The sequence below is a fragment of the Serratia sp. 14-2641 genome (genome assembly GCF_001692375.1).
GTDB lineage: Bacteria > Pseudomonadota > Gammaproteobacteria > Enterobacterales > Enterobacteriaceae > Chania > Chania fonticola_C.
The window spans coordinates 114,537-169,037 of sequence record NZ_LXKR01000008.1 but is presented as its reverse complement, the minus strand read 5'-3'; the positions used below and the strand labels follow the sequence as shown (position 1 = coordinate 169,037).

Genomic DNA, 54,501 nt, shown 5'->3' with positions numbered 1-54,501 from the left:
CCCGATGGGCGTGGAAATCATGGCGCCTCCGGGCATGGAAGAGATGACCAACCAGTTGCAATCGATGTTCCAAAACCTCGGTGGGCAGAAACAGAAACCGCGTAAAGTGAAGATCAAGGAAGCCTTCAAGCTGCTGATCGAAGAAGAAGCGGCCAAGCTGGTCAACCCGGAAGAGCTGAAAGAGCAGGCGGTGGAAGCCGTTGAGCAGCACGGTATCGTGTTTATCGATGAGATCGACAAAATCTGTAAGCGCAGCGGCCAGAGCTCCGGCCCGGACGTGTCCCGCGAGGGCGTCCAACGCGACCTGCTGCCGCTGGTGGAAGGCTGTACAGTATCAACCAAGCACGGCATGGTGAAAACCGATCACATTCTGTTTATCGCCTCCGGCGCGTTCCAGACTGCCAGCCCTTCCGACCTGATCCCGGAACTGCAAGGCCGTCTGCCAATCCGCGTTGAGCTGCAAGCGCTGACCACGGAAGATTTTGAACGTATCCTGACCGAGCCAAGCGCATCGCTTACCGAGCAGTACAAAGCGTTGATGGCCACCGAAGGCGTCACCATCGATTTCACCGCTGACGGTATCCGCCGCATCGCTGAAGCCGCCTGGCAGGTTAACGAAAGCACCGAAAACATCGGCGCACGTCGTCTGCACACCGTGCTGGAGCGTCTGATGGAAGATATTTCGTACGATGCGAGTGAAATTGGCGGCCAATCCATTACAATTGACGCGGAATACGTGCGCAATCACCTGGATGAACTGGTAGCGGATGAAGATCTGAGTCGTTTTATCCTATAATCGCTCTATCACTGTCCTGTCAGTTATCTTTGTGGGAGGCATTGCCTCCCACATTTATTTTTAACGGACACCGTCTTTTGACTTACTGAAGCGAAATATGAGCTCATCAACCACCACCACCCCGGCCAGAGCCTGGCTGGAAAGTTTACGACCACGAACACTGCCATTGGCCTTTGCCTCCATCGTTGTCGGTTCCGCGATCGCCGCCTGGCAGGGCAGCCTGAAGCCCGGCGTGGCGCTGTTGGCTCTGCTGACCGCAGGTCTGCTGCAGATCCTCTCCAACCTGGCCAACGATTACGGTGATGCGGTAAAAGGCAGCGATAAAGAAGACCGTATCGGTCCGTTGCGCGGCATGCAAAAGGGCATGATCACCCAAAGCCAGATGAAACGGGCCTTGATGCTGACGGTGGTGCTGATCGCCATTTCCGGTTGCTGGCTAATCGCCGTCGCCTGTGAAAAACCCAGCGATGTGGTGGGCTTCCTGGTGCTGGGCGGGCTAGCGATTGTCGCGGCCATTACCTACACCGTGGGCACCAAACCTTACGGTTATCTGGGGCTGGGGGATATTTCGGTATTGGTGTTTTTCGGCTGGCTCAGCGTGGCAGGCACTTACTATCTACAGACTCACACTTTCGATAGCATCGTGATGTTGCCAGCCACCGCCTGTGGCCTGCTCGCGGCGGCGGTGTTGAACATCAATAATCTGCGCGATATCGAAAGTGACCGCGCTAACGGCAAAAATACCCTGGCCGTCCGCCTTGGGCCACAGAATGCGCGCTATTACCACGCAACGCTGCTGATCGCCGCCGTGGTCTGCTTTGCCCTGTTTACCCTGCTTAACCTGCACAGCCTATGGGGCTGGCTGTTTGTGCTGGCCATCCCGTTTCTGTATCGCCACGGTATGCGTGTCTTACGTGACCCTACGGCCGTCGGTATGCGTCCGATGCTGGAACATATGGTCAAGGCCGCCTTGCTCGCCAACGTGCTGTTTGCGATTGGCGTGGTGCTCAGTTAGTTGAGACTTGCGTGGCAGAACGCATCCTGGCACTGATGATTTTGCCAACGGGGCGAATAAAGGGATATACTGGTTATTCCAGCGGCAAACAGACGTAAAATCCTATGAAATACGATACTTCCGAACTTTGCGATATCTATCAGGAAGAGGTCAACGTAGTTGAGCCTCTGTTCTCCAACTTTGGCGGGCGTACTTCATTTGGCGGGCAAATCACTACGGTGAAATGCTTCGAGGATAACGGCCTGCTGTTTGAACTGCTCGAAGAAAACGGCCGTGGCCGCGTGTTAGTGATCGACGGCGGCGGCTCGGTACGCCGTGCCCTGATCGACGCGGAGCTGGCCCGTCTGGCGACTCAGAACGAATGGGAAGGCATCGTGGTTTACGGTGCGGTGCGCCAGGTGGACGATCTGGAAGAACTGGACATCGGCATTCAGGCGATGGCAGCAATCCCGGTAGGAGCCACCAGCGAAGCGATAGGCGAAAGCGATATCCGCGTGAATTTTGGCGGTGTTACCTTCTTCTCTGGCGATCATCTCTATGCCGACAACACCGGCATCATCCTTTCTGAAGACCCGCTCGATATCGAGTAACCGCAGAAAATGACAAAGGGCGCCTGAGGCGCCCTTTTCGTTGGTGCTAATGGATCAGACTTCTTCCATTTTACCCAGCAAAGCGCGCAGGCGATCTTGCCACACGTGCTGCTCTTCTTTCAGCTGCTGGTTTTCACGGACCAGTGACTCGTGGTTACCCGCAGCGCTCTGAACTTCCTGAGACAGGGAATTGTTTTTCTCTTTCAGCTCTTCAATTTCCATCTGCAACAGCGTGATGGTATCGATCGCCTGCTGAACTTTTGCTTCCAGTTTTTCAAATACTTCAAATGACATTCTTCAGTCCCCTCATGATAGCAAGGCGTACATCCATAAGTAGCGCCGCAACCTTAGCTGCAGCGACTGCGAATATGCTCGCGTAACCAACAGGCCCAGCGCCTGTCTCGATAAAACCTTTCCCGCAATAAAAACGATTGTAAGTAGCCAGCCCCCCAGTGTCTAGCAACATACCGACCCAACGCGCACTCTGTTGCAATTTTCCTACCCTGGCTATCGGTCAAAGCTGAAAGTCGCCGCTGCCCAACGGCAGGGTTGTTAACAAATAGAGACAAAATAACTGGTCAGATCACCGTTTTATGGCGCAGAAAGAACACCGAACAACGCGAATTCGCTCAATTTTATGACGAAGTACACACATTTTGATTTCGCTATTTCTCGTTTATGCTCGTTAACGATAAATTTACATCACATCCTCAACCGATAAGAGGACGTGAAGAAAAACTCTGTAGCTCAAGGCCAAAACGCCAACGCGCCAAGCCTAGATAACCTATAACCGTCGTCTGCAGGACAATAATATTATGAGCCAAACCATCAGTCCGACCTTAAAAGGCCAGTGCATCGCTGAATTCCTCGGCACCGGTCTGTTGATTTTCTTTGGCGTAGGCTGTGTTGCAGCGCTGAAACTGGCAGGTGCCAGCTTCGGCCAATGGGAAATCAGCATCATTTGGGGCCTGGGGGTGGCGATGGCCATCTATCTGACCGCCGCCATTTCCGGTGCTCACCTGAACCCGGCCGTCACGCTCGCGCTGTGGCTGTTCGCCTGCTTTGATGGACGCAAAGTACTCCCTTACATCGTTGCGCAGATTGCGGGGGCCTTTTGCGCGGCAGCACTGGTCTACGGGCTGTATTACAGTCTGTTCTTCGATTTTGAAGCCGCCCACCAGATGGTGCGTGGCAGCAACGAAAGCCTCGAATTGGCCGGCATTTTCTCGACCTATCCCAACGCGCATATCTCCGTTGGCCAGGCCTTCCTGGTAGAAACCGTGATCACCGCCATCCTGATGTGCCTGATCCTGGCGCTGACCGACGACGGCAACGGCATTCCACGCGGCCCGCTGGCACCGCTGTTGATCGGTATTCTGATTGCCGTCATCGGTGCCTCTATGGGACCATTAACCGGCTTTGCACTGAACCCGGCGCGTGACTTTGGCCCGAAAGTGTTCGCCTATCTGGCAGGCTGGGGCAACGTGGCCTTCACCGGCGCTCGCGACATCCCTTACTTCCTGGTGCCTATCTTCGGCCCTATCGTCGGTGCAGGTTTGGGCGCCTTTGGTTATCGTGCGCTGATCGGTCGCCATCTGCCTTGTGACGTTTGCTTCGAGGAAGAGCAACCCGCCCCTAAACCAGAACAACGTAAAGCGTGATTGGCACGGCTTTAAACGGTTAACTACAGTAGGACTCAAAATTATGACAACCGAAAAAAAATACATTGTCGCCCTCGACCAGGGAACCACCAGTTCACGTGCCGTAGTGCTCGATCACGATGCCAATATTGTTGCGGTTTCACAGCGTGAATTTACGCAGATCTATCCGAAGGCCGGCTGGGTAGAACACGACCCGATGGAAATCTGGTCCTCACAAAGTTCCACCTTGGTCGAAGTGCTGGCCAAGGCCGATATCAGTTCTGATCAAATCGCCGGGATCGGCATTACCAACCAGCGTGAAACCACCATCGTCTGGGAAAAAGAGACCGGTAAGCCTATTTATAACGCGATCGTCTGGCAGTGCCGTCGCACCGCCGACATCTGTGAAAAGCTCAAGCGTGATGGCCTGGAAGAGTATATCCGCCACAATACCGGCCTGGTGGTTGACCCTTACTTCTCCGGTACCAAGGTCAAATGGATCCTCGACCACGTCGAAGGCGCGCGCGAACGTGCCAAGCGCGGTGAACTGCTGTTTGGTACCGTCGACACCTGGCTGGTGTGGAAGATGACCCAAGGGCGGGTTCACGTGACCGACTACACCAACGCCTCGCGTACCATGATGTTCAACATCCACGAGCTGGACTGGGACGATCGTATGCTGGAAGCGCTGGATATCCCGCGCGCCATGCTGCCAAAAGTCCGTCCTTCTTCCGAAGTGTATGGCCAGACTAACATCGGGGGTAAAGGCGGGACACGTATTCCTATCGCCGGGATCGCCGGTGACCAGCAGGCGGCGCTGTATGGCCAACTCTGCGTCCAGCCGGGTATGGCGAAAAACACCTACGGCACCGGCTGCTTCCTGTTGATGAATACCGGCAAAGAAGCAGTGCGTTCCAACCACGGCCTGCTGACCACCATCGCCTGCGGCCCACGTGGGGAAGTGAACTATGCGCTGGAAGGTGCGGTGTTTATCGGCGGTGCCTCTATCCAGTGGCTGCGCGACGAGCTGAAACTGATCAGCGATGCCGCCGACTCCGAATACTTCGCCACCAAGGTCAAAGACAGCAATGGCGTCTACGTGGTACCCGCCTTTACCGGCCTGGGTGCCCCCTACTGGGACCCGTATGCCCGTGGCGCCATCTTCGGCCTGACCCGCGGCGTCAACAGCAACCACATCATCCGCGCCACGCTGGAGTCTATCGCCTACCAGACACGCGACGTGCTGGATGCCATGCAGGCCGATGCCAATACCCGCCTGCAATCGCTGCGTGTGGACGGTGGTGCGGTAGCCAACAACTTCCTGATGCAGTTCCAGTCCGATATCCTCGGTACCCGTGTCGAGCGTCCTGAGGTGCGTGAAGTGACGGCATTGGGCGCGGCCTATCTGGCCGGACTGGCGATTGGCTACTGGAGCGATCTGGATGAGTTGAAGAGCAAAGCTGCCATCGAACGTGAATTCCGTCCGGGTATCGAAACTACCGAGCGTAACTTCCGCTACAGCGGCTGGAAAAAGGCCGTGGCTCGTGCGCAGGCCTGGGAAGATCACGACTGATTCGTATTACCCTGCAACAGCGCTGCCTACGGGCAGCGTTTTTTTTGCCTCGCCCTGCCGCCTCCCCACTGTGGTAAACTTTGCCGATATTTTCTTCCCTTTTCCCACTGACAGGTTTGCCATGAAACGTGAATTAGCCATCGAATTTTCCCGCGTTACCGAAGCCGCCGCACTTGCGGGTTATAAATGGTTGGGACGCGGCGACAAAAACGCCGCTGACGGTGCCGCCGTCAATGCCATGCGCATTATGCTCAACAGGGTGGATATCGATGGCCGGATCGTGATCGGTGAAGGTGAGATTGATGAAGCCCCGATGCTGTATATCGGCGAAAACGTCGGCACCGGGCTGGGCGATGCGGTGGATATCGCCGTCGATCCCATCGAAGGCACGCGCATGACCGCAATGGGGCAATCCAATGCGCTGGCGGTCCTGGCGGTAGGCGATCGCGGCACCTTCCTGCACGCTCCTGATATGTACATGGAAAAACTGGTCGTCGGCCCGCAGGCGCGTGGGGTGATCGATCTCAACTTGCCGCTAGCCACCAACCTGAACAACATCGCTGCCCGGCTAGGTAAGCCACTGACTGAGCTAACGGTGATCACGTTGGCTAAACCGCGCCACGATGCAGTGATCGCAGAAATGCAGCAGCTCGGAGTGAAGGTTTTCGCTATTCCCGACGGTGATGTCGCCGCGTCGATCCTGACCTGTATGCCGGAAAGCGAAGTGGATGTGATGTACGGCATCGGCGGCGCACCGGAAGGCGTGATCTCCGCTGCGGTGATCCGTGCGCTGGATGGCGATATGCAAGCCCGCCTGCTGGCTCGTCATCAGGTCAAAGGGGATAACGAAGATAATCGCCGTATCGGCGAGCAGGAGCTGGCCCGCTGTAAAGAAATGGGCATCGAAGCCGGTAAGGTGTTGGTGCTGGATGAAATGGCGCGCAACGATAACGTGATCTTTGCCGCGACGGGCATCACCAAGGGCGATCTGCTGGAGGGCATCAGCCGCAAAGGTAATATTGCCACCACCGAAACCCTGTTAATCCGGGGCAAATCGCGCACTATCCGCCGCATCCGTTCGACCCACTATCTGGATCGCAAAGACGCAGCGCTGCACGAATTCCTGCTTTAACGCCTAGGGGGCGCAGAGCGCGCCCCGTCTCTATCAGGCGGTATGTCCCTGATGCTGCATACGGCTCGATAGCGGCCACCAGCACAGCAAAATCAGCAACGCCATGGCAAACATCAGCAAGCCAAGGCTGAACTGCCCGGTTTGCGGCAGCATGGCTGACAGCCAGGTCGCCAGGCCAGACCCCATATTCTGCATACCACCCACCAGGGCACCCGCCGCCCCAGCCAGGTAAGGGAATGGCTCCATCGCACCGGTGGTCGCCAGGGGGAAGAGCATCCCGGCACCAAAGAAGAACAACGCCGCAGGCACGATCAGCGTCCAGATATTCATCACCCCGAACCAGCCAGGGATCCACATCATCAGCCCAGCCAACAGGCAACTGATCACCGAATGCCACATCAGGCTGTGGAAGGTTTTTCCGTCACGCCCGGCATACCAGGCACCAAAGAACGCTGCCGGGATCGGCAGGATAAACAGGATACTGACGGTCAACCCGCTCAGGCCCAACACTCCCCCCATCAACACGCCACAGCTGGCTTCAAAGACGGCAATGCCAGCCAGAGCACCGATCAACATCACCAGATAACAGCTGAAAGTGCCATCCGCCAGCAGTTGGCGGAAGCTGGAGAACATGCGGCGTTTTTCCGTCTGCTGCGGCCGGGTTTCCGGCAACCAACGGAACATGGCAAACGCTACACCGGCGCACAACACCAGCAGGAAGCCATAACAAGCCCGCCAGCCAAACATCATCGCCAATCCCCCGCCAATCACCGGAGCCAACAGCGGGCTGACCAGTATGCCCATATTCAACAGGCTATTGGCATAACGTAAGGAAGTACCTGCATACAGATCGCGCGGCATGGTTCTAGCCATCACGCCCGCCACGCCGGTGCCCATCCCTTGAACCGCGCTGGCAGCCACCAACATCGATAGGCTGTTTGCCAGCAAAGCGCCCAAGGCACCGAGCAGGAAAATCATCATGCCAGCCAGGATCACCGGGCGGCGGCCAATGCGATCGGAAAGCGGCCCGTAGATCAATTGCGAGAAGCCATAGGTCAACAGATAAGCCGCCATAACGCGCTGCACGGCACCGGAGGGCACCGAGAGATCGCGGGCAATATCGGCGATAATCGGCACATAAATGGTTTGTGCCATCTGACCGACGGCAACCAGCAGGATCAGCATCACCAGCAGGTGGAAGTTCTCAACTTTTCTCATTATCTTCATTAACTTATTCAGTCTTACGACACTCAACCCCGCCCAATACACCAGGGGGGAACCACAGAGCAGCTTCTCAGCGTCGCATAAGCTAACAAATCTGATTTTTTTAGCGAGTTTCGGGCAAATATAGATCGCCGTCACACTGGCACCTATCGCTACCAGTCTCGTAAATCAAACTGTACGTATCTGTTGTCATAACGGGAAAGAGTTAAAAATGATAAACTTGCATCAGATTAGCTTTAACACTTAATCGATAATTATTTCCATCAACTTGAAATAAGATACCGCCACAGGGATTTGGGTTTTATGAAAACACCAGAGCTGATTTTATTGCAGTTAAAAACCTTGGGTCCTCATTCTGCCAAAATGCTGGCAGAGCGGCTGGAAATCACGCCGATGGGGATCCGCCAGCATCTGCAATCCCTTGAACAACGTGAGCTGGTTTGCTACGAGGAAACGCGCGCCAAAGTAGGCCGCCCGACGCGTTACTGGTCTTTGACCCAACAGGGCCATGCTCAGTTTGCCGACGGACACGATCGGCTTTCGGCGATCCTGCTGGAGTCAGCACATGAGCTGTTCGGTGCCGAAGGCATAGAAAAGCTGATCCGTGCTCGCGAGGATAAACTCTATCACCGGTACGCCGATGAGCTGGCAGAGGAAGAAGACCATCTCAGCAAGCTCAACCGCCTGGTTAACCTACGCCAGCGTGACGGCTACATGGCGGAACTGTTGGAAAGCCCGCAGGGAATGTTGCTGGTGGAAAACCACTGTCCGATCGGCGTGGCGGCCCATACTTGCAGCAACCTGTGCAACTCCGAACTGCAGCTGTTCCATCGCCTGTTTGGTAAAGGCTACCGGATAGAACGTACCGCGCATGCCATCTCCGGCTCACGACATTGTGCTTATTTGATCCGACCACGGGAGCGTTAAAAGTATGGCTGAATGGGTTAATGGCAAAGTGACAGGGGTACAACATTGGACCGATGGCTTGTTCAGCATCACGGTCAACGCCCCGATCGACAGTTTCACCGCCGGGCAGTTTGCCAAGCTGTCACTAGAAATAGGCGGAGAGCGCGTTCAGCGCGCCTATTCTTATGTTAATGCCCCCAGCGATCCTAACCTGGAGTTTTATCTGGTCACAGTGCCAGAAGGAAAACTCAGCCCAAGCCTCCATCAGTTGCAGCCCGGAGCGGAGGTGATGGTCACCAAAGAAGCCGCCGGATTCTTTGTGCTCGAAGAAGTGCCAGACTGCGACACCTTATGGATGCTGGCGACCGGCACCGCCATCGGCCCTTATCTGTCGATCCTGCAAGAAGGCAAAGATCTGGATCGCTTCAACAACCTGGTACTGGTGCACGCCGCACGATTTGCCCGCGATCTCAGCTACCTGCCGCTGATGCAGCAGCTGCAACAGCGTTTTAACGGCAAACTACGCATTCAAACCGTGGTCAGCCGCGAAGAGGTGGCTGGCTCATTGACCGGGCGCGTTCCGGCTCTGCTGGAGGACGGGCGGCTGGAAGCGGCGGTTGGTTTGCCCCTGGATGCCGAAACCAGCCATGTGATGCTGTGCGGCAACCCGCAGATGGTGCGAGATACCCAGCAAACGCTGAAAGAGAAGTATCAGATGCGCAAACATCTGCGCCGCAAGCCGGGCCATATCACCAGCGAGCATTACTGGTAGTTCAGCGGAATTTTACCGGTTCGGCCTCTGGCCCGAATCGGTTATCCCCTGGGGTGCCAAGAAAAGCCCCCAGATCGATCGCCATCATCACCACAATCAGCGTCGGAATAAAACGCCCCACGCCCCACTGCCAGACCGGCGCCAACATCTGCCAGTTACCAGCCGCCAATATCCACGCCAGGATCAACAGCAACGCCCACCAGCCCTTTTTATTACGATCGTGCAGGCGCTTGACCAGCACCGCCGCCGTTGGCCACAGCAGCGCCACGATACAAAAGGCGATAGTTTGGATCGCCACCACATCGTAGTTGGCCAGCGTGAAAGCCACCGCCATCAGCACCACCCAGACTGCCATCCAGATCCAGAAGTCGCGCCGCCCGATGCGGCCCTTAAAGGAAAAACACCATTGCTGTAAGCTCATCGATTCATGCACTCTTGGCCTGCCCATATTCTGCGCCGCAGTGTAACATAGGCCATACCGGGTTGAGCTAGCCCCGGCAAAACGCAGACCATCGCACCGCCTTGCGTCAGCAAACGACAATCACGAGGAATTTTTGACAATTCACCCAGGTTATCGTTTTAATCGGAGTCATCTTTGTTACCGATGCCGTATACCATGCTGAAAAAAATCATCGTTATAGCCTGCCTGTGTTTCCCTATCGGCAGTGCTTGGGCCGATCCACCGGATACGCCTACCGAAGCTCCGGCGAACGCGCCCTATTTACTGGCTGGCGCGCCCACCTTCGATCTGACGGTGGTGCAATTTCGCGAAAAATACAACCGCGACAACCCAACGCTGCCAATTGGTGAGTTTCGCGTCGTCCCCTCCAGAGAGGATGACTCTCCTTTGCTGACCCGCGCGGCCAGCAAGATTAACGAAAACCTCTACGCCTCTACCGCGCTGGAAAAAGGCACCGGTAAGATTAAAACCATGCAAATTACTCATTTGCTGTTGCAGGATGGCGAAGAAAAAGCGGCCAAAGCCATCGCGGTGAACTACATGGCGGCCCTGAGCCGTCAGTTTGAACCGGCACTCACCGTGGAAGAAAGCATCATCAAGGTGAACAACCTGCTGGAAAAAGGCAAAGGTTCCTACTTCTACCAGCAACAGGTCGGGGCAATACGCTATGTGGTGGCAGATAACGGCGATAAGGGGATAACCTTCGCCGTTGAACCGATTAAGCTAACGCTATCTGAACCCTGATACCCCAGCAATTAATGACAAAAAGCAAAGCCTTTGCACTGATTCATCTCTATACTGTTGGGCAGGTAAACTGCCTGTCCGGCAGTTGTCATTTAGACTCTCGCGTCCCCTTTTTGGAGGAAAACACATGCGTCATCCATTAGTAATGGGTAACTGGAAGCTTAACGGCAGCGTTCACATGGTTAACGAACTGATCGCCGCCTTGCGTAAAGAACTGAGCAGCGTTGACGGTTGTGGCGTTGCCATCGCACCTCCAGTCATGTATCTGGATCTGGCCAAGCACGAACTGGGTGGCAGCCGCATCGCTCTGGGCGCACAGAACGTCGACATCAACCTGTCTGGCGCCTTCACCGGTGAAGTTTCTGCCACCATGCTCAAAGACGTCGGTGCTGAATACATCATCATCGGCCACTCAGAGCGCCGTACCTATCACAAAGAAACCGACGCAGCGATCGCAGAGAAATTTGCCGTGCTGAAAGCCGCTGGCCTGATCCCAGTGCTGTGCATCGGTGAAACCGAAGCAGAAAACGAAGCGGGTAAAACCGAAGAAGTTTGTGCGCGCCAGATCGACGCCGTGCTGAAAACCCAGGGCGCTGAAGCGTTCAAAGGCACCGTCATCGCTTATGAGCCAGTGTGGGCTATCGGTACCGGTAAATCTGCCACCCCAGCGCAAGCTCAGGCAGTGCACAAATTTATCCGTGACCACATCGCCAAGCAAGATGCCGCGGTAGCAGCCGAAGTGATCATCCAGTACGGCGGCTCCGTGAACGATAAAAACGCCGCAGAGCTGTTTGCTCAGCCAGACATCGACGGCGCGCTGGTTGGCGGCGCATCACTGAAAGCAGACGCTTTCGCCGTGATCGTCAAAGCCGCTGCCCAAGCGAAAAAAGCCTGATTTCATCCGGCCTGAAATAACAAAACCCCGGTTTCCCGGGGTTTTTTATATCCAAAAATTGGCGATCAGCGCTTGCTGATTTCGTCAAAGATCCCGCCAGTGGCAAAGTGCACCTTCTGCGCTTCAGTCCAACCACCAAAGGTATCATCCACGGTGAACAGCTTCAGTTTTGGGAACTGCTCGGCGAATTTGGCTGCAACGGCTGCATCACGCGGACGGTAGTAGTTGTTGGCCGCAATGGTCTGACCTTCCGGGGAATACAGATACTTCAGATAAGCCGTGGCCACATCACGGGTGCCGCGTTTATCAACGACCTTGTCCACCACCGATACCGTCGGTTCGGCCAGAATGGATTCGCTCGGAGTAATGATTTCAAATTTGTCTTTACCCAGCTCTTTCTCTGCCAGCAAGGCTTCGTTTTCCCAAGCGATCAGCACATCACCGATACCGCGCTCAACGAAGGTATTGGTTGCACCACGTGCGCCGGAATCCAGCACTTCCACATTGCGGTACAACTCTTTAACGAACTCCTGAGCCTTGGCTTTATCACCACCGTTCTGGTGCAGAGCATAACCCCAGGCAGCCAGATAGTTCCAACGGGCACCGCCAGAGGTTTTCGGGTTCGGTGTAATAACCGACACGCCGGGCTTCACCAGATCAGCCCAATCATGGATCTGTTTTGGGTTACCTTTACGCACCAGGAAAACGATGGTTGAGGTATAAGGTGCTGAGTTGTCTGGCAGGCGCTTGATCCACGCTTTATCAATACGACCACGTTCGGCAATCGCGTCCACGTCGTATGCCAGCGCCAGCGTGACCACATCCGCTTCGATGCCGTTAATCACCGAGGTCGCCTGCTTGCCGGAACCGCCGTGTGACTGACGCACGGTAACCTTATCGCCGGTCTGCTGCTGCCAATACTGACCAAACGCCGTGTTATATTCCTGGTAGAACTCACGCGTTGGATCGTATGAGACGTTCAGCAATTGAATATCTTTCGCCATGGCACCCGATGCCAACAGCAGTAAAGTCAGACCCACACCCCATTTTTGCATTGCCGTTCCCCCAGAAAATGACGCAACCTCAAACGGTTGATTTAGCATCAAAGCCTGCCAGAAACTTCCCTCACAATTAAAGAATAAAAAATGTGGTACTAGACCATTCTGGAATATAGCGATAACAGACAAAAAAAAGCCTCCCAAACGGAGGCTCCAGATTGATGACCAATTGCCAATGCGGCTGAACTTGTAGAGGCGAACATGTTCACCCGAAGGGGCGCCGTATATACCGCGCCCGCTTAGCAGCATCAGGGGCGGATTAGTACAGCTTTTTCGCCGTTTCCAACCAGTCACCTTTGAACGGACGCTTCATGTTTTCGATCGCGTCAACGATGTCGTGGTGCACCATCTTCTCGTTCTGGATCCCTACGCAGCGGCCACCGTAACCTTGCAGCAGCAGGTCGATGGAGTACGCGCCCATGCGGGAAGCCAGAATACGGTCGTAGGCAACCGGTGAACCACCACGCTGGATGTGGCCCAATACGGTAGCACGGGTTTCACGCTTGGTTTCCTGCTCGATATGGCGCGCCAGTTCGTCGATATCACAGATATGCTCGGTGATCGCCACGATGGCGTGCTTTTTACCTTTGGCGATACCGGCTTTGATTTCATTAACCAGATCGTCACGGCTGAATTCGATTTCCGGCAGGACGATAAATTCACAACCGCCGGCAATGGCCGCCGCCAGGGTCAGGTCGCCACAGTAACGCCCCATCACTTCCACGATAGAGATGCGTTGGTGTGATGAAGAGGTATCGCGCAGGCGGTCAATTGCTTCAACCACGGTTTCCAACGCGGTGAAGTAACCGATGGTGTAGTCGGTGCCTGCAACGTCGTTATCGATGGTGCCAGGCAAACCGATGCATGGGAAACCCTCTTCAGTCAGGCGCTTCGCCCCCATATAGGAGCCGTCACCGCCGATGACCACCAGCGCATCAATGCCGCGGTTTTTCAGGTTTTCAATCGCCTTGGCGCGCACGCTGTCATCCCTGAACTCTGGAAAACGCGCAGAACCCAGGAAGGTGCCGCCACGATTGATCATATCAGATACGCTATAGCGGTCTAATTGCTCCATGCGATCTTCGTACAAACCAAGGTAGCCATCGTAAATACCAAATACTTCCAGACCTTCTGTGAGCGCAGCACGCACAACGCCACGAATGGCAGCGTTCATACCTGGGGCGTCACCGCCACTCGTCAGTACACCGATTTTCTTGATCATGACTACCTCTGAACTGTAGATGCAATTTCTTAAGAATTCTGTATTCGCCGACTCACCGGGTATCTCTCCAACGGCGCAAAACCAGCTTTACGGCTTTTATTGCTGGATATTATAACAAAAACACCCAGCTGAATTGATTCAGGTCACGCAACATCAAGGAAAAAACTTCACATGGCACGGCGTGCTAACACCGTGATTTCTCAATCCACCCAACATTGACCTATGTCTGTTGATTATAGTTCCCAATGCCCCTGTCGGCCCTGAGGAACAACAGAACAGGGATCCTGGTGAATTATCACATCGGCCCCAGGGAAACGATGCAACAATGCCTGCTCCACCTGTTCTGCCAGAATATGCGCCTGCATCAACGGCAGGGTGTCTTCCATTTCCAAATGCAACTGGATAAACCGCGTTGGCCCAGACTGCCGCGTACGCAGATCGTGCGCACCTTTCACACCCGGCCACGACGATACCACATCGATAATTGCCTGACGCTCTTCATCCGGCAAGGCGCGATCCAGCAGGGACTGCACCGCCTCGTATCCCATACGCAGCGCGCTGTAGAGAATATAAACCCCAATGCCCAGGGCAAACAGCGCGTCCGCACGGTGAAATCCGTACCAGCTTAGCCCAAGTGCTATCAAAATAGCACCATTCATCATCACATCTGACTGATAATGCAGCATATCGGCCCGTACCGCCTGGCTGCGTGTTTTTCTGACCACCCAGCGCTGATAGGTCACCAGGATGAGAGTGCTAATCAACGCAATGATAGTCACTGCTATCCCTATACCCGGCGAATTCAGGGGCTGCGGGGAATACAGATGCTGGAAGCCGGTCAAGAACAGGAACAGGGCAGAACCGGAGATAAACATGCTTTGCGCCAGCGCCGCCAGCGACTCGGCCTTGCCATGGCCAAAGGTGTGCTCTTCATCAGCCGGCTGCAACGAGTAGCGCACCACCAGCAGGTTGGTTAACGATGCGGCAATATCCACCAACGAATCCACTAAAGCTGCCAACAGGCTGACCGATCCAGTGAGATACCAGGCAACGATCTTGATCAACAGTAGAACGGAGGCCATTCCGGTGGCGGCTAAAGCAGCGGACTGCACCAGCCGCGCATATTGCTGTTCCATAAAAAACCCCAACCAAAGTTTATGGGCTTTAGTATAACGGAATGCGGGGTAAAAAAAGTCCCGCCATCATGGCGGGATGCTTGTCAGCTAAGCAAAAAAATCTGGCAAAACGTGCAGTAATGTCGCTCTCCCTAGATAAGTATTCATAAGGTATCCAGGTTAGAAGGCGCGTCCACAGAGTGTCCACACTCAACGGTTTTTGAAAATCCGCAGCCTTCTAGAATAGATTTAATTCATTGTTTTTTAAGTGAATTTATTTTATGGAAATAAAAAAAACCCCCTCATCATGAGGGGGAAGACAGGGATGGTGAGGTTACTTCTCTGTTAATCAATTGAGATAAAAGGATTTATCTCTAACTTCGTCCACAAGTTGACTACGCTTCGATTTAAGGCCCCGCTTTGCGGGGCTTTAACTTTTCTTTCCCCCTCCTCCCATAATGGCTAGTATTTGAGCCGTAACAAAATACCCTTGGGACTTATGGAGTTTTTCATATGGCAATGACTACATGCAAAGAGTGTAAAAAGGAAGTATCTGATCGCGCGAAGGTTTGCCCACATTGCGGAGTTAAAAAACCTGGTGAAAGATGGTGGCATGCTTTAGCAGGCTTTGCCGTTCTCATCGTCATTGGGACTGGAGCATATTTCTATTTCGGTAGTGGTGATTCCGTCGAGGCTACAGACAAAGCTAGCCCACCGAAACAATGTGCTGCGACTGATGGGCAATGCCTCTTTGAAGCAAATTTGGCTGAGGCATCATATCCATGTAAAAAGCAGATCGAGAAAACGTCCAAGTATGATTTTGAATGGAACGATGGTGTTTTCGGACTGGCCTTTACTCATTTCCGAAATGTACCGGAAAAAGGTCAATTGGTTTTCACTGGCGATAAGGTCAAGTTTACCAATGGGTTTAACGCAAAAGTTAACATGATTTATTCCTGTACCTATGATTTGAAATCAAAATCAGTCGTTGACGTTAGCGTTAAAGAAGGTCGTTTGTAAGTATCACACTCATAGAAAAGCCAGCCCGTAGGCTGGCTGGTTACTGCATGGCTTGCATCAATGTGCAGCTCTACTTACTTCCTTTCCCTGGGATGGCCGCAATGCTCTGCGTTTGCTGCTCGAATTTCAGTCTACTGACCTATGCACTTCCCCTCCAATTGGTTACACAGATCAATTACCATTAATTGATCGTTTATACCGATCGAAACGCAACCAATAGATAGGCGACCTAGGAGATCCTTTCTAGATCGTTTGCGCAAGAAATTGCAAACTCTATGCTTGCTCCCAATCCGCCCGCAAGCCGCGCCACGCCTAGCCCGGATAACGATCACCCCACCGCGCCACCACGGCCCGGACGCCGCAAAAGATCCACACGTAAAGCAAATAGATCCTTTTCAAAACATCAAGTTAACCAAAAGGTTAGCCGCACACCCTCGCTCTATTTTTGCAATTTCTTGCAAAACATTGCACATATTGCAAAGCCTCTCACATGCCAGAACCCCAGACAGGGCGCGGGCTGGCGCGATGGTTTGCGCATAAATTCTTTTGCAAAATTTTTATGATCCAAATTGTGCAGGCGGGTGCGGTGTAGCGCCGTTTACGTCCCGTATGTACTTCCGTCCGTGATTTTTTGCGGCCCCTGCGGGCCGTGGTTGAACGATATGAATTCACACCATGCACGGGCATGGTGTAGCTGTTGAGTGGCATACGGGGTGATTCAGGAGGTACTAGCGGGGCGCGGCCCCGCCGTGGGTATCAATCAATGAATGGGCTGTATTTTTCGGTGAGTGCCGTGGTTCGTTCGGCTGTGGCGGTGATTTCACCGCTGTTGGTTGGGGTGCCGGTATTGCTGTGGGTGTGCTGCGCCGTCTGTTGTGCCAACTGGTGGAGCACGTCCAGGGTGTCGGTCAACAGGGTTAACACGTTCACGTCCTCGCTACCCAGACGGATAGAGGGAGCCATTAACTCATGTGCCAGGGCAACGCTGCGGCGGATACCGTCGATCTGTTCGGTTAGACTGCCTTTAACCTGCACGTCTTGATTGCCGCCTATCGTGGTTTTGTCGTCCTGGCCAACATCGCCAATTCTGTCTTTGCAGGTGATCACCAGGTTGCCCGATGCGCCGATCGTGTAGTTGCCATCAGCCAGGTGAACCACCGCACCGGCCAGCAATTTGGCCGTACCCAGCACGGTGGTGGTGTCGTTACCTTTAACGGTCGTCTGGCGTGTCGTAGTGGTGCGGGCTTCGGTGTCGCTTGTCACTTGGCGGGCGTTGCTGGATTCCTCGATCGCCTGGTCGGTTTCGCGCTGCCATGTACCGGCCTGGTTAACCCGCTGGCTCACACCGGCCCGCTGTTGCTGCAACTGCTCACCCGGTTTGATATCCGGCAAGGCGTGGCCGTCCTGCATCGTTTGGCGGATAAGTGGCTTATCGGGTCGCCCTTCTGCAAATCCCACCTCCACCACGGTACCTTCGGGCGGGTATTGATACATCCCACCTTCCGGCCCCGCCATCGGCACGGGGAGCGGTACCGCGTTGTAAACCGGCGTACCCTGCGCCGCTGCGCCGTTCTCATCCAACAATTGCAGATTGACGGCATAGCGGGGCCGGAATGGGTCAGACTGATCGCCCAGTGCGGCGGTATCCGTTGGCCCCATGACGCGGGCCAGGCGCGGCAAGTGTAGGCCCGCGCTCAATTCGGGATAGATTTTATCAATCTGGCGCTGTTCGGGTGACTTGTGCGCCGGTTTCCCCTGGCTGTTAAGTGGCGTCCAGGTTAGCGTCATTTCATCGTCATTGGCGGTGACTTGCGTGATGCGGCGACCGTTGGCAATAACGCCCGGCCGGATGGCAGGGATTAACGGCAAGGTCATGCTATTGCCTGCGGCGGCGTTCTGAATAAATTCGATTGGAATGTCGACCGGTGACCGCGCAAAGAGCGAATCCACATAGCTGCCGACAAATACCGTCCCGTCTGCCAACTGATACCAGGTGTAATCCGCAATACTAAACGCGCGGCCCAGGTTAGCTAATAGCTGATCGCCGGTACCGCTGTGCGTGAAATGAGGAATTGGCGTATCCAGGTACCCGGCATTTTCTGGCAGTGAAAACACCATGCCGGTGAGCCTGGCAACTTCGGCGGTCACATCGCGTAGCGTGGGGTGTTGCAGCGATACCGGCCATTTTTGGGCAAAGGTGCCGACCAGTTCACGCACAAAAAGACGCTGCGCGCCGTTCTCTGCTGGGCTGCTCCGCTCCACATAGCCGGTAAACCAACGGTAAACTGTGCTGTTGATACCCAGATCCAGGCGCACCAACTGGCCGGTATAGTCGACCGGTGTCAGGGCGGTAATAAATCCCCGACCGCAAGCGGCCAATTCAAGCACGACGCGAAAAGAAACCACCGCGATGGCTTCAGTGCCGATCCGCAAGGTAACGACGGGTTTCATTGACTGCCCCCTGGGCCGATTGCCGTATCAATTTTTTTAAGCACATTTTCAAACCAGGATAATTTTTCCGGTGATTCTTCGGCACTACCGGCCCCGCCTGGCCCTTGCGCATTCGCGTTGCTACCCGCGCCACCGCCACCGGCTGCGGCCTGCATGGCTTTTCGCTCGGCAACACTGAAATATTCTTTCAAGGTGAAATTAACCTGCCACACCATGCGATCAGTCTGGGCCGCTGCATCGACGTTGCCGGAAAAAGTCACCTCTCTTAATTTGATGACCTGGGCCAACTCGTTGGCGACACGATAGCGCTTCATTTGCCCGCCTGCGTCTTTGGCTTCGGCCAGGGCATAAAGCCTGGTTAGTCGCGCTTTTTCGGAAAAGGGAATTTTCCCCGAAACGCGCAATTCTTTACCCTTGATCCCCTGCTCGGCGTTAGCCGTGCTGCTTGCTTGCCCGGACTGGTCTTTGTCCTGAATTTGCATTGATGAGGACACGATAATGTCTTTCATCAAAATGGCTTCGCCATCCAGCGCCAGCACAATGATTTCACTCATAGATCCCCCAACATGGCGCGCAACGGCGCTAAATCCTCGCCGACAAACATCAGCGCCAACGTGAAAACGTTGTCAGAAACGGGTACCGCGTCACGCATTAACCGGGCAGCGGCCTGGGTATCGCCGATCGCCGAAACAGCCCACACCGGCACACTACCGGCTTGCAACTGCTTTAGCCCTTGCTTTGCCATATCCAACAGGGTCGCACGTTGCTGGGCAAACTCGGCCAGTGCGGCGGTAACACTTTCCGGCGTACTGGGGGCGGCACTCTCGGCAAACGCCTGGATCATGTCTTGCACCCCGGTTGCCAGGCGTGTGGTGCTTACCGATAACGGCAGGGCAGGCGGTAAGCTGTTACTCATGGCCGGTAACTGCATGCGGCTGGTTGCCAGCCCGATCGCCGTGGTTGCCCGTCGCTGAACCTGGGTTAACGCCGGGATAGGGAACACCTCAGCGGCAGCGGCCAGCACGGTGGCAAATGACGCCAACGTGGGAGCCGTCAGCATGATCACGCTGACATCTTGGCGCACTGATGCCCCGGCCAGTTTGTTGACCAGGTAGTTAACGGCATTCGGCGGGCTCAGATAAAAACCTGATTCCTCCTGTTGCCCCAGGCCAAAAACCCACGGGTGAGCCACCAGGGTGGAGCACGTCACCGCCCCCAGGTTGTCAGGGATGTGTAGGCGTTTTTGTTCCCACATTACGGCATCACCGGCCAATCAATCGCGGGCGCAGTTTGCAGATCAATACGGCCCAATAAAACGCGGTAGGTTTTCCACGCCGTCAGCCGTTCGGCGTCGCCATCCTGCTGCATACCCAGCGCGATCGCATCTTCCAATTCAGTGATCTGCTGGTCAGCCTGGGCGCGCAATGCCTTGCGCTGTTGTTGGGCCTGGCTCAATGCCTGTGCTTGCTGTTCCGCCGCCTCTTGGGCCTGGGCCGCTTGTTGCGCCAGGATATCCGTTACCCATTCGGTGCCGTCCCAATGGTCAAACGGGGTACCCGGTGGAATAAACGTGTAACCCTCCGGCAAGATAAACCAGGCATCAGGTACCTGGTGCGCCTGGCCGTCAGCACTGTAGTAGGTGGTGCCGGTCTGGTCGGTCAGTTCTAGCCATGCGCCCTCTTTGAATAACAGGACGTTACCCAGAGCAGGAACAGGGGGTGCCACGGTAACAGCCCAATCCGGCAAGGCGTCGATCAGTTCCAGCACGATAAACCGGGTGCCGTGACTGTCCCAATATTCAACACCGCGCAGGTCAGGCACAGTGCGCCATTTCTGCCCATCCCACACCCCAGCCATGCCGCTCTTTGGTTGGCATGGTACGGTAGTGCAATTGGCTGGCAATCCCGTGCCGGGTGGGACGCAGTAATTAAACGTGCCGGTAAACACGCCTTTTTCATCAAAATTGTAGATCCACACAAAGCGCGGATTACTGGAAAATTCAAAAGTCATGCTCATTATCCCAACCTCACGATGTAGTTAAATGCGATGTTATCAACGGTGTTTTTTGCCGCGCCGTAAGCGTCAATGCGCAAACTGTGACCGTGCCAGCCCAGCGTTACCCAATGGCTATGATTTGGAATAGGCTCAATCAGGCCGTAGTCAGTAAATGGCAACCCCTGTTCAAATGAGTGTCTATTACTGTCGCCGCCATCTAATGCGGTGTTGGAGCGGTAGGAACGCAACTTAAGCTGATACGCGCCGCCCGCCGTGGTTTCTTTAGAACCCAGATCCGTGCCGCCCACTTCCCCCGTGTGACCATGATTTTTAACCTCACCGTCAGCCAGTGATAACGGTGCTCGCCCGACTGGATTACCCAAGATAGTGCGACCGCGCATATCGGGCAAAACCCCCGATGGATAAACGACGGCAAGTTGTGGGTTAGCAACCTTATCAAACGCCTGCCCAACAATGAGGGCGTGACCCGGTGGGGCGACATTTCCCGGCCAGGGCATGGGTACCCCCACCGGAGTGGTTTCGCTTTGCAAGGCAAAGGTGCCCGCTTTGCTGAAAATCCGACCGTTGTCGGTATCAAACACCCAGGTGCTTTCGGCCGCATCGCTTATCACATGAATAACCGGCTGTGCGGATTTGTCCTCTTTGGGTAACAGGTAGCCAAAACTGACCGCTGTCGGCCAGCCTTTGCCCTTGCGGGTTGCCCTACCTTTGGTCAGCGGCACATAGGTAGCGTCCCCGGCTTGGCCTTCCCAATCGAAATTTGGCTGAAAGAATGGCGCGCGGGTGTTTAGCTGATCCAGATACGCCCCGGCTCCTTCGGGCCATCCGTTGCCGCTGTTACCGTTGGCCTGGAAGTAAGGCGCGCCTAACTTGCCCGTGGCTGTATCACCGATTTTAAGCAGGAAACGCGCATCAGCTTCACCTTTGCTGTACACGTCGAGATCTTCAACATCCTGGCGCAAAGCATCCAGAGGAAACGGCTTGCGCTCGTCGGTCACTACGCCCCCAGTGACGTGGGCAATACGGGTGACAAAGTGCCGATTACCGGCACTATCAACATAATCGGCCAGGGTATCGGCGGCGCGCAGTGTAAAGCTATTAGCCCATGCGCCCGTGACCGTACCTTGCCAACAGATATCAACCCAAACGCCGGTTTTACCGGCCAGTGCCAACGCCCGGTTGGTGGTCATAATGGCGCGCAGGCCAGCAACATACCCCAGCCCGGCCGCAATGGTGGCGGTCGCACCTACTACGGTGACTTTGAAGCCATCGCCCCGGAATGCCGCATCACCGTAGTAATCGACATTAGCCAGGCGGCGGGATTCATCCATACTTTGCAGCCGGGCGGAAAAATCGATCATCCATGTTGCGGGGGTGACGTTGATTTGTGAGGCGGTGGCTGCGCCATCAAATTCCATTGCAAGATTACGGATCAGGCTATTGCCTTGTTGACCGTTCTCCGTCTTGATTTTCTGCTGTTCAGCCAGGTGAACAATCATTAAGACCGTATTGCTTGCACCGTCGACCAGGCCCACCCAGTTATAATTCCAGTTACCGATCGTAGTATCCAGAACGACTGAATACACCACAGCATTTTCGTTCATCGCACCATACTGGGTTATGTCCGTGGTATAGCGAATTTGCCCCGCGCTGGGCATACCTTCATTGCGGTTAATCTCTGCGTTTTCATCTTGACCGGGAATAAACGCAAAAATCATTTTATCGGGGCGGGCTGGCTCGGCGTTAACTGTTTTATTCACCAGCCAGCTTTCAAAAGCCAAGGTAATAATACTTTTAGCCATTTCAAGCCCCTCCAATCATGTTTGCTTTGCGCATAACGCTTAATATTGCGTTAAGCGTTTCGACCACTGTTTCAGTAGTCGCATTGGGAATGGTTGCCCGGCTATTAATGTGTACCGACACCATTTCTCTCCAATTTAAATCTCCCGGTGCCTCATCGGTTCCTGGGTTTTGCCGATCAACGTTAGTGAATGCCCGACCGTCAGAGTCGACGGCAAGTACAACACCGGTAAACACTCCCTGGGTGGGTTTTGAATACGGGTTTTTAAGGGTTAATGCTACGCCCTCGTTGGTTGTGGGTGTTGTTTTGGGATTAGGGGTGCTCGTTGTGCCATCTGGCGCAACATAGCGCCAAGTACAGCTTGCGCCGTTAGTGGTCTTGTGAACCTTCAAATTATTTTGAGAAAAGTTCACTTGTTGCACACCTTTAGTATTAAATGTGACAGTGTCTAAAACACGACTCCAGGCGCTCCAAGACGAACTTTTGACACGCACCCACGGCCCCGGCTCGGATGCATTAAAGGACGCATAAATAGATTGTGTTACCGTGCCGTTGGCATCCGCTGAGACTAACAAAAACACAGCTGAACCCGGTGATACACCGAAAGGATAATTCATGTTGTAAGAGCCTTGCGAAGTTTCCCCGCCCGGTGCGATATATAGTCCGCCTTTAGTAACACTATTTAAATTAGTGGTAGGCGTCAGCAACGTAAACATTGGCTCAGGAACGTAAAGCCCATCCGTTTTTTGAATGAGTTGGTTCCCAGATTGCGCGGATAACTTCAAACTGAATGTTTTAATCTGGTCTAGCGTAAGCTTTACGCTGTCTAATTTTCCATTCGCCGCCTGGCTTACCGCTAAAACCTCATCACCTTTAATTTCGGCTGCGGCAGGTAGATTACTGTATGTAACTTCTTCCATTATATTCACCTTTGCTCAGTTATCAGCAACGCGCCGGACTCGGTTTTAAATCGCGAGTTACCTTCTGTAATAAATACGGTATTGGCTACTGGCTGGCTCGATATCACACAGCAACGCCTAAATGCGTTATTGTTCGCGAGTGATACAGTAGCAACCGTTCCGTTGCTGCTGAATTCTTCTACACGATTATGTTTACCCGCCAGGACTGGCATCCACACGTTTTGAGGTAAATCGGCATCCGGTGAAAGGGTTATCCACCAATCTGCCCACGTTGTACCTGGTGCAGGCTCACCCGGCCAGCCATACACCGCCATGTCACCCCATTCGCACCAAAGTGCGCCCAGATTTCCGCGCTGGGTATTTTTTCCAGACATCGGCAAGCCGTACGTTAGTTCACTAATGAGGGGGACTCGCCCCCCCAGATTAGTGGCCCAAGCAGTTACTTCGCCTATTTTTCCTTTGGTGCCGTCTTGAATAAACCACAGTACCGGATTAATGGAGTGGGTTACTGTTCTACCCCGTGAATCGGTGCCGGTCACCACAACCGCTCCAGATCCAAAGATTACAACGGCACAATATTTTCCCATTGGAACCACGGAGGCGGTGCCAACCACTGACCAGACAACATCACCAACCGCGCCTTGCGACTCAATTGAATATGTCGCTTGCGAAAAACAGGTTTTAGGGTCAAAAATGCTTGTCATCCAACCATTGACATGAAAACGGACGATTTCGAAGGTAGGAACATAAAGCGCATCATGATAGCCCGCATCCAGGTCGAACCGGCCAGCTCTCACCGAAAGCACCCGCTGATTCAGCACATCAAAGAAATAACGGCGACAGGTGCGGCCGTACTGGCGCACCAGGTTCATCATCAGGGCGTTATTGCGGCTCAATTGCTCATCGTTGATACGCAACAATATGACGTCCCAATCTAGCCACAATTGGCGCTCAAGCTGCTGTATCTGGCCGATCTCCAGCCGTTCGAAAATCCGCGCAAAACCGGCCATGCTCCCCGCGTCCTGGGCGTTCACGAAGGCATATTTCACCCGCAAGCGAAAGAGCGCCAGGGATTCACCAGGGAAGCGGTTTATATCCCGCTGGTATGCAAGCAGGGTTAATAGTTGCTCGTCACAGGTATCGACGTCGATCTGGGCCAGGGGGAAGGTCAGCCAGCTATACACCCGTTCCCACCAGATTTTTGATGCATGGGCCAGGGTGAGCGGTTCGCCCTTGTTCATCCACACCGGCAGATTGATACCTGGTAGTTTACTCATCGGCAGGTACCATCTTTAAGGTACGCAGGCGCGGCACATTCAGCCCGCTGATAATGTCCCCCAGTGAGAACACCACAGAGGCAATATCGGGGAACGTGTCGTGCAATTCTTCGCCCAGGCGTGACATAGAAAAGCGGCTAAACGGCCAGGTTTTTTGAACGTCATAATCGGTATTTTCCCGAAACGCGGCGCGTACCAGGTTACCGGCGTTACCCATCAACGTGGCCGTTTGCTCTGCGGTCAGGTGACTGGCGGCATACAGATGCACAGTGACGGTGAGGTCATGACGGGTTTCCGGTAGCGGCAAGCACAACACGTCATCACCGTGGCCGTGGTTGCCCTGGGTCATCACGTAATCGTTGACCATGTCGATAAACGGCTGGCTGGCAATGCCGGAATCAAGCAGCAAGTAAACGTTGGCGGTACCTGGCCCGCGTGGGGCGTCGTGCTCGAAAAAAATGCGGTCAGTATTGAGCCCGGCCAGCCCGGCAATCATGCCACGGTACACGGCATCAATATGGTATTGGCCCACAAGGTTGAATTGGTTTTTCACCCGATCCCGCAAGTCATCATCACTTTCCTGGTCTGCGCCGGGTGCCGTCAGCCAATCGTCCTCATTCACCGCGCTGGCGATACCGTCGACCGCCACGGGCAAAATTCGGTAGTAACCAGGGGCCAGGTTAAACCCGCTGCCCTCCAGCTCGGCTGTAACGGGTACCAGGGCGCTGGCTGTGCCTGCGGGGATGGTCATATCGACCGTGGTCATCAGCCGGTAAATCGTGCCGTTGATACGCTCAGTCTGAATGACGGTACCCACCGGCACGGTGATTTCCCTGCCGATCTCCACCTTGGTGAATCGGATAGCCCCTACTGCGGCGGTGGCGTCTTTGCGCGCCACGTTGACCGCCCAGGCGAACAGGTCAACAAAGGTATTCCCGGCCGTTGCCAGGAACAGATTACGCATGACGACATTGACCAGGGCATCCGTCAGCCACAATACCGGCGCGGTAATGATGGCAGTGATCAAGCGCCAGAACGGTGACATGCGTGACGTGTTAGTGATCAGCCCTTCTTCCCGCGCAATGGCGGTGAATTCGGTCTTGATCTGCGCCTCGTTAGTCGGCATGCCCTGTTCGGCCAGAATGGCCTTAAAGTCTGGGTTAGGTTTATTGTTCATCATTAATTAACCTGTTGGTCACTGAGAGCGGACCGAAATCGTAGGTATCTGCCGCAACAAAATAATCCCCGTTGCCGCCGTCTTTAATGCTGACGGTGCCCGGCACAATGCGGGTGTCCGTTTCAACCAGTAATTCCATTTGCATCATGATGTCAGCCCGCAAAACCGGGCTGCGTTCGGCGATCAGCTCTTTGACGATCCCGGCTTCAATAATCATATGGACGACGTCTTGCGCGATGCTTACGCGGTTGCTGCACAGCACCGGCTCATTGCCGGAATCCAGCGTGAAGTTTTTGCCGGTGATCAACAGGTCGATGTATTTCAGGTCTGTGCTCATCCGGCTGCTAGCTCCCTGGACTCCATCAGCGAATCGAACGTTTGCGGGTTCTGTGGATAAATATTGACCTGGCCGATTTGACGGCTGTTATCAGTCACCTTGTTGCCGCTGCCGTTCGAAATCGCTTTACCGATACCGCCGCGCTCCATCTGGGGAGCATTGAGGCCAGCCGGTGCGGCCACTCCAGACACAGCGGGCGCGCTATCACCGACCGGTTTCAAGTCGATATTGACGCCGGGGATTTTGTTTAACTTGGTGACGATCCAGTTATAGGTTTTGCCAAATGACTCCATCAGGTAATCCCATAGCCCGCTGAACACGTTGCCGATCGTGTCAACAAAGCCGGTGAATGCCTCGACCGGCGATAAGCCAGAAAAGTAGTCAACCACCATTTTCCAGCCCACGCGGATCATCTGCCAAACCACGGAAAAGACTCTACCGACCACCTCCGCCGCATCGGCCACCCAGCGAAATGCTTCGGTGTCCATCAGCGCGGCTTTCAGTTCATCCCAGTGCTTAATGGCATACCACACGCCCGCGACCAGTAAGGCGATAGCAGCAATGATCAAGGTGATAGGACTCATCAGGATTTGCATAGCCGCGCCAGCAAACGCGGTAGCGCCGCCGAATGCCCACATCGCAGCGGCAGAAATCACCATGCCAGTACGCTGTAACAGGACGGCAGCGGTTGAGGTGCGGAAAGCGAGCGCGCAAGCCAGGAGGGTGGCACGGACAAAGCGCATAACCCCGTTGTAAGCCACTGCCGCAATACTGGCTAACTGCAAGGCGCGGGCTTTGAAATTCAACGCCCAGGCCACGCCAAGAACGGCCAAACGTAACACCTTGTAGATACCCACTATCCCGATGGCAATAAACTTGGCAACGCCCATAACGATATTAGCCGTTGCACCTGCGGCAGCGAGTGCCAGGGTACTGAGGGCGATATAGCCGATCCAGCGGGCAATGTTCGGGAACATGTCCAACCATTTGGCAAACTGGGTACCGGCATTAATGGCGTAATCAACCAATGGGGTAATGGCGGGGATCAGGCGCATGCCCACGGCAACCCGGATACGCTCCCAGACTTTATCCACCCGTTCCCACATGTTCGCCATCTTCGCCGCCATCTCTGTGGCACGGTCTAACCCCTGCGTGTTGCCCATATCGCGCATATGCTTTCTAAGGGCGTCAGCCTGTCCCCAGGCCGCGGTCAGCGCCTGCGCACCGTCACCAAAGGCTTTATTTAGTGCGTCCTGGGCCTTTATATTGCCTTCGATGGTGTCACCGAATTTGGCTTGCACCTTTTGCAGAATGTCAGGGAATTGCAGCATTTTGCCCTGGGCATCGGTGAAACTCAGGCCCAGTTGCTTGCCGCCTTCGACCGCCCCTTTTAGGAAAGCGTCATAGATGCCGCCTGCCTCGGTGCCTTTGGTCTGACTCAATACCCCCATGACGGCCAATTGTTCATCCATCCCGGCACCGTACTGGGTACCGGTGCCCTTACTGGATTTAACCAACTCGCGGATCTCATCAATGCTGGTGCCAAAGTTTTGCGCCATGTAGGCCGCTTTTGACGCCATCATTTCAGCAAAGGGCACGTTACCGATCTGGCGTACCGTCGACTGGTAATTGTTCGCCATATCGCTCATGTAGCCTGCCGCCTGTTCGGCGCTGGATTTGGTCGCCACGGCCAGGGTGTTGATCGCCACGGCTGCGCGCGGCAAATCAGTGTCTGCCAATCCGGCCAACTTACTTTTTATGATAGTGCCTGATGCGATGAATTCAGCCGCCGATTTACCGTAGGCGGTACTGAACCGCTGGGCGGATTGATACATTTTATCCAGGCTATCGGTACTCACATTGCGGGTAGACAGTTCATCCAAGGCCTTTTTCACCTCGTTGGCGGGGTCTAATAATCCCTTAACCCCTTGCGCAACACCCCATAACCCGGCCGCTCCGACCGCTACCTGTGCGAATGCGCTGGCTGACTTTTTGGCGAAAGCCTCAACGGATTGCTGGGCCTTGCCGAGCGGGGCGCTCAGGTTGTTTTTGAGACTCAGCAGAAAGGCTAATTCTTTCATCAGGGCTATGTCCTGGTTCCGTTAAAGGCAAAGGCGATACCCGCCGCGACACTGTTGATATTGCTTTCGTGGAAATACTCGGCCAGCCAGAGAGCACGGGCCAGATTCATGACGCTATCGCCCTGTTCGTCCTCGCTGTCATGGTCTGACGGTGAGGGCAAATAGTGACGCCGTAGCGCCACCATCTGTTCATAATGGCTGGCCCGGATATGCTCGACTAACTGGCCTATTCCTTTACTTCGATCTCAATGGCCGGTGCATAAATCTTGTTGATTTTTTCAGCCATCTGGGCACCCACGCCAGGCATCAGCAACAGGGTAGCCAGGGCATCACGGGATTCTGGGGTAACGATGCGTTTCAGGTAGGTATTGACTGCGCCCACCACATCCTCAGCCCGTGCGGATTCATTCAGACATTTGTTATAAGCTTGCAAGGTAGGGGCAAACTTCAATTCACTGCCGCCCACGTTCAGGGTGATGATGCCGCTATTTTCTTTGCTCATGGATTAAGTCCTTTCTCTGTTGAATTTCGGTAACTAACTGGTTATGCCTGGCGGCACAAGGCACATACAGGCCGCTGTATTGCTTTAACGCCAGATCAAAATCATTTCCCGTGGGCCCCGCCAGGCGCGGCAGGCTTTCCGGGCACTTCGCTAACAGGCTTTCCTGATAAGATTCGCTCGGCACGCTCAACACCCTCGTTGAACAGCCGCACATACTCATCAGTAGCGCACACGTTAGTAAAAACCGGTTTAATGGTTTCGGTATGAATAAGGCGCTCGGTGTGGATCTCATTGCTGTGAATGTCCTGTAATTTGGCGTCTAGCACCTTGGCAGATTCAGAGGACACCCCCTGAACCACCTCGCGCAGCGCGTCGCGAAATTTAGCCTCGCGGGTAGCGGCTGATTCACTGAGCACAGTGTTGAACCAGGCTCCGGCCGCAACCCCAATGAGGAACCACACAACGAGCGCTTTCATTTAGCGAACCCCTTCATGCTCAAGGCTAAAGTGATTGCCATCGGGCCGTTTAAAACGCCCGCCCCAGCTCCCGCCGAGTGACTCCCAATAGACGCCCAGCGGCTCATATTTGGCGCTGTCGGTCTGATACACCCCATCAATAAACAGGTTGAAATCCACCGCCAGGCGCTTGGTGTGCAAGCTGTTGCTGATACCAGCCCCGGTCTTTGCATTCAATGCCGCTTGCTCAGGTGTCCGATAGGCTTCGCCAAAAGTCAGGCGCATGCCGTGGTCACCGGCCCAGGTGATCAACTGGGCAACTAACTGGGTGAAAAGTTGCTGTTTCTCGCTTAATTTCATGATTTATCAGCCTCTTTCGTTTTAGTTTGCAGGTACCGCCTAAGCAGTGTCTCGATCACGGTATGCCCCAAAATCCCCAGCGCCGACGCGATACCGATCAGGCTGATTTCTTCCAGGTCAGGGAAGTGGATCAGCGCCAGCCCTGCCATCATCGACACTGCCGAACCCAGCAGAATGCGGCCAATCAGCAAGCGCCAAGTCAACTTTTGCTCATCCAACAGGACTTTGCCCAAACCGATCACCGCACCAATAACAATCAGTTTAAAGAGCGTGGTTTCTCCATTTGGCATAGGTCACCCGATCAAGTCGCGAACATCGTTTTCGGACAACATCGGTACACCGTCGATGTGAACAAAATCGGGGCTCGTCACAATGTATTTAACCTTGTGGCTGGCGGTTTCCCCGCCCTTCGGGTCGAAGGAAAACGGGCTGGTGATAATCAACTTGCAGCCGAATGCCTCAACTTTTAACTCCTCATCCCCCGTATTGGCATACCAAAGAATGTCAGTGGTTGGCATGGCGCGATAACTTCCGGCCGCACGGGCAACCGCGCCGATTTTCTTGAAATTCTTGGTATCCAGTTCCATTTCACCTTCGGCCGCGACGTCACCCGCTACGTGCCCATCAGGCACACCGCGCGTTTGCGCAGCGGCAGTGTTGTCCGTCACATCCAACGTAGTGGTTTTTACATGGATAATTTCGGTGCCCAGGGTGATATCAAAGTCCATGCCCCCGATACGAGCCGTCATGATTGTGCCTCCAGTGATGTATCTAACATGATGCTGACGGTGATCGCTTTCGGGCTCTCATACGGACGAACAACGAGATAAATGCTCACCGCAGTGGTGTAGCTCCAGACGATTTCCACATCGCCTTCACGCGGCGGTTTTACCTCACCAGGGAAGGTGATACCGGTGATTTGCGTGCTGCGTGACATGTCACGCATGGTGCGGCTGAAATAGGTCTTATGGGCGGCAATGCTGCCCGGTGTGCTGTTCAGCGCCCGATCGGCGATCTTGGCAATGGCTTGGAGGCGCACCCGGCGCGCGGCTTTGTCAACAATGCGCAGGTACTCGATCACCGGATAGTCACCGCCTTTTACATCCAGCGTTAATCCGTCTGACCAGTACATGCCCTCATAATCCGCGTACCACATCGGCACGGAATAACGCAGGTCATGCATTGCGCGCAGGTGAGCCAGGTTCAATTCCACCCCGGCACTGTCTACAGGCAGATCGCTGGATAGCCCCACCAGTGCGCCGGTTTTTACCCTGGCGGGGCTGTCAGCAATGGTGACACTGCGATGACATAAGCGGCCCGCCAGTGCGCCCACTTCATTGCCCCAAAGCGCGGGCACCAGTTGCACAGCGTGTGCTGCCTTGCCGGTGGCATTCGTTGATAGTTGTTCAAGGTATTGCGCCCAGGATTTAGGGGCACCGCCTTTATGCGGGCCGGGTACCGCCAACATAAACCACACCCAGCGGCCATGCTTGCTGATCAGCTCCTCACGCAGCGCGCTGAAAATGCCGATATCAGCGGCGGTGGTATCAGCACTGAGATCGCCGATACTCACAACACCCTCAACGGAAATCATCGGTTGCACGTTGCGGATAGCGTCGACTTTTGCCGCTGTATCAGCGCCAGCGGGCACGATCAGCGCGTAAGCCTGCCAATTCTGGCCCGCGTTCAATTGGGCCGCGCGGAGGTTCTCGCGCAAGCTGTCGCTGGCGTCGGTCAATTCCACGTCAATATCGGACTGGGAATTGAGCATGACCAGATCGCCCACCGTGGCCGCGCCGTCATGCGCGTGGCCGATGAATAAAACGGTACGCTCAATCTCATTGATTACGCCCTGGCGCTGGTTTAGCTGGTTAATCGTTACATTGGGCCATGTCATTATTGCCTTCCCCTTCTGTTTTGTGCGTTAACGTCCCAGCCAAACCCAATGGCTTGCAGTTGGCGCACAAGAATATTGTTAAATTCGGTATCACTAACGCCCAGGAACACACGGGCGGGAATATCAATTTTCCAGTTGCGTTTCGTCGGTTTACCCCGGAGTTTCTTTATCATTAACCCCGCTTGCGCCATGCTCATGCTGTCCATGATTTCGCGAGAACTTGCCTTTACCCATCGTTTCCCCCGGCGAACCTTATAGCCCAGTGCCCGCAACCTTTTGGCCTGGCTCAACAGGGCAGGTTTTCCCCGTTGGTCAGGTCGTGGCATGCGGTCAGCGCTCATGGGGATAGATGCCCCATCCTGGTGAACAGCCCCGATAAGCCCGGCTGAAACTGGCCCGCTGCTGTTGCGATAGCCACCACCCCGGAGGTAAATCCTCACCGCTTCTCTTTCGGGCATCTCTCGCACAAGCAACAACTTGGGTAACTGGCGCAGCATCTTTCCTTTACCGCGTTTTCGCTTCGGCCAGGGTTGGCCGTCTGGTGTTACCTGGTTGCGCTGGTTACGCTTGGCAACAACGATGATCCCCAACTTTGCAATGCGCCATAACAGCCGCTGACGTTGCTTGGGTTTGAGGTCTGCCGCTGCTAGCGCGGCACGCAGTTGCCTTAACTGACGCTGATCCAGCCCACCTTCAATTCTCATGCTCACCACCCAGCGGCGCGCCGTTCTCAGAGGCGGCAAATAGCTTGCCCTGTGTCGCCGTCCAGGTATCTGGGTATTTCAGTTTCCAGCGCTTACCGGCTAGCGGGATCTCGCCGTTTTCATCCACACTGACGGTCACCGCGTCGGCCACTTCAATGGTGATACTCAGTGATCCGGTTTCCTCTTCGTCAAACTCAATATCAACAGTGGGTTCGGCTAGCGTCAGCTCGTCGTAAAAGGTATTGCGGTGGTCTTTCACCCAGGCAAATACCAGACCGTAGACCAGTGCAGGCGGGCAAATGCGGTAGGGAAACCTGTCCCAACTCAATACCGCGTTATACCGAAAGATCCCCAGACGACGCTGGTCTAACCCCAAATCCTTGTAGGAGTAAACCAGGTGGCCATCATCGATCGCGCTTTCAAAAAACTGCATCGCCCTGGTTGGCATGTTTGCCTGAACAAAGGCCGTTAAGTGTTCAAGCTGGCTCATACCTGATAAATCCCTACGCGGCGGAATCCCTGCATATTGCGCAAGACGGTAGCCGCTTCGGCTAACAAGGTGTCGCGCGTTTCGGCACTTTCCTGGCCTGGGTGGGTTTCACGTCGCCCGATGGTCGGAAACTCGCCCAGTAAATCCGCCTTTGCACGGGCATAAACCGCCTTTTTGTATTGCGCTGTAAGCTGGTTTTCACCGTCCATTTGCGCGCCCGGCACATCCTTGGCCTGGTCATGTCCCTTACTTTGGTGGAGGCTGACAACCGCGGCCAAATCTGCGTTGATTTCGGCAATCGCCGCCAGCACGGCGCGCCCTGCGGTTGTCGCGGGTAAATCTGGTGGAATAGAGCGTGATTGCTGAAATTCTTTAAGGTTGAGATTAGGCCAAAACGCCACGCCGTTAGTGATCGGGATATCCTGGTAATCAATCGGTCGACCACTGAAACCCAATGTTGGTGTTCCCACATCCATACCCCCAAAATGAGAAGCGGGCTAACCAGTTTCCACGGCCTTGAAAACCTTGCGGGTTTTCTGCCTCCACTGTGCCCGCCCCGGCTTGCGGTAGTCGGTTATTCTGCGGTTAATGACCGGATGCGCGAGGCGATGCGATCCCGGTGAGTCTTAACCCCAGATTGATTATTAAAGGCATGCGCCTGGGCTAGCAGACTGTCAGCCAGTTGCAATACCTCAACGTCATTCACTGCGGTGGCACGAGGAGTGCCCTTGTCGTCACGCAACAGATACAGACCGGCGAACTTGAACCATTTGGCCTTGATCTCTTCATGCAGCCGCCATTTTTCACGAAGGTTGGTAAACGTCCGGCCAAAATATGGCTCAATACTGTGACCAAGTTCCGATTGGTTTTCTGCCCAGGCCAGCACGGTATCAGCGACAAACGCAGCCATAGAGGTTTTGAAATTCTCCGGCGTGGGTTGCCCCTGCTCGATCGCAATATCGGCCCAGTTCAATGCCTGATCAAAGCTGCCCACATCGAACAGCCAGATCACGCAGTAGGAAAACACCGGGTTGGCAAACACCTTGCCACCGCTAAGGTATTGCTCTGCTACCGGTAACCACTTAGGCAACAGGACATCACGTTTCATGTCGATGCGGTCGGCGATGATTTCCAGTGAGCGCAGTTGCTGTACATCCCGTTCCAACTCCCGCAACTGCACATGGAGGCTTACAGGGCTGTCGTTTAACGCCTCACCGTTCTTTAATGCCTGTTCGGCTCGCACACGGGCGCGGTACCGCTGGCAGGGTGACATAGCCATGTTTTAGCCCCCGATCCCGGTGTCTGGATCTTCCTGTGGCACGGTGATTTTGTCGTAAGCGGCATACAGCACATCGTGTTCCACCGCGTACCCTTCCATTCGCAGATAGTTGTTTTCAAACTGTTTGCGATCGTCTACCCATTCCGCTTTACGCTTGCGGGTACCACGCTGGGTATAGATATGCAGGTTGGAAAGCGTGGTCACAATCAGACGGCCCTCCGGCATAAACGGCGGGCTGTAGGCTGTACGTCCGCCAATTTCGCGGTTAATCAACTGTGCAGCGACCTTTTCAGTCGGGCGATCGATGCGGTTCATCATGCTGGTTGCATCAGCCCCGATCAGGTCAGCCGAGACCAGAACGACCAGGCGAGGGTCATTGCGGTACGGTTCAAAAATGCAGGTGTGGATCAGATCTGTGACAGCCGCATCTAGCGACACATAGTCAGCCCCAGAACCCAGCCGGTCTAATGTCACCGTATCCGTAATGATCTGCTCCGGGCTGCGTTCTTTAACGATGGTATGCCAGCCTCGGTTCACATCCTCGCCCAACGGGTTGGCATCAGGATCAGTATTTTCTGCGATATGGGTACCGTTAAAGGCAATACGCAGGATATCCAGCGCAAAAGATTCATTGCTGAACGCCTGGATACGCTGGAAGAATTCTTCCTCGGTGCCAGCATTCGCCCAAACAACCAATAGGGCGTAGGTCAGGTAAGAACCTGAATCGGTTTCGACCAGCTTATATTCGTTACCGTCAACACCCATTTCACGGTTGAAGCGGCCCCCTTTCTTACGGCCAGTGAACAGCCCAGGGTTACCGGTGTTAACGACCTGGCCTTGTACCTGTTCAACATCCATGACGTTAACCAGGCGCAGGAATTCAGATTGTTGCAACAGGGCATCGCGTAGCTGGATTTCTCGCGGGTCGGTCAGCGAGAAAAAGCGCCGGGTATCCGGTACGCCGTAGGAGGTCGCCAGCCCTGCGGCATACTTGCGGATCATCGCTTCGGCTTTTGGTGTTAATTGCATAGTTTTCTATCCATTTCAGATAATACGTTTTACAGGGAGCGCAACAGCGGCAGGGTGGCCGCTCGCCCTTTACAGGAAATCAAATGGCTTTTTCGAATCCGCTGGGCCTTTGCCGGGCACCTTGGTGGATTGCCCTTCCATTGCGTTGAATTTCTTAAGGATTTCGTTCATATCGGTTTTCAGTGCAGCAAAACCACTATCCGGCTCTTGCTCGGCCTTGGTTTTAGCCTTCGCGGCCAGGTTGGTGCGGCGGCTACCGTGTCGACGGCTGGCACGGGTACCACGACGGGAACTCGCCTCCGTGGTGCCTTGGGCGTTGAATCGCTTGGTCAATGCGGCCATTTTGGTTTTGGCGGCGCTGAACTCTTCGGCCAACACTTCATCTTCTGGATTTTCGGCGACGTCTGCGGCAATCGCGGCCACTTCATCGGCGGCTTCGGCGATCTCATCAGCCAGATCGGCCACATCACTGGCGGCTTCTTCCGGAGTGTCTGCCGTGTCGCCGGTCGCTTTGGCTTCCAAATCAGCCAGGCGGGCCAGCATTTGTTCGATCAGTGCGCGTAATTCTTCCATCTTGGTTTCATCCTCGCCCTGCGGGGGCTGTTGGGTTTCATCGTCTACCGCAAAGCTTTTATTTTTGCGGGTTGCAAATAGCCGCCCCCACATGGACGGCTTATTGTTTTTTAGTTTTCCCAGGCTAAAGGTTTCAACGCTGCCCCTTGCGCCCTGGTATTGTTCGCCGTCAAAAATAAGGGTGATTTTTTCGGTACCTAAACTAGCCGGAATATCGGTAACAGCGAGGCCAAATAAATATTCTTTTCCACTTCCGCCGAAATCTTCCCAAAACTCTGCCGAGGTAAATAATTTTTGCCCCATGCGATTGGCTTCAATAAGAAATTGATTTGGAATTAATCGGGCATAGAGTTTTGTTTTATCGCCTACATCTTCGGCTTTCAGCGCGTCGACTTCACCTAGGTTGCAGGTAAACTCACGCTCCCCCAGTTCAAACTGGGGATGGTGCGGCCAGATCATGGCGGTGTACGTGCTACGGCTGTAGGTATCAGCCGCATCATGCAACCATTGCGGTTCTATAACGCGACCGTCAACAGTTGGCCCAGATGTGGCAATACAAACCCAATCAGTCGTTACGTTAGCTTGCGGCATAATCGGCCTATAAATATTAAGAAGGATTTAATTTGTATTTTCAGTATTACCAGTTTTACCCCTGAGCGCATTCACCTTTATTTTTATATATTCGGTTATCCGTTATTAACCGAACATTGCCGATATTTAGTTGTGATTAATAACAAACTGACTCTGCATAATAGCCGTCATGGCTAAATACTCCGATGAAGTTAAGAGCGCGGCGCAAGCACTTTTTATTAAGCGCTGGACGCCGAAAGATATTGCGCGGGAATTATCAATTCCAGTTCGCACGATTTACCATTGGTCTGAGTTAGGCAAGTGGGTGTCTTTGTTGCCGTTGGAGTCGGTAGAGGAAACCATAGCACGGCGCATTACCCAACTTTCCACCCGTGATAAGAAAACGGCGTTGGAACTGGATGAATTGCGCGACCTGATCGCGCACCATGTCAAGCTGATGGCCCAGCGTAATAAGCACGCTGAAAAGATGGCAGAGATCCAGGCCCGCAACGTGGTGCAGTATGACGGCGGCGGGGAGCCGGTCGAGGGAGGGAAACGCAAGTACCGGAAAAATGATATCTCCGCTATCACAGCCGAAATGCTGGATGCGGCCGCGCGTGAGCACCTTTTTGAATATCAATTGCATTGCCGGGCCAATAAAGAACAGGATTTCCGCTTCCTGCTGAAAAGCCGCCAGGTTGGCTTTACCTACTATTGCGCCTGGGAAGCCTTTGAAGATGCGGTGTTAACCGGTGAAAATCAGGTGTTCTTCTCCGCATCTCGCGCCCAGGCTGAAATTTTCCGTGAATACATCGTTCAAATCGCGCAAAAACACTTTGGTGTGACGTTGACCGGTAAAGATATCCGGTTAAGCAATGGCGCGGTGCTGCGCTTCCTGTCCACCAACGCCAACACTTCTCAGGGCTTTAACGGCCACCTGTACGGTGATGAGGTCTTTTGGATACCCAAATTTAGCCGCCTGCACGAAGTGGCGTCAGCAATGGCGACACATAACAAGTTTCGTACTACTTACCTATCGACGCCCAGCGCCAAAACGCACCAGGCTTACCCGGTGTGGACGGGTGACGCCTGGCGGGGTGACGATCCCAAACGTAAAGCCGTGGTGTTCCCCAAATTCAGCGAACTGCGCGACGGTGGGCGGCTCTGCCCGGATGGCATCTGGCGTTATGTCATCACGATGGAAGATGCGATCGCGGGCGGGCTGGGTGTCTTGGTCGATATCGAACGCCTGCGCAACAAGTACAGCGCAACCGCCTTCGCCATGCTCTATATGTGCGAGTTTGTTGACAGCAAAGACGCCGTTTTCAAATTCAGTGAGCTAACGAAATGTGAAGTTGAAGCCGCGATATGGCAAGACTTTGACCCCACGGCGGCGCGGCCATTCGGCAACCGTGAGGTGTGGGCCGGGTTTGACCCTTCCCGTTCCGGCGATAACTCCACGTTTGTGATCATCGCCCCGCCCATGTATGAGGGGGAGCGGTTCAGGGTGTTGGCCGTCTATCACTGGCAAGGGCTGAACTTCACCTGGCAGGCCGAACAAATCAAGCAACTGATGCGCCGCTACAACATGACCCACATTGGTATCGACGTGACCGGCATCGGGCGCGGCGTCTATGACCTGGTCACCAAGTTTGCCCCGCGTGAGGCTACGCCAATCCTGTACAGCGTAGAAAGCAAATCCCGCCTGGTGTTGAAGATGATCGACACCGTAGAGCGCCAACGCATCGAATGGAGCAAAGACGCCCAGGACGAAGTCAGCAAAGAGCGCGCCGAAATCATCCCCAGCTTTATGGCAATACGCCGCACCACTACCGCTAGCGGTAACGCAATGACGTTTGTCGCCGAACGGTCGGAATCTACCGGCCATGCCGATGTGTTCTTTGCCATCGCACACGCGGTGATTAATGAACCCCTTGATTATGAATATGACCGCCCCAGCCTGTGGGCCTTTGGAAAAGCCGCATGAAAAAGAACCGACGCACCAAACAGCAAAAAAGCCAGGTACCGGCCGAAACCAAAACCTTTACGCCAGGCCGTGGCAGTGTGATCACTTTCGGCGAACCCGAACCGATACTGACCACCGGCACCGACTATCACAATATTTGGTACGACAATGAAAGCGATCACTGGCGCTTACCCATTGATCGCCTGGCCCTGTCGCAACTGCCCAACCTCAACGGCCAGCACGGTGGGGTACTGTATGCCCGGCGCAATATGGTAGTGAGTGATTATCTCGGCGGCGGTCTGTCACATGAGGAAATGGAAGCGGCCGTGTGGGATTATTTTCTGTTTGGTGACGTGCCTATCCTCAAGGTGCGGAACTATTGGGGCATTGTCATTGACCTGTTGCCGCTGCCCTCGCTGTATTTGCGCCGCCGCAAGAATGACGATTTTGTCATTTTGCAGGAGGGGGATCCGCTGGTTTATCCCCCGGAGGATATTTGCTTCTTAAAATTACATGACTCGCGCCAACAGGTTTATGGCCTGCCCGATTACATTGGCGGTATTCATTCGGTATTGCTCAATAGCGAGGCCACCATTTTCCGCCGTCGCTATTACCACAACGGCGCCCATATGGGGTTTATCCTGTATGCCAATGACCCGAACATCACCACCGAGGTAGAGTTAGAAATCAAAGAAAAAATTGAGAACTCCAAGGGGGTGGGCAACTTTACCAACATGTTTATCAGTATCCCGAAAGGGAACCCGGAGGGGGTAAAGCTGATGCCGATCGGTGAGGTGAGTGCAAAAGATGAATTCGCCAACGTTAAAAGCATCACCGCGCAAGATGTTCTAACCGCTCACCGCTTTCCAGCGGGCCTGGCCGGTATCATTCCGCCTAATGGTTCAGTAATGCCCGACCCTGAAAAGGCGCGCACTACCTATCGAAAGGATGAAAGCGTACCCGTTCAGCGTAAATTTATGCGGGCGATTAATGAAGACCCGGAGATCCCAAAACATTTACATGTTTACTTTGATATCAAAGAACCCGTAGAGACTGAGGATAAGGGCGAAAAATGACCGCAAATAAGCTAAAATCATCCCAATTGTTAGCGCTGGCATGCGGGGTAGTAAACATGCGCATATTCAAGATCAATTGCCCGGAGTGTAACGCCCCGGCGATTATCCGTAAGACCGAATGGAAAAATAAGCAACTGGCCGATCTCTATTGCGCCTGCTCAGAAGTGGAATGCGGCCACACCTTTGTTTTTAACGCGACATACTCCCACACCCTTAGCCCCAGTGGATTAACGGGCAACAAGCTGGTTAAGTTTTTGCTGGAACGGCTCAAGCCAGATGAACGGCAGTATGCGCTAGACCTTCTGCAAGGTCAGGCCAGATAACAGAAACCCCCGCCAACATCGCGGGGGTTTTCTTTTGCTGCCGCAGGCCAACCCGGTAACCCATTAACCTGCAAGATTAATGCGTTTCCGGGTTTTCGATACGCATTACCCGACCGGTAACAACCGATCACCGTCTAACCTAAAAGCATGCCCCGGACCAAAATTAACCACCGCACCGGATAATAAGGCGTCGAACTCCCACGGGGTGGGCTCCAAGCCGATGGACCGGACGAAAGTCAGCACTTGATAGGCGAAATCGTCCAACCCTGCGACGATTTCAGGGGTAACAATGTGCGGTTTATAGGCCGGTTTGGGTGGTGGGCTTCTTTCCGATGCCTGATTTTTCAACCTATCACGTAGATCCCGCCGTTCCTCCTTAGTCATGCGGTCAAAATCGGCCGGTATTGGCATGGCCCCGTCACCTGTTTGGGTACCATCCAACCCCGATCCCTGGGCCGTACTGGCGGCGACGGGTACAGTTATTGACAGAACTCCAAGTTGGCGCGATGCGCCCTGAACGGCAACGGCCAACCCCGCGCCCGCTTTGGCTTTGGGAACAATTTTGTAGGTTGTGGTGCGGGTTAAAACCAAAGAATCCCGCCCCGTATACGGGGCATAAAGACCATTAATCCGGCTGACGTCATCCCCGTAAGCGTTACCGTCTGGTGTCACCTCATAGTTGAGGCGTACCCGGATACAGTCGCGGGCGACCAGTGGCCCGCCCTGAGCAATGGTGTACCCGGCCCAATCCCCTTCCGTGGCAGCATCGCGCGCCGGGGCAATATCTTGGGGCAAGCAAAGATCAGGATCACGCAACCGGCGCAATTCGCGATAGACGGTGACGGGCGCGCCGCCAATCTGCTGGAATTGCCGTATACGCCAGCGCGACGCCCAGGCGCTCACACGGCGGGCCGTTTCTTTCAGCGGCCCCCCGGTTTCGTCGTCCACATCCCCTTCAAGCGCGTACCCATCAATATTTTTCGACACATACTTAGCGATATACCCGGTCGCGCTGCCTTTCTCTTTATCGATCGGCTTGACGAGGAAACGCGCGTTATTCAGGGATTCAGCTCCTTTCAATTCTTCCGAATCTTCCATACGTGCATACAGGCAAAAAATATCGCGGGCCTGGTCGATATCTTCCGGGCGCATGAATAGCAATAGGTGCCAATGCGGGGTTTCGTCGTGGTGAGGCTCAACAACCCGGAAACCAAACGCCCTAATCTCTGCGCGCTTCCAGGCGGCACGGACACGGGCCCAGATTCGGCAAAGATACTTTTGTGTTTGCCGTGGGTTGGCTCCGCGCCATTTGTCATTGCGGTGGCCGCTGTTGTGCATGGCATGGTATTTAGATGGCGCGGTCAGGGTGTAAAAATCCCCCACCATGCCTAACTCATCGGCCAGATCTTCAAAGCCGCGCATGCGCGTCATAAGCTCGCGGCGGCGGTTGGCCGGATTGGCGACGCTACGGACAACTTTATCAATCAGTGATATCCGTTCACCGGTATTCTGATCTTCAAGTTCCATCGCCTTTAAATATTCGGTGTTGGCTTTCTTCTGTGCTTGCCACTCTTTGAGCGCCGGATCACTGCAATAGGGTGTCCCTTTTTTACTGACGTAACCGGCCGCGATCATCAAATGTTCGCGCCACTGGTCATGAATGCGCTTAAGCCTGCGCAGCCACCAGGCGGGTGACTCTAACCGGCCCATGCTGCGCAAGGCGTCGACGTCCGTCAGTTTCATGTTGCAATAGTCGCCCCAGCCCGGTGCCGTCATGTTGAGGTGCGACACCAGCCAAGCGGCGCGGCCGTAGGAATAGACGATCGAAAACGATACATCGCCGGTTTTTTCATGCTGGTTTTCGTAGTAGTTCATGAATTCGGCGGTGATGCAGTCGGTAAGCCGGTGCGCCAGGCGCTTTAATTCGCGCTTACCGTACCAGGGCAGGCGGGCGAAATCGTCCACAAAGCCGATCAGCGGGCCAGGTACCACGCCAAGGCGGTACCGATCATTAACGCCATCAATGCGCGGCAATACATACTTGGCAAAAGTGCCGATTAAATATTTATTGGCTCGCGTTGTGCCGTGCTGTTGCTCCAGCCGGTCAGCCTGCTGGGCATAAAATCGCTTAATGAAGTGGGGCAAAGAATCCAGGCGACGGCGAACCCGGCGCGCAGGGGCCAGGGGATCAAGAATCTGGCCTTGCCTAAATGCCCATTCATCGATCGGCGGGTTGGCCGCTTCGGTGCAGATGGACTCACGGGGCTGGTTCCAAGAGTAAACCCCGGTAAACGGTTCATCGTTTCCGGGGTAAGGTTGTGGCGGGGTTGGAGCCTTTCGGCCGCGCGTGTCTGTCACCCTGTCTTACCAGCTAAACCCGGCTGTAGGCATACCTTAAGCGCCTCATAAAAACAGCCCTTAAGATTGTTAAATTGGTGACCATTTAGAGGGCCGTATTCAGTCAGCATGTCGTGTAGCTTCCATGCTGCGTTGTTGACCTCAAAAGAACCGACTTCCGGTATAACCTGCTGTAGTTTCTTTTCCGCCTCCTCTGCCCTTTTTTGATAATGTTTGGCTGAACCCATCAATGCCTTTTTATCGCTTTCGTACACGTCAAGCACTCGCTTAATATTTACAGCACCAAACACCGTATCCGCACGGTCATAGAGGTTTATTAGACGGTCGCGATAATGACCATCCTCTGACAGCTCAATAATTTCATCAGCAAGACCGCCCATTTGCTTTAATAGCTCATCTATTGTTTTTTGTTCAGGCTGTTTCATTGGCATGACACCCCTTTAATTTCAGCCTCAATGCTTAACATCACGTAACCCGGTGCATAACCCATAAGGTCAGCAACGTGCGTTATGACTCTGTACACATCCCGGCCGGTATAACCATTTTTAACAGTCCATTCTCTAAGCCACAATTCATCCCCGGCAGAAAACAATCTGTCAGCCTTTCTTATCTCTGCCTTTTTATGGCCTGATATAACCGCGTTGAAAAACTCCGGCAGAATCTTTAACTCATGCGACATCGATACTGTCTTTATCCTAAAATTAAACCATCCGATGTTCACGTCCTCCGCACTGTAGCGACGGGAAAATATGCTAGCTTCTGAATTTGGAATTGCCGGATCAATTAGCCTAATATACTTAGGCAGGCTTAAGGAGTCAGGGGATACACTGTTAATGAAGTTAATAAGCGATAACCATTGCGCCTTAAACTCGCGCAACTGGTTATCAGTTGCGATACATTCATCAACTTTCAATTCAAGCTGTAACTCAAGCTCGGCAATACGCTGCTGTAGTTGCATCTTGTCATGGTCTTGTTCTACTGCCCCGAAAGGGATTTCTTCGGCTTCGCGCATTGTCCTAATGTCAGCGTCCATAGTTCTAATGACTGTCATCGCTTGCGGTAAGACTTCATCCGGCCTGGTGATATCAAGGCCACGGCCTTCACTAGTTCCAGCGATTGCCATCAACAAGGCATCGCGGCTACCTTCTGCAATAGTGCGTTTCCCGTATAAGGTATTCATTTCATCCTGAACGCCTTCTAACGTAGTCTTTGCCGCATTAATAAATTCCCATGTAGCAATATTAGCGCCGACTTTCCCTACATTATTAGCTGCTTGCCCCAACCCTAAAATAGCCGATGAAACTTTATTTAAATATGTCATTTATTAAACTCCAAATTTAGATAATAGAAATCCCGGCGCAATATAAAAAGCGCCAGTTAGCCCGGTATTAACTACACGTTATCTTTTATTACACTATCACCACTGCACAACCTTTTAGGCAGTGTTGCGGCAAGCTCTTTTAAATCCCTCATGGCTTCAATCACTGCCAGCCGCTCACGCTCGGTCAACTGTTCAAACTTAAGCCGGTGCCGTTCCTTGGTTATGTTAGCCATGAAATAAATCAGCCCTCTATGCCGCGAATGCAAGTGATTAATAAACTCTTGCGACTCATTGACACTTTTGACGGCTGCAATCATCTGCATAATTTTATATGAATGTTCCAACCCTTTTTTAATCTGGGTTGTATTCGGTGCCATGCCTATATCAGCAATTTGCCTATTCATATAATCAACCTCCGTTTATACCTATATGTGAGCACATCCCCGTTGACGCCCCCGTCACCTGTTAAAAGGAAGGGATGCGCTCACATATAGGGCCGGGCTTAACCCGGCTACGCTATATATGTAATCATGCGAATATGCCCATAAGCCGGGCGAACCAGCGACGCTGTTTTTTTGGCTTAGGCATATGTGGCAATTCCTGCTCTTTAAGAAAAAGCACCTCACTAGGTTTCGGCTGGTAGGTTTTACCGTTTGGTAACTCAAGCCAGCCATGCGCGTGAATGCGCTTGGTTATTTCCTGGCTATGCGTCATTCGGTTGGATTGACGGCGCAACATTGTAGATATTGACGGGCATTGTGCTGTAGTCATGCCGGTACCCCTGCACTTTCAAGAGGGAAAAATTCAGGTGATTTCCCCATAGGCCAATCACTTGTTAGTTGTAGTATTTCTATAGCCTCGTCTGCATGCGCTGCATACGCGGCAGATAGAGCTATATCATTGAGGGCTTTACACACTAAATGAATCTCGCTCATAGAGTGCGCCGGACATTTCTCGCTGGCATGCTCTTGACGCCAGGCATACATTTTAATCACTGCGTTTGCAGCCTTATAAAATGGCTTATTCATGCTGTTCCCTCGCGTTGCTGATACAACTCATCTATATAGCCAGTGGCCTGGGCCTGGGCGTCAAACTTGCCATAGGACTGATCACCCTGGCTGACGTGGTACCGCGTGACTGGCTGGGTTTTATTCCTGGGTAAACGGGTGATCCCGAACCCCCGATAAATGCTGTTATGTTCGCTGACCTTGGTCAGCGCGTGGACTTTCTCATCCATGCTGCCGCCCCCGTCCTTACAGACCAATCCACAGCAACCAGGCATCACGTTGTTCCTTCGGCCGGTTGTAGAAAGCATCACGCATAGCGCGGTTAAACTCAGGGATGTACACCCAGTTTTCGGATCGGGTGTTTGGGCTTTTGGCTTCCGGGTTTGTCCACGGGATGATCGGCAACTTGCCAGCGTCAATCATGCTTTTGACGGTATCCGCTTTCTTGCCGATCATCTCGGCAAACTTTGGGTAAGGCACTGCGTCAACTGCGTGACGTACCTCTACGAATCCCTCCAACTCTTTTTTAGTCATATGTCATAATCCCCTTGGCGCTATACGCTTAATTCGGCCTGTAACTGCTTATACAGGCGGTTGCTTACGTCCATAAAGGGATTACATGTAATCCCAATAACGGGGAGTTTAGATTAGATATGATCCAAAAGGCAAGTATCGGGGAGAAAATTTTTCTGATGAGGAAATCCGAGGGATTATCCCGCAGAGAGATGGCAGAGCTAACCGGAGTCTCTGCTAACAACCTAAAAAACTATGAATCAATAGGCAGGCAAATACCTGGAGACTACTTAGCGATGATTCTTGAAAACCCACGATTTGAGAAGTACACGCTTTGGCTGATGACTGGCAACACTGCACCAGAAGCCGGACAAATTGAACCGGCTCTCTCTCTTAGTGGGCCAGAGGTCACGGCAACGTCGCACCGCTCCGGTCGCAAGACTGGCTAACGTTACATCATGATTTTATTGACTGGATAGATTCACTATCACTCTGCCACACCGGAGGGCTTCGCAATGACTATTAAGCGGCTCGAAGGTGGTCAATACGAAGTGGACTTATACCCGCGTGGGCGTGATGGAAAACGCATCCGTAGGCGATTCGATAAGAAACAAGAGGCCGTCCTTTTTGAACGCTATGTAATGGCAAACGTAGACAAAAAAGAATGGTTAGGGGCCAGCGTAGACCGCCGAACCCTCAGTGAATTACTAGATACCTGGTGGCTGCTGTACGGCCAAACGCTGGAAAATGGCGTAATAGAAAAACGACACTTGAAGAAAACCATTAAGGCTTTGAGTGATCCAGCCATCAACCGGCTAAGTAAGCGAACGATCGCTGAACATCGCAGCGCCCGCCTGGATGATGGGATAAGCGCTGCAACGATTAACCGCGATATCTATCGTCTATCGGGCATGTTCAGCACTTTGATTAAGTTTGATGAGTACCGGAAAGAGAACCCCTGCCAAGGTTTAGCCCCGCTGGCAGAAGTACCGCCAGCAATGACTTACCTAAGCAAGCCGGAAATAGGCAGGTTGCTGGAAGCATTGAAAGGGGATGATCGGCGGGTAGCGTTACTGTGTATGAGTACCGGGGCACGATGGGGGGAAGCTTGCACCCTTCGGGCTGAACAGGTGATTCATGGGCGCGTCACGTTCCTGAAAACGAAAAACGGTAAAAACCGTACCGTTCCGATTTCGGATGAATTGGAAGTGGAGATAAAAACCACTGAGAGCGGGCCACTGTTCAAAGTTGACTATGAAAACTTCTGCGAACGACTCAGGCTTGTGAAACCTGACTTGCCACGCGGGCAAGCTACACACGTGCTTCGGCATACGTTCGCTAGTTGGTTCATGATGAACGGGGGCAACATTATTGCACTACAGCAAATCCTGGGGCATGCCAGCATACAACAGACGATGGTTTACGCTCACCTGGCCCCGGATTTCTTGCAACACGCGGTCACGCTCAACCCACTTGGCGGAGGGCTAACGGTTTGACTACATTGACTACAAGTTGTCTACACCTATAAAGCCAGCTACCACCTATAGCCGCTTATAGCGGTTATAGAGTGGGTTGATTTATAAAGGTTTTTATCTAAGTGACTGATAAAAAAAACCCCCTCATCATGAGGGGGAAGACAGGGATGGTGTCTATGGCAAGGAAAAACAGGGGATTACTCAGTCATACTCAACTTCTGGGCAGAAGTTTGCTGCAAACCAGAAATCTGTTGCTTCATCAGCTGCACACGCTGCTGATGCTTCTGGTCTAAAACACTTTTTTGCTCTGGCGTCAGCAGGTTATACATTTGGTTGCGTACCCGGGCCATTTCGACCTGGCGCTTAACCTGTTCCTGAGCCATTTTTTCCGCCTGGGCCTGCACGGCGGCTTCATCAAATTTATCTGCGGTGACCAGCTTATGCATGGTTTCCACTTCGTCTACATTAACACCAGGCAGATCGTAACGGGCCTGGCGCATCAAATCGCGCATTTGCTGGCGTTGCTGTTCGGTCAAGCGAACGCCGTCGAACATGTGATTCTGGCCAAGCGCTCTCAACAGTGCATCATTAGCAGGAGGTTGGACAGTTTCCGGTGTAGTATCAGCAGCAAAGGCAGCGGTAGAACCTAATGCCAAAATTGATGCCATAACTACTGCGGTCACCTTAACCATTTTTACTCCTCGAGCTTTCTCACTTTGCGAATCAACGAGGAGCAGTGTATCGCTGCACCTGCAAACATGCGTCAGGGCATGTAAAACTACGTAAAGTCATGGAATAGCAACAGTTGATGACGTATTTTGCGTCAGGAGGTAAATCACATATGCACAAAATTCTGTTAGTTGACGACGACCGCGAGCTCACCTCGCTACTGAAAGAACTGCTTGAAATGGAAGGCTTTAACATCGTGGTGGCTCACGACGGTGAACAGGCGTTGTCGTTACTGGACAGCTCCATCGATCTGCTGTTGCTCGATATCATGATGCCGAAGAAAAACGGTATCGATACGCTGAAAGAATTGCGCCAGCACCACCAGACGCCGGTGATCATGCTAACCGCTCGCGGCAGCGAATTGGACCGGGTCCTTGGCCTGGAACTGGGTGCGGACGACTATCTGGCAAAACCCTTTAACGATCGCGAACTGGTTGCCCGCATCCGGGCCATTCTGCGCCGTTCCAACTGGAGCGAACAGCAGCAGAATGTGGATACCAGCGCACCTACGCTGGACGTTGACGGCCTGCAACTGAACCCCGGCCGCCAGGAAGCCAGCTTCGATGGGCAAGTGCTGGATCTGACAGGCACCGAATTTACCCTGCTATATTTGCTGGCACAGCATCTCGGCCAGGTAGTGTCTCGTGAACTCCTCAGCCAGGAAGTGCTGGGCAAACGCCTGACGCCGTTCGATCGCGCCATTGATATGCATATTTCCAACCTGCGGCGCAAACTGCCGGACCGCAAAGATGGGCATCCTTGGTTCAAAACCCTGCGCGGACGGGGCTATCTGATGGTATCTGCAGCATGATCAACAGCTTGACGGCACGCATCTTCGCCATTTTCTGGTTCACATTGGCCCTGGTGCTGATGTTGGTGTTGATGGTGCCCAAACTCGACTCCCGCCAAATGACCACGCTGCTGGAAAGCGAACAGCGGCAGGGGTTGATGCTGGAACAGCATGTCGAAGCCGAACTGCAAAACGATCCGGCCAACGACCTGATGTGGTGGCGCCGCCTGTTCCGCGCCATCGAAAAATGGGCACCGCCGGGCCAGCGCCTGTTGTTGGTGACCAGCGAGGGGCGAGTGATCGGCGCGCAGCGCAACGAAATGCAGATCGTGCGCAACTTTATCGGCCAGTCGGACAACTCCGATCAACCGCAAAAGAAAAAATATGGCCGCGTCGAGCTGGTTGGCCCGTTCTCGGTGCGCGATGGTGAAGACAACTACCAGCTGTACCTGATCCGCCCGGCCAATAGCTCGCAGTCTGATTTTATCAACCTGATGTTCGACCGGCCGCTGTTGCTGCTGATCGTCACCATGTTGATCAGTGCCCCGCTGTTGCTGTGGCTGGCCTGGAGTCTGGCCAAACCGGCACGTAAGTTGAAAAACGCCGCCGATGATGTAGCACGTGGCAACCTTAAGCAACACCCTGAACTGGAAGCCGGGCCGCAGGAATTCCTTGCCACCGGGGCCAGTTTCAACCAGATGATCAGCGCGCTCGAAAGGATGATGACGGCCCAGCAACGGCTGATCTCCGATATCTCCCACGAATTGCGCACCCCGTTAACGCGTCTACAGCTGGCAACCGCCCTGATGCGCCGCCGCCACGGTGAAGGCCATGAACTGGCGCGTATCGAAACCGAAGCCCAACGGCTGGATTCGATGATTAACGATCTGCTGTTGCTATCCCGTGGCCAACAGAAAAGCGAGCTGGTGCGCGAACTGCTGAAGGCCAACGAACTGTGGGCCGACGTGCTGGACAACGCCAGTTTCGAAGCCGAACAGATGGGCAAACAGCTGGAGGTCACCTCCCCTCCTGGCCCATGGACGATTTACGGCAACGCAGGTGCCCTGGACAGTGCGCTGGAGAATATTGTGCGTAATGCCCTGCGTTATTCCAATACGCGCATCGCGGTGGCATTCAGCGCCGATAATCAGGGGATCACCATCGTGGTGGACGATGATGGCCCAGGCGTCAGCCCAGAAGATCGTGAACAGATTTTCCGGCCGTTCTACCGCACCGATGAAGCACGCGATCGTCAATCCGGCGGCACCGGGCTGGGCTTGGCCATCGTCGAATCCGCCGTCAATCAGCATCGCGGCTGGGTAAAAGCGGAAGACAGCCCGCTGGGTGGCCTGCGTCTGGTGTTGTGGTTGCCGCTGCATCAGCGTTAATCGCCAGCACCCAAAGATTTTGCTATTCTGCGCCCCTCGTCATGAGGGGCTTTTTACATGCTGAATATCGTTTTATTTGAACCTGAAATTCCGCCGAACACCGGCAACATCATTCGCCTGTGTGCCAACACCGGTTTCCAACTGCATCTGATCGAACCTATGGGCTTCCCATGGGACGACAAACGCCTGCGCCGTGCCGGGTTGGATTATCATGAATTTGCCTGCATCAAGCGCCATGCCGACTATGCCGCCTTCCTCGCCAGCGAAAATCCACAGCGGCTGTTTGCCCTGACCACCAAAGGCACACCGGCGCATAGCGCCGTCAGCTATCAGGCTGGGGACTATCTGCTGTTTGGCCCGGAAACCCGTGGCCTGCCCGCCAGCATTCTGGATGCGTTGCCCGCACAGCAGAAGATCCGTATTCCCATGCAGGCCCAAAGCCGCAGCATGAATCTGTCCAATGCCGTCTCAGTGGTGGTTTACGAAGCCTGGCGCCAACTGGGTTATGCGGGCGCACTGCTTAAAGAGTAATCCCTATTGGGCGATCGCCTGCCAGCCAGACATCGCCCGATCGCCGCCCTGCCAAATTTGTGATCGTCAACACCCGCACCCGCTGAATTTTGCCATGCTCTCCCGGCAACCGGCAGCCAACCGAAGGTTCCTTCCCTAGTGTCTCTTTAGACTCCCTGTTCATCCGTGGTCTCTGCGCTCTACGTCACCACGCCAACAACAACAAGGATAACAAGATGAACAACGCCATTCTGCTAGGGATACTCTGGCACCTGGTCGGGGCGGCCAGTGCGGCCTGCTTCTACGCGCCATTCAAACAGGTCAAAAACTGGTCTTGGGAAACCATGTGGTCGATCGGCGGTTTCGTTTCCTGGCTGATCCTGCCTTGGGCCATCAGCTATATGCTGCTGCCCGATTTTTGGCAGTATTACGGCTCATTCAGCGCCGCCACCCTGCTACCGGTGTTCCTGTTTGGTGCCATGTGGGGGATCGGTAATATCAACTATGGCCTGACCATGCGCTATCTCGGGATGTCGATGGGGATTGGTATCGCCATCGGCATCACGTTGATCATTGGCACATTGATGACACCGCTGTTGCAGGGCCGCTTTGAACTACTGTTCGGCACTGCAGGTGGCCGCCTGTCGCTGGTTGGGGTATTTGTAGCGTTGGTCGGCGTGGTGATCGTCAGCTATGCCGGTTTGCTGAAAGAGCGGGCCATGGGCATCCGCGCCGAGGAGTTCAGCCTCAAGAAGGGACTGGCGCTGGCGGTGATGTGCGGCATTTTCTCCGCCGGGATGTCCTTCGCCATGGACGCGGCCAAACCGATGCATGAAGCCGCCGGAGCACTGGGCATCGACCCGTTGTATGTTGCCCTGCCAAGCTATGTGGTGATTATGGGCGGCGGCGCGTTGATCAACCTGGGCTACTGCCTGATCCGCCTGGCCACCTTGAAAAATATCTCGGTGAAAGCCGATTTCTCACTGCCGAAAAAGCTGCTGGTCGCCAACGTGCTGTTCTCGATGCTGGCCGGGCTCATGTGGTATCTGCAATTCTTCTTCTACGCCTGGGGCCACGCCAAGATCCCGGCACAATACGACTACATGAGCTGGATGCTGCACATGAGTTTCTACGTACTGTGCGGCGGCATCGTCGGGCTACTGCTGAAAGAGTGGAAATGCGGGACCAGAAAGCCGGTGGCAGTGCTGTGCCTAGGTTGCCTGGTGATTATACTGGCTGCCAACATCGTTGGCTTGGGCATGGCATCTTGAGGAGCGAAAGATGAATAGTCCGTTGAATATTTTGCTGTTTGGTATCGGGCTTGACACTTACTGGCCGCAGTTTAACGGCCTTAAGCCCCGCCTTGAAGGTTACCTCGAACAGATCGCCGAACGCCTTTCCAGCGGCCATCGGGTTCAGCGTGGCGGGCTGGTGGATTCGGTCACTGCCGCCGATGCGTTGCTGGCAGAGGCTCGCCACCAGCCGGTAGACGTGGTGGTGCTTTACATCAGCACCTACGCGCTGAGTGCCACCGTATTACCGCTGGTGCAAGCCCTGGGTAAACCGGTGTTGGTATTAGCCTTGCAGCCAGAGGTCGGTTTGCCCTACCAGAAAATACGCGCCATGGCAGATCGCGGCGATCGCACCGGCGAATGGCTTGCCCATTGCCAGGCGTGTAGCGCTCCCGAATTGGCCAACGTGTTTAATCGCGCCGGGATCGAGTACCAACTGCTGGTGGGGGCATTACAGGGCGATCCGCAGGTCTGGCAGGAGTTGGACAACTGGCTGACCGCTTTCGCGTTGCGTAATGCGTTACGCACCACGCAGATCGGCCTGCTCGGCCACTATTACGACGGGATGATCGACGTCTACAGCAATCTGACCAACCTTTCCGCACGGCTTGGTGTGCGTTTCAAACCGCTGGAAATGTGCGAGCTGAACGCTCTGCGCCAACAAAGTACCACAGCGCAAATCCAGCTTAAGCGGGATGAAATGCACAACGCCTTTGTGGTGGACGAGCTCTGTTCAGAGGCCGAATTGCAACGCGCTGCGCATACCGCCTGCGCGCTGGATCGGCTGGTAGAACGGCATGGGCTGGGCGCAATGGCCTATTACTACGAAGGGCAAAACGGCAATGATTACGAGAATATCGTTACGTCGGTGATTGCAGGTAACACCCTGCTGACCCAAAAAGGCATCCCGGTCGCCGGTGAGTATGAAGTCAAAAACGCGATCGCCATGAAAATCCTCGCCCTGCTGGGAGCTGGTGGATCCTTCTCCGAACCTTACGGCATCGAATTCGAGGATGACGCTGTGCTATGGGGCCACGATGGGCCTGCGCATCCGCTGATGGCAGAGGGTGATGTACGCCTGGTGCCGCTGCCGGTGTATCACGGCAAGCCTGGATGTGGCGTTTCGATTCAGATGTCGGTGAAAAACGGCCCGGTCACCTTCTTGTCTGTGGTTGAGGAACGTAACGGCGACGTCGTGTTGCAGTATGCCGAAGGGCTTTCGGTGGCGGGGGAAACGCTGGATATCGGCAATACCAACAGCCGCTACCGTTTCAGCCTGGATGCCAGAACCTTTACCCGTGAGTGGTCATTGGCTGGCCCTGCCCACCACTGCGCTATCGGCATTGGCCACCAGGGCGATCAGTTGGAAAAGCTCGCTCAGGTGCTGCATATCCGCACGAACCGGATCGCCTAGCCTCTAGGCGATAAACCGTTGGCGATACTCGCGCGGGGTCATTCCGGCCTCGCGCGTGAACACCACGGAAAAATAGTTGCTGTCTTCAAACCCGCATCGGGCGGCAATATCGCTGATGCGGTATTCGCTGCGGCGTAGCAGACGCTTGGCCTGGCATAAACGGATCTGGCGCAGATAGTGGTTGATTGTCATGCCGGTTTGCTGGCGGAACAGCAGCTTCAGCGCCCGCTCGGTCAACTGATGCTGCCGGCAAAAAGCCGGCAGATCAAAGTCGCCGTCGATGCCGCTCTGCAGCGCCGCCATCAACAAATCCAACTGTTCCCCGTCCGGCAACATATGCACGCAGTCCACCGCATAGCGATAGCGTTTGAGCACGATCGCCAATTGCAGCAACAAAGCCTCCGTCAACTGGATCGATAACGAATCGGTTTTACGGCTCTCCTGCGAAAGCTGGGCGATAATCGGCCGGGCCTGCGCCATGCCTTGGGTAGAGAGCCGCCAGTAGCGCTCGCTGGAGGTATCAAACGGCGGCAGCAGGCTTTCCCACTGGGCATTCAATCGCAGACGCTCTGGGCAATAGATGACGTTATCCAGCACCAGATCGTGTACCGACTCGTAGCTGTGGCAATCGCTGGCACGGATATAAAAAATATCCCCGCAGGTGATCCGGTAAGGGCGATCGTTCAGCACGTGTAGGCCATTGCCACGCCAAACGATCACAATCTCGCAAAACTGGTGAGTATGCGTGGCAAATCCCATCTGAGGATAGCGCTCCGCCACGGCCACCGGCATCTGTACCGAGGGCAGATAATCGCGGCTCTCTAACAGTAACGTCTCCCTCATCTCACACCTTTCCTGGTTGGTACGACTGGGCATTATTGCCGAACACGCGGCGAGGAAAATTGATGCAGTCGTGATTTTCACGCCGCTAGCGCATACCACGTAGCGCACGGGGTGGGCAGGTAAACTCACGCTTGAACAGGGTCGAAAAATGGTTGCTGTCGCCGAAACCGCAGCGAAAAGCGATATCGGTGATGCTGCTATCGCTGTGGCACAGCATATGGCGAGCCTGTAGCAAACGCAGGTGGGTCAGGTAGCGCTGTGGCGTCATGTTGGTGTGCTGTTTCAGCTGCCGGTGCAGCGTACGCAGCGGGATGGCAAAGCGATCGGCCAGTTCGGACCATTCGATCGATTCAGCATAGTGGCCCTGGAGCCAGTCCAACAGTTGATGTAAACGCCCCTCCTGATCGTCCCCCTGCCGGGCCAGACAGCCCTGCCACAGCTGCACCAACAGCTGCATAAAGACGCTTTCATGCAGCGCTATCTCTTCTGGCCGCTCACCTGCAGGTGCCGCCACCAGCTGCGCAATCAACCCCTTGACCTGTTGCAACACCTGCTGGCTGATGCGCCAATGGGCCGGGTAGACGCCATCGGCCTCGCGCGGCAGGAACTGCTCCACGCCGGAGACAAAGCGGAAGGCATCCGGCGCCCGGAACAGAATATTGGTCAGGATCAAGCCGTCGGTCTGTTCAAACAGGTGGCGATCGTGATCGCGCACAAAACAGACGCAACCGCTGTTAAGGGTATAGGGGTTGCCATTAAACACATGCACCCCTGCCCCCTGTTCGACAATCACAATTTCGTAAAAATCATGATGATGTTCTGGAAAAGCCTGCTGCGGTTCGCGGGGTTCGATCACCACGGGCGCGCTGCAGGAAGGGAAAAAATCACTACTGTGCAATAGGTTCATCTTGCCCCCAGAGCTTTGGCGCGGCGGGATTACCGCGCAACGTCGGTAATCGATAGTAAGAGAAGCGCCCGGCAACAAACCTTAAGGTTTTGACCGAAAAGCGCGCTAAAGCTGCGCGTTTTTTAAGAAAGCCGTAGCAATGTTGAGAAATGCGTACAAGGTCACAACCGGGCGAAAACCGGCTCGAGTCGCAAACTGTGAGCTACTTCACCTTTACCTTTGCCATTTTGCCAATCCCCCTCAGGCGTTGGCAGTGGCGAGAAGGCCCAGGCAGCGGCAACTTCCTACACTGCTCGCATCAAGCAATCACGGGCTTTCTCTCATGACTATTCGCAATACTGTCGCCATCGATCTTGGAGCCTCCAGTGGACGAGTGATGCTGGCGAGCTATCAACCGCAACAGCAACAACTCCAGTTGCGTGAAGTCAGCCGCTTCACCAACCGTTTGCAGCACCGGGCCGGGCAAGACTGCTGGGATCTGGATGCGCTGGAAGGCAATATCCGCCAG

62 protein-coding genes (2 of these 62 running past the window's edge) are annotated in these 54,501 nt (G+C 54.2%); 22 read left to right on the top strand and 40 right to left on the bottom strand.

Going from position 1 to position 54,501, the window contains the following annotated elements; genetic code table 11:
- From hslU to rraA, 3 genes are all read left to right on the top strand, one after another.
- Positions 1-796, top strand: the 3' portion of a protein-coding gene (hslU, locus tag A6U95_RS05705; protein ID WP_024482876.1) for an HslU--HslV peptidase ATPase subunit. The gene continues 539 nt to the left of window position 1, outside the view; the window shows 796 of its 1,335 coding nt (coding positions 540-1,335); the start codon falls outside the window, past its left edge; the stop codon is at positions 794-796.
- A gap of 97 nt (positions 797-893) precedes the next feature.
- The gene (locus A6U95_RS05700; RefSeq protein WP_065683798.1) at positions 894-1,811 is read left to right on the top strand and encodes a 1,4-dihydroxy-2-naphthoate polyprenyltransferase; all 918 of its coding nucleotides are present in this window, start codon (positions 894-896) and stop codon (positions 1,809-1,811) included.
- A 104-nt stretch (positions 1,812-1,915) separates the two neighbouring features.
- The gene (rraA, locus tag A6U95_RS05695) at positions 1,916-2,401 is read left to right on the top strand and encodes a ribonuclease E activity regulator RraA (RefSeq protein ID WP_021181888.1); all 486 of its coding nucleotides are present in this window, start codon (positions 1,916-1,918) and stop codon (positions 2,399-2,401) included.
- Between the two features lie 54 nt (positions 2,402-2,455).
- On the opposite strand, the gene zapB is transcribed toward rraA, so the two are convergent.
- Positions 2,456-2,695, bottom strand: coding sequence for a septal ring assembly protein ZapB (zapB, locus tag A6U95_RS05690; RefSeq protein ID WP_021181887.1), 240 nt, complete (start codon positions 2,693-2,695; stop codon positions 2,456-2,458).
- Positions 2,696-3,216: 521 nt separating this feature from the next.
- Here zapB and A6U95_RS05680 point away from each other — a divergent pair.
- The 3 genes from A6U95_RS05680 (at position 3,217) to glpX (ending at position 6,746) form a co-directional block, all read left to right on the top strand.
- Complete coding sequence (locus tag A6U95_RS05680) at positions 3,217-4,062, top strand: MIP/aquaporin family protein (protein WP_059199388.1); 846 nt, start codon at positions 3,217-3,219, stop codon at positions 4,060-4,062.
- A 43-nt stretch (positions 4,063-4,105) separates the two neighbouring features.
- Positions 4,106-5,614 (top strand): glycerol kinase GlpK, encoded by a 1,509-nt coding sequence (glpK, locus tag A6U95_RS05675; RefSeq protein ID WP_065683797.1) that lies wholly within the window; start codon positions 4,106-4,108, stop codon positions 5,612-5,614.
- Positions 5,615-5,735: 121 nt separating this feature from the next.
- The gene (gene glpX / locus A6U95_RS05670) at positions 5,736-6,746 is read left to right on the top strand and encodes a class II fructose-bisphosphatase (protein WP_065683796.1); all 1,011 of its coding nucleotides are present in this window, start codon (positions 5,736-5,738) and stop codon (positions 6,744-6,746) included.
- A gap of 33 nt (positions 6,747-6,779) precedes the next feature.
- Here the strand turns inward: glpX and emrD are convergent, their stop codons facing one another.
- Complete coding sequence (emrD, locus tag A6U95_RS05665; protein ID WP_065683795.1) at positions 6,780-7,964, bottom strand: multidrug efflux MFS transporter EmrD; 1,185 nt, start codon at positions 7,962-7,964, stop codon at positions 6,780-6,782.
- Positions 7,965-8,273: 309 nt separating this feature from the next.
- On the opposite strand from emrD, the gene A6U95_RS05660 reads away from it, so the two are divergent.
- Both A6U95_RS05660 and fpr read left to right on the top strand, forming a co-directional pair.
- Positions 8,274-8,897, top strand: a complete 624-nt coding sequence (locus A6U95_RS05660) for an HTH domain-containing protein (protein ID WP_021807227.1) — start codon at positions 8,274-8,276, stop codon at positions 8,895-8,897.
- Between the two features lie 4 nt (positions 8,898-8,901).
- Positions 8,902-9,648 (top strand): ferredoxin--NADP(+) reductase, encoded by a 747-nt coding sequence (gene fpr / locus A6U95_RS05655; RefSeq protein WP_065683794.1) that lies wholly within the window; start codon positions 8,902-8,904, stop codon positions 9,646-9,648.
- A gap of 1 nt (position 9,649) precedes the next feature.
- Here fpr and A6U95_RS05650 read toward each other — a convergent pair whose 3' ends face one another.
- Positions 9,650-10,069 (bottom strand): DUF805 domain-containing protein, encoded by a 420-nt coding sequence (locus A6U95_RS05650; RefSeq protein ID WP_021181880.1) that lies wholly within the window; start codon positions 10,067-10,069, stop codon positions 9,650-9,652.
- A 195-nt stretch (positions 10,070-10,264) separates the two neighbouring features.
- Between A6U95_RS05650 and A6U95_RS05645 the strand changes: the two genes are divergently transcribed.
- Positions 10,265-10,852: a DUF1454 family protein gene (locus A6U95_RS05645; RefSeq protein ID WP_065683818.1), complete on the top strand. Its 588-nt coding sequence runs from the start codon at positions 10,265-10,267 to the stop codon at positions 10,850-10,852.
- A 127-nt stretch (positions 10,853-10,979) separates the two neighbouring features.
- Positions 10,980-11,747: a triose-phosphate isomerase gene (gene tpiA, locus A6U95_RS05640; protein ID WP_024482884.1), complete on the top strand. Its 768-nt coding sequence runs from the start codon at positions 10,980-10,982 to the stop codon at positions 11,745-11,747.
- A 65-nt stretch (positions 11,748-11,812) separates the two neighbouring features.
- On the opposite strand, the gene A6U95_RS05635 is transcribed toward tpiA, so the two are convergent.
- From A6U95_RS05635 to fieF, 3 genes are all read right to left on the bottom strand, one after another.
- Positions 11,813-12,802, bottom strand: coding sequence for a sulfate ABC transporter substrate-binding protein (locus A6U95_RS05635; RefSeq protein WP_065683793.1), 990 nt, complete (start codon positions 12,800-12,802; stop codon positions 11,813-11,815).
- Positions 12,803-13,064: 262 nt separating this feature from the next.
- On the bottom strand, positions 13,065-14,027 hold the full coding sequence (gene pfkA / locus A6U95_RS05630; protein WP_024527901.1) for a 6-phosphofructokinase: 963 nt from the start codon (positions 14,025-14,027) through the stop codon (positions 13,065-13,067).
- 233 nt (positions 14,028-14,260) lie between these two features.
- Positions 14,261-15,163, bottom strand: coding sequence for a CDF family cation-efflux transporter FieF (gene fieF / locus A6U95_RS05625; RefSeq protein ID WP_065683792.1), 903 nt, complete (start codon positions 15,161-15,163; stop codon positions 14,261-14,263).
- A gap of 492 nt (positions 15,164-15,655) precedes the next feature.
- Here fieF and A6U95_RS05620 point away from each other — a divergent pair, with 492 nt between their 5' ends.
- A complete protein-coding gene (locus A6U95_RS05620) occupies positions 15,656-16,162 on the top strand; it encodes a hypothetical protein (protein ID WP_065683791.1) in 507 nt (168 codons plus the stop codon).
- Between the two features lie 756 nt (positions 16,163-16,918).
- Here the strand turns inward: A6U95_RS05620 and A6U95_RS05615 are convergent.
- The 23 genes from A6U95_RS05615 to A6U95_RS05505 form a co-directional block, all read right to left on the bottom strand.
- Positions 16,919-18,613: a hypothetical protein gene (locus A6U95_RS05615; RefSeq protein ID WP_065683790.1), complete on the bottom strand. Its 1,695-nt coding sequence runs from the start codon at positions 18,611-18,613 to the stop codon at positions 16,919-16,921.
- The gene (locus A6U95_RS05610) at positions 18,610-19,167 is read right to left on the bottom strand and encodes a hypothetical protein (protein WP_065683789.1); all 558 of its coding nucleotides are present in this window, start codon (positions 19,165-19,167) and stop codon (positions 18,610-18,612) included. Before A6U95_RS05610 ends, A6U95_RS05615 begins: the two co-directional genes overlap by 4 nt.
- On the bottom strand, positions 19,164-19,868 hold the full coding sequence (locus A6U95_RS05605) for a hypothetical protein (protein WP_065683788.1): 705 nt from the start codon (positions 19,866-19,868) through the stop codon (positions 19,164-19,166). Before A6U95_RS05605 ends, A6U95_RS05610 begins: the two co-directional genes overlap by 4 nt.
- Positions 19,868-20,623: a tail fiber assembly protein gene (locus tag A6U95_RS05600; RefSeq protein WP_158006199.1), complete on the bottom strand. Its 756-nt coding sequence runs from the start codon at positions 20,621-20,623 to the stop codon at positions 19,868-19,870. Before A6U95_RS05600 ends, A6U95_RS05605 begins: the two co-directional genes overlap by 1 nt.
- Positions 20,624-20,628: 5 nt before the next feature.
- Positions 20,629-22,431, bottom strand: coding sequence for a phage tail protein (locus A6U95_RS05595; RefSeq protein ID WP_065683786.1), 1,803 nt, complete (start codon positions 22,429-22,431; stop codon positions 20,629-20,631).
- Position 22,432: 1 nt separating this feature from the next.
- A complete protein-coding gene (locus A6U95_RS05590; RefSeq protein ID WP_065683785.1) occupies positions 22,433-23,350 on the bottom strand; it encodes a pyocin knob domain-containing protein in 918 nt (305 codons plus the stop codon).
- Between the two features lie 5 nt (positions 23,351-23,355).
- Complete coding sequence (locus A6U95_RS31425) at positions 23,356-24,627, bottom strand: hypothetical protein (RefSeq protein WP_241810624.1); 1,272 nt, start codon at positions 24,625-24,627, stop codon at positions 23,356-23,358.
- The gene (locus tag A6U95_RS05580; RefSeq protein ID WP_065683817.1) at positions 24,620-25,804 is read right to left on the bottom strand and encodes a baseplate J/gp47 family protein; all 1,185 of its coding nucleotides are present in this window, start codon (positions 25,802-25,804) and stop codon (positions 24,620-24,622) included. Before A6U95_RS05580 ends, A6U95_RS31425 begins: the two co-directional genes overlap by 8 nt.
- Positions 25,794-26,141 carry a DUF2590 family protein gene (locus A6U95_RS05575; protein ID WP_065683784.1) on the bottom strand — a complete coding sequence of 116 codons (348 nt, stop codon included), beginning with the start codon at positions 26,139-26,141 and terminating at the stop codon, positions 25,794-25,796. The genes A6U95_RS05580 and A6U95_RS05575 overlap by 11 nt, the downstream gene beginning before the upstream one ends.
- A complete protein-coding gene (locus A6U95_RS05570) occupies positions 26,138-28,222 on the bottom strand; it encodes a phage tail tape measure protein (RefSeq protein WP_065683783.1) in 2,085 nt (694 codons plus the stop codon). The genes A6U95_RS05575 and A6U95_RS05570 overlap by 4 nt, the downstream gene beginning before the upstream one ends.
- Positions 28,223-28,227: 5 nt before the next feature.
- The gene (locus A6U95_RS05565; RefSeq protein WP_065683782.1) at positions 28,228-28,407 is read right to left on the bottom strand and encodes a hypothetical protein; all 180 of its coding nucleotides are present in this window, start codon (positions 28,405-28,407) and stop codon (positions 28,228-28,230) included.
- A 41-nt stretch (positions 28,408-28,448) separates the two neighbouring features.
- Complete coding sequence (locus tag A6U95_RS05560) at positions 28,449-28,724, bottom strand: putative phage tail assembly chaperone (RefSeq protein ID WP_065683781.1); 276 nt, start codon at positions 28,722-28,724, stop codon at positions 28,449-28,451.
- Positions 28,725-28,825: 101 nt separating this feature from the next.
- Complete coding sequence (locus A6U95_RS05555; protein WP_065683780.1) at positions 28,826-29,200, bottom strand: hypothetical protein; 375 nt, start codon at positions 29,198-29,200, stop codon at positions 28,826-28,828.
- The gene (locus A6U95_RS05550; RefSeq protein ID WP_065683779.1) at positions 29,201-29,539 is read right to left on the bottom strand and encodes a M15 family metallopeptidase; all 339 of its coding nucleotides are present in this window, start codon (positions 29,537-29,539) and stop codon (positions 29,201-29,203) included.
- Positions 29,536-29,829: a holin gene (locus tag A6U95_RS05545; RefSeq protein WP_065683778.1), complete on the bottom strand. Its 294-nt coding sequence runs from the start codon at positions 29,827-29,829 to the stop codon at positions 29,536-29,538. The genes A6U95_RS05550 and A6U95_RS05545 overlap by 4 nt, the downstream gene beginning before the upstream one ends.
- 3 nt (positions 29,830-29,832) lie before the next feature.
- Complete coding sequence (locus A6U95_RS05540; RefSeq protein WP_065683777.1) at positions 29,833-30,288, bottom strand: phage protein; 456 nt, start codon at positions 30,286-30,288, stop codon at positions 29,833-29,835.
- On the bottom strand, positions 30,285-31,436 hold the full coding sequence (locus tag A6U95_RS05535; RefSeq protein ID WP_065683776.1) for a DUF2586 domain-containing protein: 1,152 nt from the start codon (positions 31,434-31,436) through the stop codon (positions 30,285-30,287). Before A6U95_RS05535 ends, A6U95_RS05540 begins: the two co-directional genes overlap by 4 nt.
- Entirely contained in the window at positions 31,436-32,140 is a 705-nt protein-coding gene (locus A6U95_RS05530; RefSeq protein WP_065683775.1) for a hypothetical protein, read from the bottom strand. Before A6U95_RS05530 ends, A6U95_RS05535 begins: the two co-directional genes overlap by 1 nt.
- Positions 32,130-32,630: a phage tail protein gene (locus A6U95_RS05525; protein WP_065683774.1), complete on the bottom strand. Its 501-nt coding sequence runs from the start codon at positions 32,628-32,630 to the stop codon at positions 32,130-32,132. Before A6U95_RS05525 ends, A6U95_RS05530 begins: the two co-directional genes overlap by 11 nt.
- On the bottom strand, positions 32,627-33,106 hold the full coding sequence (locus A6U95_RS05520) for a head completion/stabilization protein (protein ID WP_065683773.1): 480 nt from the start codon (positions 33,104-33,106) through the stop codon (positions 32,627-32,629). Before A6U95_RS05520 ends, A6U95_RS05525 begins: the two co-directional genes overlap by 4 nt.
- A 98-nt stretch (positions 33,107-33,204) precedes the next feature.
- Positions 33,205-33,909 (bottom strand): phage terminase small subunit, encoded by a 705-nt coding sequence (gpM, locus tag A6U95_RS05515; protein ID WP_065683772.1) that lies wholly within the window; start codon positions 33,907-33,909, stop codon positions 33,205-33,207.
- Positions 33,910-33,912: 3 nt separating this feature from the next.
- On the bottom strand, positions 33,913-34,938 hold the full coding sequence (locus A6U95_RS05510; protein WP_065683771.1) for a phage major capsid protein, P2 family: 1,026 nt from the start codon (positions 34,936-34,938) through the stop codon (positions 33,913-33,915).
- 69 nt (positions 34,939-35,007) lie between these two features.
- Entirely contained in the window at positions 35,008-36,102 is a 1,095-nt protein-coding gene (locus A6U95_RS05505) for a GPO family capsid scaffolding protein (protein WP_065683770.1), read from the bottom strand.
- 169 nt (positions 36,103-36,271) lie between these two features.
- On the opposite strand from A6U95_RS05505, the gene A6U95_RS05500 reads away from it, so the two are divergent.
- The 3 genes from A6U95_RS05500 to A6U95_RS05490 are packed head-to-tail and all read left to right on the top strand — an operon-like array spanning position 36,272 to position 39,446.
- Positions 36,272-38,068, top strand: coding sequence for a terminase family protein (locus A6U95_RS05500; RefSeq protein ID WP_065683769.1), 1,797 nt, complete (start codon positions 36,272-36,274; stop codon positions 38,066-38,068).
- On the top strand, positions 38,065-39,123 hold the full coding sequence (locus A6U95_RS05495) for a phage portal protein (RefSeq protein ID WP_065683768.1): 1,059 nt from the start codon (positions 38,065-38,067) through the stop codon (positions 39,121-39,123). The genes A6U95_RS05500 and A6U95_RS05495 overlap by 4 nt, the downstream gene beginning before the upstream one ends.
- A gap of 56 nt (positions 39,124-39,179) precedes the next feature.
- Positions 39,180-39,446, top strand: coding sequence for an ogr/Delta-like zinc finger family protein (locus A6U95_RS05490; protein ID WP_139102330.1), 267 nt, complete (start codon positions 39,180-39,182; stop codon positions 39,444-39,446).
- A gap of 105 nt (positions 39,447-39,551) precedes the next feature.
- On the opposite strand, the gene A6U95_RS05485 is transcribed toward A6U95_RS05490, so the two are convergent.
- The 8 genes from A6U95_RS05485 to A6U95_RS05450 all read right to left on the bottom strand — a co-directional run bounded on the left by A6U95_RS05485 (position 39,552) and on the right by A6U95_RS05450 (position 44,666).
- Positions 39,552-41,804: a replication endonuclease gene (locus A6U95_RS05485; protein WP_065683766.1), complete on the bottom strand. Its 2,253-nt coding sequence runs from the start codon at positions 41,802-41,804 to the stop codon at positions 39,552-39,554.
- Positions 41,801-42,229 (bottom strand): hypothetical protein, encoded by a 429-nt coding sequence (locus A6U95_RS31415; protein WP_065683765.1) that lies wholly within the window; start codon positions 42,227-42,229, stop codon positions 41,801-41,803. The genes A6U95_RS05485 and A6U95_RS31415 overlap by 4 nt, the downstream gene beginning before the upstream one ends.
- Positions 42,226-43,125, bottom strand: a complete 900-nt coding sequence (locus A6U95_RS31410) for a DUF3850 domain-containing protein (protein ID WP_241810623.1) — start codon at positions 43,123-43,125, stop codon at positions 42,226-42,228. The genes A6U95_RS31415 and A6U95_RS31410 overlap by 4 nt, the downstream gene beginning before the upstream one ends.
- 71 nt (positions 43,126-43,196) lie before the next feature.
- Positions 43,197-43,529, bottom strand: a complete 333-nt coding sequence (locus A6U95_RS05470) for a DUF5347 family protein (RefSeq protein ID WP_059199357.1) — start codon at positions 43,527-43,529, stop codon at positions 43,197-43,199.
- A gap of 124 nt (positions 43,530-43,653) precedes the next feature.
- On the bottom strand, positions 43,654-43,896 hold the full coding sequence (locus A6U95_RS05465) for a phage filamentation protein Fil family protein (RefSeq protein ID WP_065683764.1): 243 nt from the start codon (positions 43,894-43,896) through the stop codon (positions 43,654-43,656).
- Positions 43,893-44,153 (bottom strand): hypothetical protein, encoded by a 261-nt coding sequence (locus tag A6U95_RS05460; RefSeq protein ID WP_065683763.1) that lies wholly within the window; start codon positions 44,151-44,153, stop codon positions 43,893-43,895. The genes A6U95_RS05465 and A6U95_RS05460 overlap by 4 nt, the downstream gene beginning before the upstream one ends.
- Complete coding sequence (locus tag A6U95_RS05455) at positions 44,150-44,362, bottom strand: hypothetical protein (protein ID WP_065683762.1); 213 nt, start codon at positions 44,360-44,362, stop codon at positions 44,150-44,152. Before A6U95_RS05455 ends, A6U95_RS05460 begins: the two co-directional genes overlap by 4 nt.
- Positions 44,363-44,378: 16 nt before the next feature.
- Entirely contained in the window at positions 44,379-44,666 is a 288-nt protein-coding gene (locus A6U95_RS05450) for a Cox family DNA-binding protein (protein ID WP_065683761.1), read from the bottom strand.
- A 119-nt stretch (positions 44,667-44,785) separates the two neighbouring features.
- Here A6U95_RS05450 and A6U95_RS05445 point away from each other — a divergent pair, with 119 nt between their 5' ends.
- Together A6U95_RS05445 and A6U95_RS05440 are read left to right on the top strand one after the other, a co-directional pair.
- Positions 44,786-45,094, top strand: coding sequence for a helix-turn-helix transcriptional regulator (locus A6U95_RS05445; RefSeq protein WP_065683760.1), 309 nt, complete (start codon positions 44,786-44,788; stop codon positions 45,092-45,094).
- A 66-nt stretch (positions 45,095-45,160) separates the two neighbouring features.
- A complete protein-coding gene (locus A6U95_RS05440; protein WP_065683759.1) occupies positions 45,161-46,141 on the top strand; it encodes a tyrosine-type recombinase/integrase in 981 nt (326 codons plus the stop codon).
- A gap of 176 nt (positions 46,142-46,317) precedes the next feature.
- Here the strand turns inward: A6U95_RS05440 and cpxP are convergent, their stop codons facing one another.
- Complete coding sequence (gene cpxP / locus A6U95_RS05435; protein ID WP_065683758.1) at positions 46,318-46,812, bottom strand: cell-envelope stress modulator CpxP; 495 nt, start codon at positions 46,810-46,812, stop codon at positions 46,318-46,320.
- 149 nt (positions 46,813-46,961) lie between these two features.
- Here cpxP and cpxR point away from each other — a divergent pair, with 149 nt between their 5' ends.
- The 5 genes from cpxR to A6U95_RS05410 all read left to right on the top strand — a co-directional run bounded on the left by cpxR (position 46,962) and on the right by A6U95_RS05410 (position 52,243).
- The gene (cpxR, locus tag A6U95_RS05430) at positions 46,962-47,660 is read left to right on the top strand and encodes an envelope stress response regulator transcription factor CpxR (RefSeq protein ID WP_021181873.1); all 699 of its coding nucleotides are present in this window, start codon (positions 46,962-46,964) and stop codon (positions 47,658-47,660) included.
- The gene (gene cpxA / locus A6U95_RS05425; protein ID WP_024482888.1) at positions 47,657-49,027 is read left to right on the top strand and encodes an envelope stress sensor histidine kinase CpxA; all 1,371 of its coding nucleotides are present in this window, start codon (positions 47,657-47,659) and stop codon (positions 49,025-49,027) included. Before cpxR ends, cpxA begins: the two co-directional genes overlap by 4 nt.
- A 57-nt stretch (positions 49,028-49,084) precedes the next feature.
- Positions 49,085-49,558, top strand: coding sequence for a tRNA (uridine(34)/cytosine(34)/5-carboxymethylaminomethyluridine(34)-2'-O)-methyltransferase TrmL (gene trmL, locus A6U95_RS05420; RefSeq protein ID WP_021807233.1), 474 nt, complete (start codon positions 49,085-49,087; stop codon positions 49,556-49,558).
- A gap of 215 nt (positions 49,559-49,773) precedes the next feature.
- Positions 49,774-50,808: an L-rhamnose/proton symporter RhaT gene (gene rhaT / locus A6U95_RS05415; RefSeq protein WP_024527897.1), complete on the top strand. Its 1,035-nt coding sequence runs from the start codon at positions 49,774-49,776 to the stop codon at positions 50,806-50,808.
- Between the two features lie 10 nt (positions 50,809-50,818).
- Complete coding sequence (locus tag A6U95_RS05410) at positions 50,819-52,243, top strand: L-fucose/L-arabinose isomerase family protein (RefSeq protein WP_065683757.1); 1,425 nt, start codon at positions 50,819-50,821, stop codon at positions 52,241-52,243.
- A gap of 3 nt (positions 52,244-52,246) precedes the next feature.
- Here A6U95_RS05410 and rhaR read toward each other — a convergent pair whose 3' ends face one another.
- Both rhaR and rhaS read right to left on the bottom strand, forming a co-directional pair.
- Positions 52,247-53,086 carry an HTH-type transcriptional activator RhaR gene (gene rhaR / locus A6U95_RS05405; protein ID WP_065683756.1) on the bottom strand — a complete coding sequence of 280 codons (840 nt, stop codon included), beginning with the start codon at positions 53,084-53,086 and terminating at the stop codon, positions 52,247-52,249.
- An 85-nt stretch (positions 53,087-53,171) separates the two neighbouring features.
- Positions 53,172-53,993, bottom strand: coding sequence for an HTH-type transcriptional activator RhaS (gene rhaS / locus A6U95_RS05400; protein ID WP_065683755.1), 822 nt, complete (start codon positions 53,991-53,993; stop codon positions 53,172-53,174).
- A 322-nt stretch (positions 53,994-54,315) separates the two neighbouring features.
- On the opposite strand from rhaS, the gene rhaB reads away from it, so the two are divergent.
- Positions 54,316-54,501: the beginning of a rhamnulokinase gene (rhaB, locus tag A6U95_RS05395; protein WP_065683754.1), read on the top strand. The gene runs 1,284 nt beyond the window's last position; only the first 186 of its 1,470 coding nucleotides appear in the window; it begins with the start codon at positions 54,316-54,318; the stop codon falls past the right edge of the window.

Excerpts from the sequence above, each read along its gene's own strand:
- A6U95_RS05590 (WP_065683785.1), bottom strand. The coding sequence starts at position 23,350 with ATGGAAGAAGTTACATACAGTAATCTACCTGCCGCAGCCGAAATTAAA.
- A6U95_RS05465 (WP_065683764.1), bottom strand. The coding sequence starts at position 43,896 with ATGACTACAGCACAATGCCCGTCAATATCTACAATGTTGCGCCGTCAA.
- A6U95_RS05620 (WP_065683791.1), top strand. The coding sequence starts at position 15,656 with ATGGCAATGACTACATGCAAAGAGTGTAAAAAGGAAGTATCTGATCGC.
- gpM (WP_065683772.1), bottom strand. The coding sequence starts at position 33,909 with ATGGCTATGTCACCCTGCCAGCGGTACCGCGCCCGTGTGCGAGCCGAA.
- A6U95_RS05530 (WP_065683775.1), bottom strand. The coding sequence starts at position 32,140 with ATGAGAATTGAAGGTGGGCTGGATCAGCGTCAGTTAAGGCAACTGCGT.
- A6U95_RS31410 (WP_241810623.1), bottom strand. The coding sequence starts at position 43,125 with ATGACATATTTAAATAAAGTTTCATCGGCTATTTTAGGGTTGGGGCAA.
- cpxP (WP_065683758.1), bottom strand. The coding sequence starts at position 46,812 with ATGGTTAAGGTGACCGCAGTAGTTATGGCATCAATTTTGGCATTAGGT.
- A6U95_RS05450 (WP_065683761.1), bottom strand. The coding sequence starts at position 44,666 with ATGACTAAAAAAGAGTTGGAGGGATTCGTAGAGGTACGTCACGCAGTT.
- A6U95_RS05570 (WP_065683783.1), bottom strand. The coding sequence starts at position 28,222 with ATGAAAGAATTAGCCTTTCTGCTGAGTCTCAAAAACAACCTGAGCGCC.
- pfkA (WP_024527901.1), bottom strand. The coding sequence starts at position 14,027 with ATGATCAAGAAAATCGGTGTACTGACGAGTGGCGGTGACGCCCCAGGT.
- A6U95_RS05525 (WP_065683774.1), bottom strand. The coding sequence starts at position 32,630 with ATGAGCCAGCTTGAACACTTAACGGCCTTTGTTCAGGCAAACATGCCA.
- A6U95_RS05600 (WP_158006199.1), bottom strand. The coding sequence starts at position 20,623 with ATGACTTTTGAATTTTCCAGTAATCCGCGCTTTGTGTGGATCTACAAT.
- A6U95_RS05560 (WP_065683781.1), bottom strand. The coding sequence starts at position 28,724 with ATGAGCAAAGAAAATAGCGGCATCATCACCCTGAACGTGGGCGGCAGT.
- A6U95_RS05645 (WP_065683818.1), top strand. The coding sequence starts at position 10,265 with ATGCTGAAAAAAATCATCGTTATAGCCTGCCTGTGTTTCCCTATCGGC.
- A6U95_RS05605 (WP_065683788.1), bottom strand. The coding sequence starts at position 19,868 with ATGTGGGAACAAAAACGCCTACACATCCCTGACAACCTGGGGGCGGTG.
- A6U95_RS05700 (WP_065683798.1), top strand. The coding sequence starts at position 894 with ATGAGCTCATCAACCACCACCACCCCGGCCAGAGCCTGGCTGGAAAGT.
- A6U95_RS05565 (WP_065683782.1), bottom strand. The coding sequence starts at position 28,407 with ATGGTGGCGCTACGGCGTCACTATTTGCCCTCACCGTCAGACCATGAC.
- fieF (WP_065683792.1), bottom strand. The coding sequence starts at position 15,163 with ATGGAACAGCAATATGCGCGGCTGGTGCAGTCCGCTGCTTTAGCCGCC.
- A6U95_RS05650 (WP_021181880.1), bottom strand. The coding sequence starts at position 10,069 with ATGAGCTTACAGCAATGGTGTTTTTCCTTTAAGGGCCGCATCGGGCGG.
- A6U95_RS05535 (WP_065683776.1), bottom strand. The coding sequence starts at position 31,436 with ATGACATGGCCCAATGTAACGATTAACCAGCTAAACCAGCGCCAGGGC.
- A6U95_RS05440 (WP_065683759.1), top strand. The coding sequence starts at position 45,161 with ATGACTATTAAGCGGCTCGAAGGTGGTCAATACGAAGTGGACTTATAC.
- A6U95_RS05520 (WP_065683773.1), bottom strand. The coding sequence starts at position 33,106 with ATGGATGTGGGAACACCAACATTGGGTTTCAGTGGTCGACCGATTGAT.
- A6U95_RS05445 (WP_065683760.1), top strand. The coding sequence starts at position 44,786 with ATGATCCAAAAGGCAAGTATCGGGGAGAAAATTTTTCTGATGAGGAAA.
- A6U95_RS05455 (WP_065683762.1), bottom strand. The coding sequence starts at position 44,362 with ATGGATGAGAAAGTCCACGCGCTGACCAAGGTCAGCGAACATAACAGC.
- rhaR (WP_065683756.1), bottom strand. The coding sequence starts at position 53,086 with ATGAGGGAGACGTTACTGTTAGAGAGCCGCGATTATCTGCCCTCGGTA.
- A6U95_RS05580 (WP_065683817.1), bottom strand. The coding sequence starts at position 25,804 with ATGAACAATAAACCTAACCCAGACTTTAAGGCCATTCTGGCCGAACAG.
- A6U95_RS05505 (WP_065683770.1), bottom strand. The coding sequence starts at position 36,102 with ATGCCGCAAGCTAACGTAACGACTGATTGGGTTTGTATTGCCACATCT.
- A6U95_RS31415 (WP_065683765.1), bottom strand. The coding sequence starts at position 42,229 with ATGAAACAGCCTGAACAAAAAACAATAGATGAGCTATTAAAGCAAATG.
- A6U95_RS05680 (WP_059199388.1), top strand. The coding sequence starts at position 3,217 with ATGAGCCAAACCATCAGTCCGACCTTAAAAGGCCAGTGCATCGCTGAA.
- A6U95_RS05540 (WP_065683777.1), bottom strand. The coding sequence starts at position 30,288 with ATGACGGCTCGTATCGGGGGCATGGACTTTGATATCACCCTGGGCACC.
- A6U95_RS05495 (WP_065683768.1), top strand. The coding sequence starts at position 38,065 with ATGAAAAAGAACCGACGCACCAAACAGCAAAAAAGCCAGGTACCGGCC.
- A6U95_RS05470 (WP_059199357.1), bottom strand. The coding sequence starts at position 43,529 with ATGAATAGGCAAATTGCTGATATAGGCATGGCACCGAATACAACCCAG.
- rhaT (WP_024527897.1), top strand. The coding sequence starts at position 49,774 with ATGAACAACGCCATTCTGCTAGGGATACTCTGGCACCTGGTCGGGGCG.
- A6U95_RS05615 (WP_065683790.1), bottom strand. The coding sequence starts at position 18,613 with ATGAAACCCGTCGTTACCTTGCGGATCGGCACTGAAGCCATCGCGGTG.
- A6U95_RS05595 (WP_065683786.1), bottom strand. The coding sequence starts at position 22,431 with ATGGCTAAAAGTATTATTACCTTGGCTTTTGAAAGCTGGCTGGTGAAT.
- A6U95_RS05460 (WP_065683763.1), bottom strand. The coding sequence starts at position 44,153 with ATGAATAAGCCATTTTATAAGGCTGCAAACGCAGTGATTAAAATGTAT.
- fpr (WP_065683794.1), top strand. The coding sequence starts at position 8,902 with ATGGCTGAATGGGTTAATGGCAAAGTGACAGGGGTACAACATTGGACC.
- glpK (WP_065683797.1), top strand. The coding sequence starts at position 4,106 with ATGACAACCGAAAAAAAATACATTGTCGCCCTCGACCAGGGAACCACC.
- rhaS (WP_065683755.1), bottom strand. The coding sequence starts at position 53,993 with ATGAACCTATTGCACAGTAGTGATTTTTTCCCTTCCTGCAGCGCGCCC.
- emrD (WP_065683795.1), bottom strand. The coding sequence starts at position 7,964 with ATGAGAAAAGTTGAGAACTTCCACCTGCTGGTGATGCTGATCCTGCTG.
- cpxR (WP_021181873.1), top strand. The coding sequence starts at position 46,962 with ATGCACAAAATTCTGTTAGTTGACGACGACCGCGAGCTCACCTCGCTA.
- A6U95_RS05510 (WP_065683771.1), bottom strand. The coding sequence starts at position 34,938 with ATGCAATTAACACCAAAAGCCGAAGCGATGATCCGCAAGTATGCCGCA.
- glpX (WP_065683796.1), top strand. The coding sequence starts at position 5,736 with ATGAAACGTGAATTAGCCATCGAATTTTCCCGCGTTACCGAAGCCGCC.
- zapB (WP_021181887.1), bottom strand. The coding sequence starts at position 2,695 with ATGTCATTTGAAGTATTTGAAAAACTGGAAGCAAAAGTTCAGCAGGCG.
- A6U95_RS05490 (WP_139102330.1), top strand. The coding sequence starts at position 39,180 with ATGCGCATATTCAAGATCAATTGCCCGGAGTGTAACGCCCCGGCGATT.
- A6U95_RS05410 (WP_065683757.1), top strand. The coding sequence starts at position 50,819 with ATGAATAGTCCGTTGAATATTTTGCTGTTTGGTATCGGGCTTGACACT.
- A6U95_RS05545 (WP_065683778.1), bottom strand. The coding sequence starts at position 29,829 with ATGCCAAATGGAGAAACCACGCTCTTTAAACTGATTGTTATTGGTGCG.
- A6U95_RS31425 (WP_241810624.1), bottom strand. The coding sequence starts at position 24,627 with ATGAGTAAACTACCAGGTATCAATCTGCCGGTGTGGATGAACAAGGGC.
- trmL (WP_021807233.1), top strand. The coding sequence starts at position 49,085 with ATGCTGAATATCGTTTTATTTGAACCTGAAATTCCGCCGAACACCGGC.
- A6U95_RS05500 (WP_065683769.1), top strand. The coding sequence starts at position 36,272 with ATGGCTAAATACTCCGATGAAGTTAAGAGCGCGGCGCAAGCACTTTTT.
- A6U95_RS05660 (WP_021807227.1), top strand. The coding sequence starts at position 8,274 with ATGAAAACACCAGAGCTGATTTTATTGCAGTTAAAAACCTTGGGTCCT.
- A6U95_RS05635 (WP_065683793.1), bottom strand. The coding sequence starts at position 12,802 with ATGCAAAAATGGGGTGTGGGTCTGACTTTACTGCTGTTGGCATCGGGT.
- A6U95_RS05575 (WP_065683784.1), bottom strand. The coding sequence starts at position 26,141 with ATGAGCACAGACCTGAAATACATCGACCTGTTGATCACCGGCAAAAAC.
- A6U95_RS05550 (WP_065683779.1), bottom strand. The coding sequence starts at position 29,539 with ATGAAATTAAGCGAGAAACAGCAACTTTTCACCCAGTTAGTTGCCCAG.
- A6U95_RS05610 (WP_065683789.1), bottom strand. The coding sequence starts at position 19,167 with ATGAGTGAAATCATTGTGCTGGCGCTGGATGGCGAAGCCATTTTGATG.
- rraA (WP_021181888.1), top strand. The coding sequence starts at position 1,916 with ATGAAATACGATACTTCCGAACTTTGCGATATCTATCAGGAAGAGGTC.
- tpiA (WP_024482884.1), top strand. The coding sequence starts at position 10,980 with ATGCGTCATCCATTAGTAATGGGTAACTGGAAGCTTAACGGCAGCGTT.
- cpxA (WP_024482888.1), top strand. The coding sequence starts at position 47,657 with ATGATCAACAGCTTGACGGCACGCATCTTCGCCATTTTCTGGTTCACA.
- A6U95_RS05555 (WP_065683780.1), bottom strand. The coding sequence starts at position 29,200 with ATGAAAGCGCTCGTTGTGTGGTTCCTCATTGGGGTTGCGGCCGGAGCC.